This window comes from uncultured Rhodospira sp., from assembly GCF_937138205.1.
Taxonomy (GTDB): Bacteria; Pseudomonadota; Alphaproteobacteria; order Rhodospirillales; family Rhodospirillaceae; genus Rhodospira.
Genome location: NZ_CAKZOT010000113.1, coordinates 111,950 through 167,734, shown reverse-complemented (window position 1 = coordinate 167,734; position 55,785 = coordinate 111,950). Strand labels below are relative to the sequence as shown.

Genomic DNA, 55,785 nt, shown 5'->3' with positions numbered 1-55,785 from the left:
TGCCGCCAACCTGGAGAAACTGGCACTGCCGCAGCCGGAGCAGGTGGTCGAGGCCGCCAAAGCCGTCTGCTACGTGTCGTAAAGGGAGGGCGAGGCCATGGACACCACCACCGTCACGTCCGCCGTCACGTCGGCACCGCCGGCCGGTCACACGCCCTCCGGAGAGCGCCTGTTCGCCAGCCCGCTGGCCCGCCGGCTGGCCGCCGAGGCCGGCCTCGACCTCTCGGCGCTCACCGGCTCCGGCCCGCACGGGCGCATCATCCGGGCCGATGTCGAAAAGGCGAAGGCCGAGGGCGGTCCCCAGGCCGAGACCGCCGGCACCGACGAACCGGCCGCCACCCCCGCCCCGGCGGCCGAGGCGCCGGCCCAGGCCGTCAAGGCACGGTTGCAGCCGTGGCAGACCTATGAGGAAATCCCGAACTCGCAGATGCGCAAGGCCATCGGCCGCCGCCTGGTCGAGTCCAAGCAGACCGTCCCGCACTTCTATCTGACCATCGACTGCGCGTTGGAACCGCTGCTCGACGTGCGCCGGCAGTTGAACGAGCGGGCCCAGGACGGCGCCTACAAGCTCTCGGTCAACGATCTCATCATCAAGGCCGCCGCTGTCGCCCTGCGCCGCGTGCCGGCGGCCAACGCGGTGTGGACCGACGAGGCCATCCTGCGGCTGGAGACGGTCGACATCTCGGTCGCCGTGGCCACCGACCGGGGCCTGATCACGCCCATCATCCGCAACGCCGACACCAAGGGCCTGGCCACGATCGCCAACGAAATGAAGGATCTGGCCCAGCGCGCCCGGGACGGCAAGCTGAAGCCCGAGGAGTATCAGGGCGGCGGCTTTTCCATCTCCAACCTGGGCATGTACGGCATCCGGGAGTTCTCGGCCATCATCAACCCGCCGCAAAGCTGCATCCTGGCCATCGGCCAGGGCGAGCAGCGGCCGGTGGTCAAGGACGGCGCCCTGACCGTGGCCACCATGATGTCTTGCACGCTGTCGGTGGATCACCGCTCCGTCGACGGTGCGGTTGGCGCCGAGTACCTCGCCGCGTTCAAGGCCATCGTCGAGGACCCGCTGTCGATGCTGGTGTAGGATGGGGGCGCCGATCCCCGTGCGTCACTTCTCGACATACCGCTTGCGAAAGACGAGATAGCGGTTGCCCAGGAAGTTGAAGACCATCCCGCACACGATTCCGGTCAGGGCGGCGATGTAGATCCCGTACGGGACATCGACGAGAACCTGAGTCCGCAGCGTCAGCGCCACGGCGTAGTTCACCGCCATGCCGACGGCGGACGCCCCCAGGAAGCCCAGGAACTGCGGAAGGATGGCGTTCTCCCGCGCATAGCTGAAGGTGAAGCGGCGGTTCAGCAGGAAGTTCGACACCAGGCTGACGAGGATTCCGCCCGCGAGAGACACCGTCTCCGGCAGCCCCAGCCACAACAGGATCGTCAACACACCCAAATTGACGACCACACCGGACGCGCCCACGACCATGAACTGCAGGAAGTGCATGGCGTTACCGAACTGGTGGATATAAAGGCGGCGAAGGTGCTGAATGTACTTCAGCTGTTCGCGCAGGGTCAGTTTACTTTCGCCATGCGCCCGGTTCGCGAAGTGAATCGGCACTTCGCCCACGTTTTCGAACCCACACTTGACGATCAGTTCCAGGGCGATCTTGTAGCCGACCGGATTGAGATCCTGTGCCCGGTCAAAGTCCGCCTTGCGGAGCGCGAAGAACCCGGACATGGGATCCCGCGCCGATGTCAGGGGCCGCGCCAGTAGCGTGGCGACGGCGCTGTTCAACCATCGGAACAGCCCCCAATCGTCGTCCGTGGAGCCTCCAGGCACATACCGCGATCCGATCACGAACTGCTGTCCCGAACCGAGAGCCAGTATCATCTGCGGAATCTTCTCCGGCGGATGGCTGAGGTCGCAGTCCATGCAGATCAGGATGGGATGGCGCGCGGCGCGGAACCCGTCGATGACGGCGGCGCTGAGCCCCCGGTTTTCGGTGCGGACGATGATCCGGACCCAATCGAAGCCCGCGCGGGCGACCGCCTCGACGCTACCGTCGCGACTGTCGTCGTCCATGAAAATCAGTTCCAGGTCGACCTTGAGCGTTTCGCGAAGACGCTGAATCCGGTCTATCATAAAAGGGATGTTTTGAACTTCCTTGTATGTCGGGACGATAATACTGGCATTGGTATTGATCACGATATGCGCGAGATCTTCACGATCCTTGTTTTCGGTGTGCACTACGGTCAAACTCCAGCCTCAGAATTCCGCCTCGCCGCCCTACTCCGCCGCCCGCGCCGCCCGGCGCCGTTCGCGCGCGGCGTCCCGCGCCACCGCCGCGCCGTGTTGGCTTTCCAGCGCCTGCAAACCCGCCGCCTGGGTCAGGGTCCGCCGGATGTCAAGCAGCTTGCCCGGATGGTTGATCTTCATGCCAAACAGGTCCTTGAGGTAAAACACGTCAACCACCCGTTCGCCATACGTATTCACTCGCGCACTCGCGATCTGCACGTTCAGCCGCGTCAGGGCCGACGTCACGGCATACAGGAACCCCGGCCGGTCGCGGCCGTTCACCTCGATGACCGTGTGGGTCTTGGAGGCCTCGTCGTGCACCAGCACGCGCGGCGGCACCGAGAAGGCCTTGGCCCGCGCCGGCAGGGTCTGGGCCTTGCGGGCGAGTTCGGCCCGCAGATCGACCTCGCCGCGAACAGCCCGGGCGACCATGTCGCGCAACCGCGCCAGGCGGTCCGGCCGGTCCAGGGCTTCGCCCTCGGCCGACTGCACGGTAAAGGTGTCCAGCGCCATCACGTTCGTCAGCGTGAAAATCTTGGCATCGACGATGGACGCGCCGCCCAAGGCGATGCCGCCGGCGATCTTGCTGAACAGGCCCGGCTGATCGGGCGCGTAGACCAGGACCTCGGTGACCCCCCGGTCCGTGTCGACCTGGGTATCGATGGTCATCACCTCGTCCTCGCTGGCGGCCGCGTCCTCGGCGGCGAAGATCAGGCGGGCATGGCGGACGTGCGTCGCCGTATCAAAGGTCAGCCAGTAGCCCGGATATCCGCGCCCCAGATGCGCTTCCACCCGATCCGCCGGCACATCGCCCAGGGCCTCGCGCAGGGCCTGCTTGCTGCGCTCCACCCGGCGATCCTGCGGCACGGTCGACAGATTGCCGATCAGGTATTCCTCGGTGCGGTAGTACAGCTCACGCAACAGGGCCGCTTTCCAGTTGTTCCAGATGCCCGGCCCGACGGCCATGATGTCCACACAGGTCAGCACGAGCAGAAGCTTCAGGCGCTCCGGCGATTGCACCAGCTTCGCGAAATCCTCGATGGTCTTGTGGTCGTCGACGTCGCGGCGAAACGCCACCCGACTCATGTCCAGATGGCGCAGCACCAGCCAGGCCACGGTGTCCGTCTCCTCGTCGGACAGACCCAGGCGCGGACACACCTCCTGGGCGACCTCTGCGCCCAGCACGGAGTGGTCGCCGTCCCGGCCCTTGGCGATGTCGTGCAGCAGCACCGCCACGTACAACGCTTCGCGCGAATGCACCTGATGCACCACCTTGCTGGCGACCGGCAGACGCTCGGCCATGGCGCCGCTTTCGATCCGGCTCAGAATGCCGATGGCCCGGATGGTGTGCTCGTCCGTCGTGTACACATGGTACATATCGTACTGCATTTGCGCCGTGACGCGTTCGAAGTCCGGCACGAACCGCCCGAACACGCCGGCGTCGCTCAACTGGCGCAGGGCGGTGTCCGGTTCCTTGCGGTGCGTCAGCAGGTCCATGAACAGCGCGTTGGCGTCGGGATCGTCGCGCAGGGGTTTCAGACGGGCGAGGTTCTCGGTGACCAGGCGCAGGGTGTCGGGGTGGATGTCCAGGCCCTGATTGTGCGCCACCAGGAACAGCCGCAGAAGCGCCTGCGGGTCCTCCTCGAACGTGGTCTCGCGCGGTACGGCGAGCCGGTCGCCGTCGAGCACAAACCCGTCCAGGTTCCGCTTGCGCATGACGAAACTGGGCACCGACAGCATCGGCCGCCGTTTCTGCTGCGCCTCCAAGACACTCAGGAAGATGCGGGTCAGATTGCCGACATCGCGCGCCACCAGGAAGTAGTGCCGCATGAAGCGCTCGACCCCGCGCGCGCCGGGCCGGTCCCGATACCGCATTCGTTCGGCGATGCGCGGTTGCACGTCAAGCGTCAACCGTTCCTCGGCGCGGCCGCTCAGGTAGTGCAGATGGGCGCGCACCGTCCACAGAAAGGCCCGCGCCCGCCGGAATTTCACCGCCACCCGCTCGGTCAGCACGCCCTTTTCCACCAGATCGTCCATATCCGCGACCCGGTAGAGATAGCGCGCGATCCAGAACAGCGTGTGCAGGTCGCGCAGCCCCCCCTTGCCCTCCTTGATGTTCGGTTCCAGCACATAGCGGGACTCGCCCAGCTTTTCGTGCCGCCGGTCGCGCTCGGTCAGCTTGGCGTCGAGGAACTCGGCACCGGACCCGGCCACCACCTTTGTATAGAGCTTATGGGTCAGGGCCTGGGCCAGCGCCCGCTCGCCCCAGATATAGCGCGCCTCCAGCATGGCGGTGCGGATCGTCAGGTCGGCGCGGGCCTGCCGCAGGCATTCGTCGATGGACCGCGTCGAGTGCCCCACCTTCAGGCCCAGGTCCCACAGCACGTACAGCATACTCTCGACCACCTGCTCGGTGTAAGGGGTGGTCCGGTAGGGCAGCAGGAACAACAGGTCGATGTCCGAGAACGGCAGCATCTCGCCGCGCCCATAACCGCCCACGGCCAAGATGCAGAGCTGCTCTCCGGTGGTGCGGGTCTGCTTGGGGAAGAAATGCTCGACCGTCATGTCGTGCAAAAGCCGCACGATCTGGTCCATGAGATAGGTGTTGCCGGCGCACACGTCGGCACCGTGGCCGCGTTCCTCCTCGAACCGGCGGCGGATCTCCTCGCGGCCGGCGGCCAAGGCCCCCTTCAACGTCTCGAGAAGGACCCCGCGGGCCTCTCGCACGCCCTCGCGCCCGCCGTCGCGTACCCTGTCGGACAAAGTCTCCAGTCGCGCCGTCAAGGCCCGACGATCAATGATCGCGCGGGGACGCCTGGGTCGAGGCAAAGACATGGCGGGAGTCCATCCACGGTCCAAAAAGAGCGGTGAGTCGCCGAACAGCTTGTGCCGCCCGGCCGCTGCCGTCAACCGACCGTGGCGTCGGTCCAGGGGAATGCCGTTGATCGCAGGCGACGAAGCCCACATCATGCGGCGCTCTTCTTTCGCCCCCGTGTCGCGCGGAGCCCATGACGGATCCCCAGACCGCCCTGCTGGACGCCCTCGCCCCGGCGCCGCCCTCCGGGCAGGGGCCGCGCCTTTACGTGGCCGACACCGACCTCGCCGAGGGCGCATCGGTCGCCCTGCCCGCGCCCCAGGCGCATTACCTGCGCTCGGTCATGCGGCGCGGCCCCGGCGACACGGTGGTCCTGTTCAACGGCCGCGACGGTGAGTGGCAAGCCGCGATCGAAACCCTTTCCAAGACTGGCGCCACGGTGCTGTGCCGCGCCTGCCTGCGGCCACAGCCCGAGGGCGAGGCCAACGGACCGTGGCTGCTGTTCGCGCCCCTGAAGCGCGGCCCCGTGGACCTGCTGGCGGAAAAGGCCACCGAACTGGGAGCGGCGCGTTTGCAACCGGTCGTCACCCGCTTCACCACGGCGGCGCGCGTGAACGCCACACGGCTGCGGTCCCTGACCATCGAGGCCGCCGAGCAGTGCCGCCGCCTGAGCGTTCCGGACATGGCGGACCCGATGCCCCTGGCCCGCCTTGGCGACGGCTGGCCGGCCGACCGCACCCTGTTCGTGCTGGCGGAACGGGGCGAGGCGCCGCCAGCCGCCGCCGCGTTCGCCGCGCACGCCGGCGCGCCCGCCGCCCTGCTGGTCGGCCCCGAGGGCGGCTTCGCGGACTCCGAGCTTGACGGCCTCCGGCATCTGCCCTTTGTTACGTTCGTGCGCCTGGGTCCCCGGGTGTTGCGCGCCGAGACCGCCGCCATCGCCGGCCTGACTCTTTGGCAGGCCCTGGCCGGCGACTGGCGCTGATCCAAACTCTGTGCAGGGCGGCCCGTCCCGTGCCGCCGGCCGCGGTCCCAGCGTCCGGCCCGTTCCCGGAGTCCCGTCATGTCCGCTCCTTCGAAACCCAACGCCCGCCCGGTGGAGAGCAAGGCCGATCTCGTGGCTTGGTTCGAGTCCGGCTGCAAGCCCCCCGACAGTTGGCGCATCGGCACGGAACACGAGAAGTTTGCCTTCACCTTGCGGGACCTGCGCCCCCTGCCCTACGAGGCACACACCGAGGGCCCCGGCATCTGCGACCTGCTGGAGGGGCTTAAGGCCTATGGCTGGAAGCCGGTCGAGGAGGCCGGCACGCTGATCGGCCTGACCTGCCCCACGGGCGGCAGTGTGACCCTGGAGCCGGGCGGACAACTGGAACTCTCGGGTGCGCCGCTGGAAACGATCCACCAGACCTGCGCGGAAACCACCAACCACCACCTGAACCTGAAGACGGTCTGCGGCGAGTTGGGGATCGGCCTCATCGGGCTGGGCTTCAACCCGAAGTGGCCACGCGCCGACATCCCGTGGATGCCCAAGGGCCGCTACGACATCATGCGCCGCCACATGCCCAGGCGCGGCGCGCTCGGCCTGGACATGATGCTGCGCACATGCACCGTGCAGGTGAACCTGGACTTCGAAAGCGAGGCCGACATGGTGCGCAAGGTCCGCGCCGGTCTCGCGCTGCAACCGCTGGCGACGGCCTTGTGGGCCAACAGCCCCTTCAGCGAGGGCAAGCCCAACGGGTTCCTCAGCTATCGCAGCCACATCTGGACCGACACCGACCCCGACCGCTGCGGCACGCTGCCGTTCGCGTTCGAGGACGGCATGGGGTTCGAGCGCTACGTGGACTACATGCTCGATGTGCCGATGTATTTCGTGCACCGTGACGGCCGCTACATCGACGCCGCCGGGCAGTCCTTCCGCGACTTTCTGGATGGGCGCCTGCCGGCCCTGCCGGGCGAGACGCCGACCCTGGGCGACTGGGCCGACCACGTCACCACGGCGTTCCCCGAGGTGCGCCTGAAGACCTTCCTGGAGATGCGCGGCACCGACGGCGGCCCCTGGAGCCGCATTTGCGCCCTGCCGGCTTTTTGGGTAGGGCTGCTGTACGACAAGGCGGCGCTCGACGAGGTCTCGCAGCTCATCAAGGGCTGGACGGCGGCGGAGATCACGGCCTTGCGCGAACGGGTGCCGGTGCAGGCGCTGGGCACGCCCTTCCGCTCCGGAACCCTCGGGGATGTGGCGCTGGAGGTGCTGGACATCGCCCGCCGGGGCCTGGCGCGGCGCGCACGGGTCAACAGCCAGGGGCGCGACGAGACCTGCTTCCTCGACGTCCTGCTGGAGATCGCCGAGTCGGGCCGCTGCCCGGCGGAAGAGCATCTCGACGCCTATCATGGCCGCTGGAACGGCAGCATAGACCCGATTTTCGTGGAATACGCCTATTGATGCACGCGGCTGAGGCCCACACCACCGGCCCAGCCCCGAAAATCAGCCGATGCCAGCCCGGGCCGGATCGGCATCGCCCTGGTCATGGGCGCCCGGGGCCGCCGCGCCGGACTGGCCGGGGGAGTCGTCGGCGTCAGGCGCGCAATAGATGTCGTACAGCGTGCCCAGGACGGCGGCCACGTCCTCGCCCTTGAGCGAATAGTAGATCGTCTGCGCCACCCGCCGTGTGCGCACAAGATCGTCGCGGCGCAGGCGCGCCAGATGCTGGGACAGCGCCGACTGACTCAGCCCGACCACCCGTTCCAGTTCGCCGACCGAACACTCGCGACCAAGCAACTGACACAGGATCAACAGGCGGCATTCATTGCTCATGGCCTTGAGCAATGTGCTGGCATTGCGCGCTTTCTCTTGCAGTTTTTGAAGGTCGTCCTGGTTCATGCCCTCTCCGCCGGAGCCTCCTGTCGTATCAGTTCGATCTTATAGAGTAGCACATTTCGCCCTCGTAATACCTGCCAAAATGCACCGGGGGGCACGGTGATTCCACGCGTCACCCTGCGCCGGGCACTGTGCGGAGAGATCACTCCCCGGCGGCCGGGGTCGACGTCGCCGGCGGCCGGGTCGTGTCGCTTCCGCGCGCCTGACGGACCTTGGCCCGCGCGAGTCGACGTTTCCGCCCACGATGACCGGACGGGGTGTCTCGCTCCTCGCGCGGGGCACGGTCGGCGCGGCGCCCCTCGATCAGGCCCATGACCAGGCTCATCAGGGCCGGAATGATGATCAACGTCAGCAGCGCCGACATGGCCAGCCCGCCCAGCACAACCGTGCCCAGACCCCGGTACAGCTCGGACCCGGCGCCGGGGAACAACACCAGCGGCGACATGCCCATGATGCTGGTCAGCGTGGACATGAAGATGGGCCGCACCCGGTTGGCGGTGGCCTGACGGATGGCATCGCCGGGCGTCAGGCCGTCCTGACGCAGCCCGTACAGGGTCTGGTCCACCAGCAGGATGGCGTTGTTGACGACGATGCCGATCAGGATGACGAAGCCCATCATGGTCAGCATGTCCAGCGGCTGATAGCTCACGGTGTTCAGAAGGCCAAGAGCCAGCACGGCGCCGGCCGAGGCCAGCGGCACGGTGACCATGATGACCAGCGGATAGAAGAAGTTCTCGAACAGCACCGCCATGACCAGATAAACGATGATCAGGGCCAGCAGGAGCTGCCAGACCATGGCGTTCCAGGCCTCGGTCAGTTTGTCGGCGGTGCCCGACAGCGACATCGACACGTTCGGCGGCATCCCTTCGGCCTGCAACGGCGCGATCACGTCGTTCTCGATGATCTCCATGGCCTGTTCCAGGGCGATGGCCTGGCTGGGCCGGATCTGCAGCGTCACCGTCCGCGCCCGCTCCAGGTGGCGGATCTCGGTCGGCCCGGCCGTGACCACCACGTCGCCCAGCGCGGCCACCGGCAGGATGGTGCCCGACTCCGTGACCACCGGCAGGGTGCCGATGCCCTGGGTGCGATCCACATGGGCCGTGCGCCCGGCCAGCGTCAGGTCGATGCGCTCGCCGCCGACGGTGATCTCGTCCACGCGCAGGCCGTCGTTGAAGGCATCCACCGTCTGACCGAAGGTCATGACCGACACGCCGTTGTCGGCCAGCTTGAGCAGATCCGGGAAGACCCGCACCTCGGGCGCGCCCAGTTCAAGGCCAGGGATGGGACGGAACTGGTTGCCCTCCTCCTGCGGCAGCACCTCGCCCACCTTGCCGGCGGCCCGCAGCGCCACGCCCAGGATGATCTCCAGGTCGGGGCCGGAGATGTCCAGGTTGACGGCGCGCGCCCCGCCCACCGAGCGGCCGAACGGCGAGGGCTGCGAGACGAAGCCGAAGGTGCCCGGCTCCGAAAACACCGGGCCGCGCAGGATAGGAATCAACTCTCGAGCACGCGCCGGATCCTCGGCGGCGGCGCCGACGAAGGCCCGCGTCTCCAGCGCCACGAAAAAGAAATTGCTGATCTTCGGCGGGGACTCGTCCGCCTGACCGCCGCCCACCAGCCCCCGCACCGCCGAGACCACGCCGGACAGCGGTCCGCCCCCGCCGCTTTCGTCGTCGGTCCCGGGCTCGTCCAGGCCGTGACGGGCGGCGCCTTCCTCGTCCGACCACAGGGGCCGCACCACATCCTCGATCGACTGGCCGATGGCCGTGGTGGTGTCGAGGTTGTACCCGGGAGGCGGCAGGATCATGCCAAAGACGAGATTACGGTTGCCCTCGGGCAGGTATTCCAGCTTGGGCAGGAAGACCCAGGTCGCGACGCCGGCAAGCGTGGTGATCGCCACCACGATCACCAGACTCAATGCCCGGCTGCGGACCACGGCATCGGTCAGACGCCGGATCAACCAACTGAAGCCACGCCCGAACTGGTCGATGCCGGGCAGTGGCACCCGGTGCGCCTCGCCCTTGCGCTTGACCTGGCCCAGCAGGCGCCGCGCCAAAGCCGGGATGACGGTGACGGCAACGATCAGCGACAGCATGACGGCCACCGAGATGGCGACGGCGATGTCGCGGAACAGCTGGCCGACCTCCTGCTCCATGGTCAGGATGGGGATGAACACCATCACCGTCGTCAGGGCCGACACCAGAATCGCGCCCCACACCTGTTTCGCCCCGTGATAGGCGGCGGCGGCGCGGCTGTAGCCCTGCTCGCGCAGGCGGTAGATGTTCTCCAGCACGACGATGGCGGCGTCGACCACCATCCCCACCGCGAAGGCGATGCCGGCCAGCGAGATCACGTTCAACGAGCGACCCAACGCCGCCATCCCCACGAACGCGCCAATGACCGAGACCGGAATGCCCAGCGACACGACCACGGTCGGCCCGAACGCCCGCAGGAACACCAACAGCACGATGGCCGCCAATACACCGCCGACGTAGATGTTGGAAATGACGAGATCGATGGCCGAGTTGATGTAGACCGTCTCGTCGTAGACCTGCGCCAGATAGAGATTGTTCTCCGCCAGCGCGCCCTGGTTCAGTTCAGCCACGGCGGCGCGCAGGCCGCCCATGGTCTCGATGACGTTGGCGCCGGTCTCGCGCACGGCGTTGAGCGCCAGCGCCGGTTCGCCGCGATACCGGATGCGCGCCCGCTGGTCCTTGTAGGCGAAGGCCACGTCGGCGACATCGCCCAGGGTGACGCGCGCCAACCCGCCGACCCCCTGGCCCTCGGCCGACCGCACCACCACCTTCTCGACGTCCTCCGGCTCCCGGAACTGCCCCTCGACCCGCACCACATAGCGGCGCTTGCCCTCCTCGACGTCGCCGGCCGACAGGGACACGTTCGCCGCACGCAATGCGTTGACCACCTGCGGCACCGTCAGGCGGTATTTCGACAGACTGACGGGATCGACGGTGACCCGCAGTTCGCGCTCGCTGCCGCCGTAGACGTTGATCCGCGACACACCCTCGACCCGCTCCATGCGGTCGCGCACGACATCGTCCACCAGGTCACCGTAGTGGTGCACCGGCGTCTCGTTTCCCGCCGCGCGGCGCAGCGTGAACCAGGCAATGGGCTGGTCGTCGGAGCCCGACGTTTCCAGCGTCGGTTCGTTGGCCTCCTCGGGGTAGTCCGAAACCTGGTCCAGACGGTTGGCGACCAGCAGCAGGGCGCGGTCCATGTTCTGGCCGGTCTTGAACTCCAGCGTCACCTCGGCGTCGCCGGTGCGCGCCCGGCCGGTCATCTCGCGCAGCCCCTCCAGCCCCTTGAGCACCTCTTCCTGCCGGTTGACGATCTCGCGTTCCACCTCGGCCGGGGCAGCGCCGGGCCAGGAGGTGTTCACGGTGATGACCGGCTGGCGCACGTCCGGCGTCATCTGGATGGGAATCTCGGTCAGGGCGACGAGGCCGAACAGCACGACCATCAGCACGGCGGCGATGACGGCCGTGGGACGGGCGATGGCAAGGCGGATGATGTCCATGGCGTGTGTCCGGTTTGCTATCCGTCGGCCGCCGACCCATCGCCGGCCTCTCCGGTCCCGCGCGCGCTGGGCGGCACCGTGGCCCGCACCGGCTGGCCGGGCCGCAGGCGCTCATTGCCGCGCGTCACCACGGTTTCCCCAAGGCTGAGCCCGTCGCGCACGGCGAAGGCGTCCCCCACCGCCGGACCCAGGTCGACCGGCCGTGGCTGCGCGACCCCGTCCACGACCACGAACACCATGTTGCCGGTGGGCTTGTTGATGACCGCGTCCTTGGGCACCGTGACCACCGTGCGGGCCGGCCCCTCGGGGATCATCAGCGTGACGCTCTGCCCCGCCGCCAAGTGGCGCTCGGGTCCCGACGCGGCCGGCAGGGTCAGGCGCGCCGGGCGCGTGCGGGTGCGGGTGTCCTCGGCCGGCACCAGGGCGCGCAGGGCGGCCACCGTTTGGGTCTCATCGTCGAGGAACACGTCCACGGCCTCGCCGATCGACAGGCCGTCGACCAGATCGAAGGGGATGTCCGCCTCGACTTCCAGGTCCAGGTGATTGAGAAGTGCCACCACGGGCGCGCCCTTGGTGACGTAGGCGCCGACCTCGGTATGCCGCTCTGTGATGGTACCCGGGTAGGGTGCCCGGATTTCGGCGTCGCGCAGCGCCACCTCGGCCAGCGAGAGGCGCGCGCGGGCGATGGTCAACGCCGCCTGCGCCACTGACACGGAGTGGTTCAGCCCGGTGGCCTCCTCGCTCTTGTCATCATAGCGCGCCTGGCTGAACGCCGCCGACCGGCGCAGGCTGGCGAGGCGTTCCAGTTCCTGCTGGGCCAGGGCCAGACGCGAGCGCGCCTCTTCCAGCGCGGCCTCGCGCTGTTGCACCTCTGCGCGGGCCAACTCCACCTCAAGACGCACGCTCTCGGTGTCCAGGCGCGCGAGTAGGTCGCCGGCCTCGACCACGTCGCCGACGTCGACCGCCATGTGCTCGACCGCGCCCGAGCCCTTCGCCGCCACCATCCCGGCGCGGCGCGGCACCAGCCGGCCGACTACCGGCACCGTCTGCGTCGTGGCCCGTTCGCTCACCGTGGCGACCCCGACCGGCGTGGCGCGGGGACCGTCGCCCTCGCCGCCCTGCTGGGCGACGGCGCCCGGGCCCGGCACGACGAGCAGCGCCCCGCCAAGACAGGCGACCGCCAGCCAAGACCACCGACGGCCCGCTATGCGCCGCCCGGCTGTGTTCCGCATTCTCTCGTTTCTCCCTCGCACCCATCCCCGGGCGGCCAGATCTTCTACGCTCGCCTAAGATTGGGTCAATCATCGCACAGAACCAGAGCGCCCGCCTCAGAGAAAGCGGAGCGCCGTCCGCGTTTGACCAAACGGCAAACAACACCCATGTCGTGACCCGGTGATGACGCCCCGACTCTGCCCTTGTGACAAAGTGTGACCAACCCCACCCCCGCCCGGTGGCGCGCGCCATGGTTCGTGCCGGTCCCGGACCGGTCCCGAACCGGTCGGCCGAATGAAGCGTCACGGGAAAAAGCCGTTGCGGCCTTGTCCGGGGCGATGCGACAAAAGTCGCCAAGACTGGAGGAAACGGAACCATGGCCACGCTGTACGTGACTCATCACGCCTGCATCGATCACGACACGGGCGACTTTCACCCGGAATGCGGCGATCGCCTGCGGGCCGTGCAGCGGATCCTGGAAGCCGAGGATTTCATGCTGTTGCACCGGCAGGAGGCCGTGGCGGCCACCGACGAGCACCTCCGGCGCGCCCACCCGCAATCCCATATCGACCGCGTGTTCCGCACCATTCCGCCCGAGGGCCTGCGACATATCGACGGCGACACGCTGGTCTCCGCCGCGTCGGGCGAGGCCGCGCGCCGTGCCGCTGGCGCCGTCGTGGTGGCGGTCGACGCCATCATGCGCGGCGAGGTGACCAACGCCTTCTGCGCCGTCCGCCCCCCCGGCCACCACGCCGAGGCCGAACGGGCCATGGGGTTCTGCCTGTTCAACAATATCGCGGTCGGCGCCCTCCATGCCCGGGCGGCGTACGGCCTGGAACGCATCGCGGTGTTCGACTGGGACGTCCACCACGGCAACGGAACGCAGGACATTTTTCAGACCGACCCGGGGCTGTTCTATGCCTCGACCCACGAGGCCGGCAACTACCCCGGCACCGGGTTCACGCAAGAGCGCGGTGTGGCCGGCAACATCCTCAACTGCCCGCTGCCGCCGGGATCCACCGGTGATGCCTTTCGCGCCGCCGTCGACCAGACGATCGAACCGGCGATGCGGGCCTTTCAGCCGCAGATGGTGATGATCTCGGCCGGGTTCGACGGCCACGCGCGCGATCCGCTGGCGCACCTGCGCCTTCAGGTCGCGGATTACGTCTGGGCCACGCGGCGCATGATGGCGGTGGCCGAGGACTGTTGTGACGGCCGGCTGGTGTCGGTGCTGGAAGGCGGGTACGACCTGCAGGCCCTCGCCGGCAGCGTCCATGCCCACGTGCGGACCCTGATGGGGGTATGACAGATGGGGGTCTAACAGGCCGACGGCGCGGCACCCTGGTCAGGCACCGCGCCGTCCGCCTCGCGGAAAACGCATTCCCCGGTCGGCGGCCACCGCCGCCGCGCCACCCCCGAGCGGCGGACCCCCTCTATTCCGCCGCCACCGGTTCCCGCTCGGCGAAGCTTGCCTCGAACTCGCGCAAGGCCGCACGATAGCGGGCCGCCGTCTCGGCATCCCCCCGGCGGTCGGCCTTCACCGCCGCGCGGTCCAGTACGTCCCGGATGGTGATGTAGCCCTTGTGCTGACGCAGAGTCATTTCGGTCCACGCCGCGGCCAGCATGGGCAGCAGATCCTCGCTCTCGGCGATGGCCGCCACATAGGACGACGTCGATGCCGTCATGGCCTTGATGCGCTCGGGATCCAGTCTCATCGTCTTACCTCCTGTCCGGCGGTCGAGACCCGTGTGCTCCGAAACCGCCACCGTCTCGCCCGCTCTCACACGCGCTTCTGCCGTTACACTGTCGCCCGGTCCGCTGAACCCTGCCTGTCGTCCCGTTCTGTCTTGGTGCGCCCTAGAGCCGCGCCCGTTCCCGTTCCAGGATTCGTTCCAACTCGTCCGCCGCCGCAAAGTCCCCACGAAGCCGGGCCTCGCCCGCGCGCTCCGACAGGATCTCAATCACATGCGTCCGCCCCTCGGCCGTTCCCAACTCTCGGGCCGTCCATTCGGCCGCGATCACGGTCGGCAGATGCTCCGACACGGCCAAGGCTTCCACTTCGTCGGCATCCATGCCGCAGAAGGCAATACAGTCTTCGAAAGTCAGCATGGCGTGGCTTTCCCGTACCCCCTGTCGGTCGCAGGTCGCCGCCATGGTGTCCCAGTCCGTTTGCGCCTTGACCTCCTGGCCCCGGTCGTCCCAAGCGCATGGCGCGACGCGCCGTTGCAAACAGTGCCTCTTGATGGGGGCACTCAATGTCGGCGTGGCGTCTCGTCGCGAGGGAAACCCGACGATTGGAGGGTGACTATAACATTCGTGTTGCAGTTTCGCAAAGGCACGCCCGAACGACATAGAGTCGTGAAATTTTAGGGGCATTCGTCGATACACTGCCACTTTGGTGGGATTTCGCGGAGCACAGCATTCGTTAGACTGAAATCCGGGCAAGCGTCCGGAGACATCGTCAGCACTTTTGGACGACTAAGAGCGCCACTCGGACGATCCCATTAGCGCGAAAGAAGGATTTCGTACCGCTCGAAAGAAGGAGGAGACGGCAGACGCCCCCCTTCGCGGCAGAGCCGCGCATTGGAACGAGCCCGCCGACCAAAACGCTCTACCGCCCGCGCGGCGCGCGCATGGCGGGACGGGGTCGCTCGGAAAGGGAGATCTTGACGGCGCGGAAGAGCCCCACGCGCGACGCCGCGCGGACTCGGCGCTCAGTTCGCCGTCGCCGTCGCCGGTTCCGGAGCCGGCGCGCGGCTGACCGCCGCCCGCCCGGCATCGAACGCACGGCCGTTCAGGTCGGCCAGCGCCGGCTTGCGGGCGCGGAATACCTCAACCACGCGCGACCGAAGATCCTCGGCCGACAGCGGCAGCAGGTCGGCGACGGCCCCCAGCATCACGGTGTTCATCAGTCGGTGATTGCCCAGGGAGTCGGCGATGTCGCGCGCCTCAACCGTGCGCAGGTCGATCCCACGCTGCCGAATCAGGGCGATCGGGTCCTCGGGGTAGTCGAACAGGCCCTGGTGCACCACGGGCGGCTTGACGCGCAGGCCGTTGACCACGGCGCGCCCACCCGGACGCAGTTGGCCGACCCAACGCAGCGCCTCGGCGGCCTCGAAGCCGATCAGCAGGTCGGCCTCGCCGTCGGGGATGGCGGGCGCCAGCACGCGCGGACCGAAGCGCAGGTTGGAGGTCACGACACCGCCCCGCTGGGCCATGCCGGCCACCTCGGTCTTCTTGGCGTCGTGGCCAGCGTCCACGGCGGCGTGGGCCAGCAGTTCGGCGGCGGTCAGCACACCCTGGCCGCCGATGCCGCAAAGCAGCACATTGGTGACGCCGGCCGACCCGGCCGCCGGATGCTCGGTCATGGTCTCACACTCTCTCCAGGCGGGGATGCGCGGCCGGATCCAGCGGCACGATGGCATTGGGCGCGCAGGTTTCGACGCAGGCGTTGCAGCCGGTGCAGAACGCGCTGTCGATGCGGGCGAAGGCCAGTTCCTTGGTCTTGCCGCTCTTGGTCGTGGTGGTCTCGCGGCGGGTGACCTGGATGGCCGGACACCCGGTGTCGATGCAGCCGCCGCAGCCGGTGCAGTCCTCTTCCACCACCTTCAGCGCCGGACGCGGCACATGCCGGTCGGTCAGCACGCACGGCTGGTTGGTGATGATGACCGAGACCTCGGGGATCTGCGTTTCCGTGCGGATCAGCCGGAACAGCTCTGGCAGTTCGTAGGGATCGACCGAGTGCACCCGCTCCGGCTTGACGCCCATCGCCTTGACCAGGGCGACGAAGTCCACCCGGGGCGCTTCCTCGCCGTGGATGTCGAACCCGGTGCCGGGGTGCTCCTGGCCGCCGGTCATGCCGACGGTGCGGTTGTCCAGGAGCATCACCGTGACGTTGGCGCGGTTGTAGACCAGGTCCAGCAGCCCCTGCATCCCCATGTGCAGGAAGGTGGAATCGCCGATCACGGCGACCACCGACTTTTTCGAATCCTCGCCGGAGCGGGCGATCGCCAGCCCCTGCGCCATGGTCACCGAGGCCCCCATGCAGGTGCAGGTGTCCATGGCCTGCCATGGGTGGCCGGCGCCCAGGGTATAGCACCCGATGTCACCGGCGATCAGCGCCGCCCGGCGCAGCTTCGACAGACAGTAGAACGGGCTGAGGTGCGGACAGCCGGCGCACATGGTGGGCGGACGCGGGAACACCGAGGGATCGGGACCGGCGGGCGGCGCATGGGCGGGTTCCTCGCCGCGCAGTCGGGCCACACCCCGGCGCAGCACCGAGACCGACAGCTCTCCATGGCGGGGCAGCACGTCCTTGCCGTGCACGTCAATCCCGGCCGCCTTCAGGGCCTGTTCGACCAACGGCTCGGTTTCCTCCGCCACCAGCAGCGTGTCGACGGTGCGAGCGAAGGCGCGGATGCGCTCAACCGGGACCGGGTGCGTGAAGCCGAGCTTCAACAGCGGCGTATCCGGCAGCGCCTCGCGCACCGACAGGGCCGCCGGGCCGCTGGAGACGATCCCCACGGACCGGTCGATCCCGTCCATCAGCGTGGTCAGGTCGGACTCGTCGGCCAGCGCGGTCAGCGTGGCATCGCGCTCGTCCTGGCGCGGCAACATGCTCTTGGCGTTGCTCGGCAGCATGACCCAGCGGCGAGAGTCACGGATGAACCCCCGCGCTGGCGGCGCCTGGCGCTCGCCGACGGAGACCAGCGTCTTGACGTGGCACACACGGGTGGTCAGGCGCAGGAGCACCGGGCAGCCGACCTGCTCCGACAGTTCGAACGCGGCCAGGGTGTGGGCGTGGGCCTCCTGGGCGTCGGCCGGCTCCAGCATCGGCAGATGGGCGAAGCGGCCCCAGTAGCGGCTGTCCTGCTCGTTCTGGCTGGACGACAGGCCGACGTCGTCGGCAATGGCGATCACCAGGCCGCCGTGACAGCCGGCCAGCGCCTGGCTCATCAGCGCGTCGGCGGCCACGTTCATGCCGACATGCTTCATGGCGCAGAAGGCGCGCGCACCGACCAGCGAGGCGCCAATGGCCACCTCCAGCGAGACCTTTTCGTTGACGCTCCATTGCGCCCGGATGTCCGGGTAGCGGGCCAGCGTCTCCAGGATCTCCGTCGATGGCGTGCCGGGATAGGCGGTGGCCACGGCGGCCCCGGATTCCCACACGGCGCGGGCCACGGCCTCGTTGCCGGAAAACAAGGTGCGGCTGCCGATGGCGATTTCGGTCAGGGCGTTCATGACCGGTTCCTCCCCCCTGCCTGTGTGGTTCTTTCGTTCAGCGACCCCGGCGGCCGCGCCGGACCGTGGGACCCCGAAACCGGCCGCCCATCGATCGACGCGGACGCGAAACAAGCCCCGGGGAACCGCAGCGTTTACCCTGGGGACCCGGCCAGCGTCAAGGTGCTGAATGGCCCCCGAAAACAGGCCATGCCGGCGGGCGCGGCCGGTGCGTCAAACCCCTCACCCGGCGGGCCACACGAAAAACAATATAAGATAGAGCAGCAGGAACAGCGCGACCATGACGGCCGAGGTGTTGATCGGCCAGGCGCGGCCCAGCGCCCCATGCGGACCATGCGTGCGCGCGGTGATGGCGATCAGGCCGCCGATGCCGCGCCGCGTCACGCTCAGCCCCCCGGTCCACACCGGCCCGACCGTGCGCAGCAGGAACGCGGCCACCGCCGGCCCGGCGACCCGCCACAGCCAGTCCCAGTCCAGCGTGATGGTCAGGGTGCGCTTCATCAGCGGCAGCAGGATGAAGAACGCCAGCCCGGAGAACAGCAGCAACTGAAGCTGTGTGACCACATGGGCGCCGGTGTAGGACTCGTACGCCACCGGGTACGGCAGCAGGGCATAGAGCGGGTCCGGCCACACGCCGATGAACAGGCACAGCCCGGCGAACAGCAGCATGGCCAGGATCATGGGGGCCGGCGCCTCGCCCGGCCGCAGGCCGCTGTCCTTCTGGAAGAACACGAACCAGGGGAACTTGATGCCGGCGTGCAGGAACACGCCGGCGCTGGCCGCCTGCAACAGCATCCAGGCCCACAGCATGTGTTCGTCGGCCGCCCCCTGGGTGATCATCGACTTGGTGACGAACCCTGAGGTCCACGGGAAGGCAGAGATGGCCAAGGCACCGATAATGCCGCAGAACGCGGTGACCGGCATGGTGCGGAACAGACCGCCCAGGTCGGAGCACTTGCGCAGCCCGGTCATGTACAGCACCGAGCCGGCGCTCATCAGCAGCAGCGCCTTGTAGATGATGTGGGCGAAGGCGTGCGAGGCGGCGCCGTTCAGCGCCATCTCGGTGCCAATGCCGATGCCGCAGACCATGAACCCGACCTGGTTGATAATGGAATAGGCCAGGATGCGCCGCATGTCGTTTTCCAGCAGCGCGTAGATGATGCCGTAGAAGATCATGTACAGCCCGACCCACACCAGGATCTCGGTGCCGGGAAAGCCGCGCAGCAGGACGTAGACGGCGGTCTTGGTGGTGAAGGCGGACAGAAAGACGGTGCCGCTCCACGAGCCCTCGGGGTAGGCATCAGGCAGCCAGGCGGTCAGCGGCGGCGCCCCGGCGTTGATCAGGAACCCGATCAGAATCATCCAGGTCGCCCACGAGTCCGCCGTCATGGCCGTGAAGTCGGCGGAGCCGGTGGCCGTGATCTGCCCCGTGATGCCGGCCATCAAAACCACGCCGCCGAGCAGGTGGATGAAGGCATAGCGCAGGCCGGCCCTGCGGCTTTCGGGGGTGCCCGGGGACCAGATGATCAGCGTCGAGGCGATGGCCATCAGTTCCCAGTAGATGAACACGCCCAGCAGGTCGCCGGCGAACACGACCCCCATGGCACCGCCGGCGTAGACCAGGGCCGAGGCGCTCTCCAGTGTGTTCTTCTGCGGCAGGGCGTAGAGGCCGCCGACAACGGCCATCAAGCCGAAGATGGTGCCGAACAGCCGCGACAGCGCATCCGTTTGCACCAGCTCCAGGGTGTAGCCCAAGTACTCGATCGACGAGACCACGCCCTCGGGCAGCGTCCAGATGTGGGCGAACCCAAGCAGCGGTGCCAACAGCGTCATGGTCATACGGCCACGGCGCGGCAGCAGGGGCAGGATCAGCCCGCCCAGGATCAGGAACAGCCCGGGGGAGACGTTACCCAGCATCGTAGTACGTGTCCTTGCGCTTCAGGGCCATGCCCAGGCCCTTGGCGAACAGCACCATGGCCACACAGCTCAGGAAGCCGAACCAGGCATGGAAGCCGAACCAGCCGTCGACGCCAAAGTGCGGGTGCAGGTGCACGACCAGTTCGGCCAGAACGGTCAGCGCCAGCACGATGCCGAACACCCACCACAGAATGCGAATGCCCTTCGCCGTGACGAACCAGGGTTGCTTCTCGTCGGGCGCGCGGGTGCGCGGCATGACGCCGCTGGGCGGCGTCTCGGTCACCTGAACGATGCGCGGCGCGTCGCTGCCCGGCTCAGTATGGGTCACGGCCGTCCTCCCACGAGTTGTTCGGCCAGGGCCAGGAAGGAATCGGGGACGAAGAACAGGAACAGGCTGCCCAGGGCGGTGAAGGCCAGGGCCACGACGATGGGTGTCGGCGCCTCGCCGTGGTCATGCTCCGGGTCCACCGGGGCCGGCTTGGTGGCGAACGCGCGATGGACGATGGGCAGGAAATAGGCCGCGTTCAGCACCGTCGAGGCGAAAATCACGGCGATCGCCGCCCAGGCCTGCGCCTCGTAGGCGCCGGACAGCATGAACCACTTGGAGACGAACCCGGCCGTCGGCGGCACGCCAATCATGGCCAGCGCGCCGATGGCGAACGCCCCCATGGTGACCGGCATCTTCCAGCCGATGCCGTCGAGCTGGCTGATCTCGGTCTTGTGCGCGGCGGTGTAGATGGAGCCGGCGGCGAAGAACAACGTGATCTTGCCGAAGGCGTGGGCCATGATGTGCAGGGCGGCCCCCATTACCGACAGCGGCGCCAGGATCAGCGCGGCCAGCACGACATAGCTCAACTGACTGATGGTCGAATAGGCCAGCCGGCGCTTCAGGTTGTCCTGCCTGAGGGCGACAAAACTGGCGGCCAGGATGGTGAACCCGGCGAAGGCGGCGATCCACTCGGTGCCCGCCGTGCCGTTCAGCAGGTCCAGCCCGAACACATAGACCACCACCTTGACCACGGTGAACACACCGGCCTTGACCACGGCCACCGCGTGCAGCAACGCGGAGACCGGCGTCGGCGCCACCATGGCCGCCGGCAGCCAGCGGTGGAACGGCATCACCGCCGCCTTGCCGATGCCGAACACGAACAGCGCCAGCAGCAGCAGGACCGGCCAGCCCTCGACCTTGCCGGCCAGCAGCCCGCCGGGAACGAAATCCAGGCTGCCGGCCAGAATCCAGCAGGCAATGATGCCCACCAGCTGCAGGCCGATGGACGTGCCCATCAGGATGCCCAGGTAGACACGACCCGACCGCTTGGCCTCGTCGGTGCCCTTGTGGGCGACCAGCGGCACCGTGCTGATGGTCATCAGCTCGTAGAACAGGAACAGCGTCAGCAGGTTGCCGGCATAGGCGATGCCCATGGCCGAAAAGATGGCGATGGCGAAACAGGCGTAGAACCGGGTCTGCGCGTGCTCGTCGTTGCCGCGCATGTAGCCCACGGAGTAGATCGTGGTGACGATCCACAGCAGGCTGGCGATCATGGCGAAGATCTGGCCCAGCGGCTCGACCGTGAAGGCCAGCGGCACGCCGGGGATCACCTCCCACAGGGTCAGGCTGGGCCGGGCACCGATCAGCACCGGGCCGAGCAGCGAGAACACCATGCTGCCCAGGGCGAAGGCGACCAGCAGGGTCGAGCCCTCCCGCACATTGGGCCAGCGGCCGAACAGCAGCGTCAGCAGCACCGCCAGGGCCGGCAGGATCAGGCAGGCGCCGATGGTCTGCATCATGTCCAGGCCGACGATCACGGGTCCACCCCCGGCGCGTGCGCGTCCTGTTCAGGGGCGTGCCCGGCGCCGTGGCCTGTTCCATGGCCATCACCGTGACCATGCGGATCCTCGAACAGCGGGTGTTCCCAGGTCGGCCCCTCGCCGGGAACGTAATTCAGGATATAGTCCGCCGCCGCCTCCGTCAGACCCACGGTATACGTCGTTTCCAGGCCGAAATACACGTTGGCCAGCGCCAGGACCCACATCGGCGCCAGCATGACCAGCGGCGCCTCGCGCACAGGCGCCGCGCCGGCCGGTCTGGAGCGGAAGTAGGCCACCTCCAGCACGCGCCAGACGTAGATCACGGCCAGCAGCGACGAGGCCAGCACGGCCGCCACCATGATCCAGTGCCCGCCCTCGATGGCACCCCGAACCAGGTACAGCTTGCTGATGAAGCCGACCGTGCCCGGTACGCCGATCAGGCTGAACGCGGCGAGCACAAAGGCGGCCATGGTCACGGGCATTCGGTAGCCGACACCGTCCAGGCGGCGAATGTCGGGACTCCCCACCCGCAGGATGACCGCCCCCAGCGCCATGAACACCGTGCCCTTCATCATGGCGTGGTTGACCATGTGCACCAGGCCCCCGGTCATGCCCGTGACCGAAACCATGCTGATGCCCAGCATCATGTAGCCCACCTGGGCGATGGACGAATAGGCGAACAGCCGTTTCAGGTTGTACTGGAAAACCGCCACCGCCGAGCCCGACATCATGGCGAGAATGGCCAGCACGCCCACGAGTTGCGTTTCCGACACGGTGGCCGGCAGGGTCTGGAACGCCTCGATCGGCCCCAGCACGGTGAAAAAGATGCGCACCAGCACGTAGATGGCCACCTTTGTCGCCGTCGCCGCCAGGAACGCCGTGACCACCGACGGCGCGTGGGTATAGGCGCCGGGCAGCCATTTGTGCAGCGGGAACAGGGCCAGCTTCAGCGCCAGCCCCACGGCCAGGAAGGCGATGGCCACCGAAATGGTGCGGGTCTCGGCGACCTCGGGAATGCGCCGCGCCAGGTCCTCCATGTTCAGCGTGCCGGTCATCATGTACAGCAGACCGATGCCGATGACGTAGAAGGTGGCACCCAGCGACCCCAGGATGAGATAGCGGTACGCCGACGTCTGTGCCCTGGGATCGCGACCCATGGCCACCAGGGCATAGGTGGAGAGGGAGGAGATCTCCAGGAACACGAACAGGTTGAACACGTCCCCCGTCGCGACCATGCCCAACAGCCCCGTCAGACACAGCAGGAACAGAACATAGAACACGGGAATCTGGCGACGCGGGATCTCGGCCTCGACGCTGGGGCCGGCGTACATCAGCACCAGGGTGGCGATGCCCGTCACCAGACACAGCATGACCGAGTCCAGCGGGTCGATGACGTATTCGATGCCCCAGGGCGCGGCCCAGCCGCCCATGTCGTAGCTGAAGGCCCCGTTCTGCTGCACCAACACGATCAGGGCGATGGACACGGCGAAGGCCGCGCCGCTGACCGCCAGGGCGAACAGCCACGCCAGCCGGGGCAGGCGCAGGAACAGGCACAGCGGCGCCGCGACCAGCGGCAGCACGACCTGAAGGGCGGGAAGGTTCTGGCTCAGCAGGGAGGGCATCAGCGGCTCAGGCCCCCCTGTCCATGCGATGTTCGAGCGCCAGCACCTCATCCTCCTCCAGCGTGCCGAAGGCCTCGCGGATGCGCACGACCAGCGCCAGCCCCACCGCCGTCGTGGCCACGCCGACAACGATGGCGGTAAGGATCAGCACGCTCGGCAAGGGGTTGCTGTACACCGTCGCCTCCTCTGAGACGATGGGCGCCGTGCCGCCCTCGACCGCGCCCATGGTGATGTACATCAGGAACACGGAGGTCTGGAAAATGTTCAGACCAATGACCTTCTTGGCCAGATTGCCCCGGGCGATGACGGTGTAGAAGCCGGCCATCATCAGGACGATGACGATCCAGTAGTTATACAGGCCGAGCACGGTCTCAAACATGGCCGTCCTCCGCCCCGTCGCCGGGATCCAGGGCCGCGTGATCGTGGCGCTCGACGAAATTCAGGAAGATCGTGACCATCACCGCCCACACGGTCAGGCCAACGCCCAGTTCCACCAGCAGGATCCCCATGTGCTGGCCATGGTGGGGGTCATGCGCCAGCACGTTGTAGTTCAGGTACTCGCCGCCCAGCAGCATGGTGGCCACCCCGACCCCGGCATACAGCAGCACCCCGATGGCGCACATCGGCGTCGTCACCCACTCCGGCGCCACCTGACGGGCGCGCGTCGGGCCGAAGATCAGCGTGAACAGGATGAAGGCGACGGCGAAGATCACGCCGGCCTGAAAGCCGCCACCGGGGCCATAGTCACCGTGGAACTGCACATACAGGCCGAACAGCATGATCGGCGGCATGAGCAGCTTGGTCATGGTGCGCAGGATGGAATGCAGCCTCATGACCGGCCCTCCCCAGCGTCCTTGCGCGCGGCCTGGGCGTTGCACCGCCGCCGGTCAACCCGGGCGCCCAGGAGCACCAGCACGCCAATGCCGGCGGTGAAGATCACCGTTGTCTCGCCCAGCGTGTCGTAGCCGCGGTAGCTGGCCAGGACGCTGGTGACCATGTTGGGCGGGCCGACCTCACGTGGGCTGTCCTCGATGTAGCGCGGGGCGACGTGCTGGTGGATCGGCGCCTGCGGATCCCCGAAGTGGGGCATGTCCAGCGTGCCGTAGATCAGGGCCGCGCCGGTCACCACCACCACCGCCAGCGGCAGCAGCGAATTCCGCCTGGGCGTCCGTTCGGCGCGCGCGGTCAGGGCCAACGTCCCCAGCATCAAGACGGTGGAGATGCCGGCGCCGACGGCGGCCTCGGTGAACGCAACGTCGACCGCGTCCATCAGCACGAACATGGACGCCGACAGCAGGCTGAAGATGCCTGACAGCATGACCACGGCGAACAGGTTGCGCAAAGCGATCATGGCCAGGGCCGTGACCACCATGAAGGCCAGCAAGACAATGTCGATGACCTGTTCCATGGCCTAGCGTTCCGCCTCCTGGTCGGGAAAGGCGGATCGGCCGGGCGCGCGGTCATCCAGAAGGAAGTCATCGTCCGCGGCGTCGCGCAGGTCCAGCTTCCCTTCGGTCGGGCGCCCGTCGCGCGTCCACGGCCGCTGACCGTCCAACAGCGCCGCCTGCGCCAGGGCGTGCGTGGCCACCGGGCTGGTGAACAGCAGAAAGACCAGGATCATCACCAGTTTGATGCCCACCAGGTCGGCACCCAGGCCAGCCTGGAGCAGCAGACCGACAATGATCAGGCCGGCGCCCAGGGTGTCGCCCAGGCTGGCCGCGTGCATTCTGGTGAAGACATCGGGAAATCGCACCAGGCCGATGCCCGACAGCAGGCAGAACAGCCCGCCAATCACGATGCACGCCCAACTCACAACGTCGAGGACAAGGCTCATCGGGTGCCCTCCTGACCTTGGCGCGAGGCGCGCGGTCCGGCCAGGTTGCTGTACTTGACGAACTTCAGCACGGCAATGGTGCCGGCGAAGTTGATCAGGCAGTACAGCAAGGCGATGTCCTCGAACTCCGGCCGGTCGGTCAGGAACCCGAGCAGAACCAGCAACAGCACTGTCATGGTCCCGAAGGCATTGACGGCGACGATGCGATCATAGACCGACGGACCGCGCACCGCCCGCGCCAGCGCCAGCGCCATGGTGGCCAGAATGAACAGGCTGGCGACGGTGAACATCAGGCTTTCCCCGAACCGTGGACAGCGTCGGACAGGCGCTCCAGCGACCCTTCCACCCAGTCGGTGCGCCGATCCATCTCGCCGCCATGCAGATCATGGATGCTGCCCGGCTCCAAAGCATGGACAAGGATCCGGCCGCCGTCGACCTGCACCGAGATCGTACCAGGGGTCAGCGTGATGGAGTTGGCGAACATCACCTTGCCCAAGTCGGTCCTCTGGCTGGCCGGCACCCAGGCCATGCGCGGCGCGATGCGGTCCGGATCGATCACGCAGCGCGCCACCGCCAGATTGGACAGGACGATCTGCCACAGCAGCCACGGCCAGTACGCCAGCGCCCGAAGGGCCACGGCGACGGGCACGCCCTCGTGGTCCAGGCCCTCCATGCGCCAGGCGACGAACACCGTCAGCGCCGCCGACACCACCCCCAGGCCCAGCAGCAACGGGTCGCTCCAGTGGCCGGACAGCAGCAGCCACAGGACGAACAGGCCGACAAACAGACTGAGGGCGTGCTTCACAGGGACGCTCCTGGGGCGGGTCAGGGCCGACTCACGTCGCGCTTCGGCTTACCCGAGCGCGGCGGGCGGCGCAACCGTCAAGTCCGGCCCGGAAACCGGCGAGGGCTCAGTCGCCCTGACGGCTGATGGCGGCGGTGCTGGCCTCCTTGGCGCCCATGGCGTTCAGCGCGCGCACCACCTTGGCACACCGCACCCACGTCGTCTTGCCGCCGTCCAGCACCTTGGTGACGGCCTTTTCCGACAACCCGGTGAAGCGGGCGAGGCCCTTGGCGTCGGCGTTGGCGGCGGAGGCGAGGTCCTTGCCGCCGGCAAGCACGAACTGTCCGCGTTCCTTGATGTTGGCCATGATCGCTGTTTCCCCTGACTGCAGCGTCGCGGCGCGCCCGTGCGCCGCCGCGCGAAGCGCCGGACCATAGACCGCTTCGCGCCGGGACGGAAGCCCTCTCTGGTCAAACAAAACCCCCGCCGGGCACGGAAGCCGGCGGGGGTCTTGAGAATCGGGGCGAGCCGCCGCTTACGCCGACTTCGGCAACTCCCACACCTCTGGCGCCTGCTCCAGCGCCTTCAACGTGGCCTCGCGCATCTCGGCGATCTCCTTCGGCACCCGGTCGCCGAACTTGTCGAAGAAGTCGGACTGGGTCTGCACCTCGCGCAGGGCCTTGTCCTTCTCGACCGTCATGATGCGGTTGTACAGCGCCTCCTCGAACGGCAGGCCGTTCCAGTTGATGTCGCTGTAGGCCGGCACGTTACCCAGCGGGCTTTCCACCGCGTGCGCCTCACCGCGCACACGATTGAAGACCCACTCCAGCGCGCGCATGTTCTCGCCAAAGCCCGGCCAGATGAACTTGCCGTTGTCGTCCTTGCGGAACCAGTTGACGCGGTAGAACCCGGGCACCTTGGGATGGCCCAGCGTCTCGCCCAACTCGAACCAGTGCTTCCAGTAGTCCGCCATGTTGTAGCCGATGAACGGCAGCATGGCGAACGGATCGCGGCGCAGGTCGCCCGGCTTGCCCTCGGCGGCGGCGGTCAGCTCGGAGCCCATGGTCGCCGCGAGATAGACGCCGTGGTTCCAGTCCTTGGCCTCGAACACCAGCGGGAAGTTGGACGCCACGCGCCCGCCGAACAGGAAGGCATCGACCTTCACGCCGGCCGGGTCTTCCCACTTGTCGTCCAGCGACGGACACTGGTTCAAGGGCGCGGTGAAGCGGGCGTTCGGATGCGACGCGGTGCGGCCGCAGTCCGGCGTCCAGTCCTGCCCCTTCCAGTCGATCAGGTGAGCCGGCGGCTCATCCGTCAGGCCTTCCCACCACACGTCGCCGTCGTCGGTCATGGCGACGTTGGTGAAAATGCTGTTGGCGTGCAGCGACAGGATGGCGTTCGGGTTGGACTTCATCGAGGTCCCGGGCGCCACGCCGAAGAAGCCGTACTCGGGGTTGATGGCCCGCAGGTTGCCCTCCGAGTCCGGCTTGATCCAGGCGATATCGTCGCCGACGGTGGTGACCTGCCAGCCCTCATAGCCTTCCGGCGGAATCAGCATGGCGAAGTTGGTCTTACCGCAGGCACTGGGGAAGGCGCCGCAGACGTACCGCTTCTCCCCGGCCGGGTTCTTCACGCCCAGGATCAGCATGTGTTCGGCCAGCCAGCCCTCATCGCGCGCCTTCACCGAGGCGATGCGTAGCGCGAAGCACTTCTTGCCCAGCAGCGCGTTGCCGCCGTAGCCGGAGCCGAACGACCAGATCTCCCGCGTCTCGGGATAGTGGACGATGTACTTGTTGTCGGCGTTGCAGGGCCAGGCCACGTCCTTCTGGCCCGGCTCCAGCGGCATCCCGACGGAGTGGACGCAGGGAATGAACTCGCCGTCGTCGCCGAGTACGTCCAGCGCCGCCTGGCCCATGCGCGTCATGATGCGCATGTTGGTCACCACGTACGCGGAATCCGAGATCTCGACGCCGATCTCGGAAATCGGCGAGCCCAGCGGCCCCATGGAGAACGGAATCACGTACATCGTTCGGCCGCGCATACAGCCGTCGAACAGGCCGTTCAGGGTCTGGCGCATTTCGGCCGGAGCGACCCAGTTGTTGGTCGGGCCGGCATCGTCCTTGTTCTCGGAACAAATGAACGTGCGGTTTTCCACGCGCGCCACGTCGGCCGGGTCGGACCGGCACAGGAAACTGTTCGGGCGCTTTTCCGGGTTCAGGCGGATGTAGGAGCCGCCGTCCACCAGCAACTGGCATAGGCGGTCGTATTCCTCCTGGCTGCCGTTGCACCACTCGACGCGGTCCGGCTTGGTCAGCGCGGCGATCTCATCCACCCACGCCAGGAGTTTCGCATGTTTGGTCGGTGCTTCACTCATCGACTTTACCCTCCCGTTGGCACGACAATTCTTCAACTCTGAGTCAGCCCGAAACCGGTTTCCCGGCGTGCGGCATGAAAAATGGGGTTGGGCCGGCCCGTTCCTTTGCGTACGAGGCTCCCCCGTCCCCGGATGCACATCCATGCGCACACGCCTGCCGCGGGCCGGCGGCCGACCGGTCCGGGGGCAATGGATGACGATACGGGGGCGGAACCATCATGATGCCGCAGTCTGCCCGCTTTCGGCCGCTTGGTCCAGAACGATCGGAGCGACGTCACAGGACTGCCGCATTGTCGTGTCTTGTCGCTCCGGCGAACCTTGCGCCACACTACCCCGAGCCCCATTTGTTCGGCCCATTCACTCTTAGGGAGTACCCCCCATGATCCCGCGCATCCGTCTCGGCGCCGCCGTCTTCGCCTTGGGCCTTGCCGCCGCCGCGCCCGCCATGGCCGCCGAGGTCACGGCCGGCAGCCTGACCATCGCCGACCCCTGGGCGCGGGCCTCCGCCGGCATGGCGCGAGCCGGCGCGGCGTTCATGACCATCACCAACACCGGCGACAGCGACCGCCTGGTCAGCGCCACGGCAAACGTCTCGGATGTGGTTGAACTGCACACCCACATCAAGGACGGGGATGTCATGCGGATGCGGAAAGTGGAGGCCATCGACGTTCCGGCCGGTGAAACCACGATGCTGCAACCGGGCGGCCTGCATGTCATGTTCATCGGGCTGCATGATCCCTTGCAAGAGGGCGAGACCTTCCCCGTCACCCTGACCTTCGAACAGGCCGGCGACGTCGACGTGGATGTCATCGTGAAAAGCGTCGGCGCCATGGGCGGCGGAATGGGGCACGCCCACGGGAGCGAAGGACAATAATGTCCGCCAACGCCTTGCGGACCGGACACGTGTGTCCTACCCTTGAACATCATGGGCCGGTCCCGTGAACGCAGACCAGTTCGAGAGGTGGCTGCGCCGGCAGGGCATCGAAGTGGAGCCCAAGGGCAGTTCCGGCCATGTTATTCTCCGGAACCCGTCCACGGGCGCCACCTCCGAATTGCCACGCCATGGCGGGCGCAAACAGCTTGGAAAAGGCCTCGTTCGCAAGATCATGAAGGACCTTGGCCTCGATTAGCGCGTTCGCCAAAACGCGAACTCCGTTCACCCATTCAGGCGCAGGCCGATCGCCATGCCGACTCTCCTCACCGTCCCCACCGGGTATGCCATCGCCCTGGAGCCGGACGACAACGACACCCTGCTCGTGACCTGCCGTGATCTGCCGCCGGTCACCACGTTCGGCGACGATCCGGATGACGCCGCGCACCATGCCGTCGACGCGCTGGTGGCCGTGCTGGACGACATGATTCACCGCACGGGCTTCATCCCGGAAGCGAGCCCACCCCAGGAGGGCGAGGTCTGGTGTCGCCTGCCAGGACTTGTGACCGCGAAGCTGGCGCTGCACGTCGCCATGCGCCGGCAAGGGGTGACTCAACGGTTGCTCGCCGAACGCCTCGGGATGGACGACCGGGCCGTCCGCCGCGTTCTTGACCTCTGCCATGCCAGCCAATGGGCACAGGTGGAACGTGCCGCCGAGGCCCTTGGGGTCGTGCTGACGGTCACGGCCGAAGCCGCCTGATCCGCTCTCGCTCTCACTCCCACCCGCCACGGTTTCGTGCCCATTCCCTCCCCGGGGTTGCCATAATTGGGCGGTTCCCTGATAGGAACAGACGTGTGCCGATCAGGCCCCTTTCCCGCCGGAGGACGACACCGTGGCCCAACGCATCGCGCTTGTGGACGACGACCAGAACATCCTCGCCTCGGTCTCCATCACCCTGGAGACCGAGGGCTTCGAGATCGTGACCTACACCGACGGCGCCGAGGCGCTGCGCGGATTGCTGGCCGACCCGGTCGACCTGGCCGTGCTGGACATCAAGATGCCGCGCATGGACGGCATGGAGTTGCTGCAGCGCCTGCGCGTCAAATCCAGCCTGCCGGTCATCTTCCTCACCTCCAAGGACGACGAGGTGGACGAGTTGATGGGCCTGCGCATGGGCGCCGACGACTACATCAAGAAGCCGTTCTCGCAGCGCCTGCTGATCGAGCGCATCCGCGCCATCCTGCGCCGGGGCGAGGCCGGCCGCGACGGCGCCCCCGACCTGTCGGACAAGGCCCTGATCCGTGGCGAACTGGTGATGGACCCGGAACGCCACCTCTGCACCTGGAAGGGCGAGCCGGTCAACCTGACGGTGACCGAGTTCCTGCTGCTGCAGTCGCTGGCGCAGCGCCCCGGGCACGTCAAGAGCCGCGACCAGTTGATCGACGCCGCCTACGGCGAGCACATCTACGTCGACGACCGCACCATCGACAGCCACATCAAGCGCCTGCGCAAGAAGTTCCGCGAGGTGGACACCGAGTTCTCGGATATCGAGACCCTGTACGGCGTCGGCTACCGCTACAAGGACGCAGGCTGACGTGGCACGCACCCGGGAGGCGGAGTCGGACGCGGCGGCGTCGCGAAGGCGGCCCTGGTCGGGCTCGGTCCTGCGCTCGCGCCTGACGCGGCGCATTCTGGCGGTCAACCTGCTGGCCCCCATCCTACTGGTGGCCGGCATGTTCTATCTCGACAACTACCGGGAAACCCTGACCGAAGCGCGCCTGAACGCCTTGCGCACCGAGGCCGACCTGATCGCCGCCGCCGTCGCCGAGGGCTCGCTGACGTTCGAGGTCCACCCGGAAACCCGCAGTCTGGTCCCCGGGCAGATCATCACGCCCGAGCTGGCGGCCCAGATCGTGCGCCGCCTGTCGGCCCTGGCCGGGGTGCGCGGCCGTCTGTACGGCCTGGACGGCGATCTGGTGGCCGACAGCCGGCGCGGCCTCGGCGGCCAGTTCCAGATCTCGCCGCTGCCGCCGTTGCCGGAGCCGGATCCGATGGGCGACTGGGTGGATCGCCTGTTGGCGCGGATTGGCACGCTGTTGGACCAAGCCTACACCATGGTCATGCCCCGAACCGAACTGCCGCTGTACAAGGAACCACCGCACCAGAGCGCCGCCGACTACGCCGAGGTCCGCGACGCCCTCGCCGGCCAGTCGGCCAGCGGCGCCATCCGGCGTCATCCCGACGGCAAACGCCTGGTGCTCAACGTGGCCGTCCCCGTGCAGTACTACAAGCAGGTGGTCGGCGCCCTGCTCGTCTCCGCCGACGACCGCGAAATCGAACGCGATGTCATTGAGGTGCGTCTGGCCATCCTGGAGATCTTCGGCGCCACCCTGGCCGTCACCATCCTGCTGTCGCTGTACCTGTCCGGAACCCTGGTGCGGCCGCTGACCCGCCTGGCCACCGCCGCCGAGCGGGTGCGCCACGCGCACGGAGACCACCGCGACATTCCGGACCTGTCCAACCGCCGCGACGAGTTGGGCGAACTCTCGGCGGCGCTGATCGAGATGACGGCGGCCCTGTCGGCGCGCATGGGGGCCATCGAACGCTTCGCCGCCGATGTCGCGCACGAGATCAAGAACCCGCTGACCTCGCTGCGCAGCGCCGTCGAAACCGTGGCCCGCGTCACCGATCCCGATCAGCAACGCCGCCTGATGAGTGTGATCCTGGACGATATCGAACGGCTCAACCGCCTGATCTCGGACATCTCCGATGCCTCGCGACTGGATGCGGAGATGTCGCGCGCCCCGACGCAAGCCATGGACCTCGTTCCCCTGTTGTCGGCACTGGCCGACGTGCACGCCAACACCGCCGCCGAGGCCGGCGTGTCGGTCCGCTTCGAGGGACCGGCCGACGGCGCACCGCTGCCGGTTTTCGGCATCGACAGCCGCCTGGGGCAGGTGTTCCAGAACCTGCTGGCCAATGCGGTCTCGTTCAGTCCCGAGGGCGGGACGGTGGTGCTGCGCGCGGGGCGCGAGGGGCCGCGCATCGTCGCCACGGTCGAGGACGACGGCCCCGGCCTGCCGCCCGGCAAGGAGGCGACCGTATTCGAGCGGTTCTACTCGCAACGCCCGAAAGGCGAGAAGTTCGGCACCCACTCGGGCCTGGGCCTGTCGATCTCCAAGCAGATCGTCGAGAACCACCGGGGCACGATCCGCGCCGAGACCCGGACCGACCGCACCGGCCGCGCGCTGGGTGCCCGCTTCATCGTCGAGCTGCCGGCGGCGTAGAAGACGGGTCCGCCCGAGCCGTCAATCACTGCGCGCCCAAATCACGGTCCAGGGCGGCAGGTTGGCCCCCTGGCGCAGCGCCGCCAGCGCCGTCGCCGGGGTGACGGCAAGGGCCGGCCCGGTGGGCCGGTGGGCCGAGGGCATGTCGACCGGCTCCGGCCCCAGGTTCATGACCACCACTAGGTCAGTGCCGCCGCGATGATGCCAGCAGACCCGCAGCCCGTGCGCGCCGAACCGGTCGGCGGTCACCGGCCGCAACGCCGGAATCAGGGGCGCGACCGCCGACTGGCGAGTCGCCAGCAGGCCCTTGACCCAGCGCAACCGGGTGGCATGGGGCTCCGCGTCCAGGCTGTCCCAGTCCAACCGGCTGTCGGCGAACGTCTCGGCCGCGAAGGGGTCGGGAATGCGCGCCCGCGCCGCCGGGTCGGAGAACCCCGGGAAGCGGGCGAACTCGGCGCGCCGGCCCTCCCGCACCGGGGTGCGCAGATCCTCGCCGAAGTCCACATGGAACAGGAACGGCCGTTCGCTGCCCCACTCCTCGCCCATGAACAGCAGCACCGGGCGCGGCGCCAGCAACAACAGCATGAGCGCCGCCTCGACCGCCGGCTTCGGCGCCAGGGCGGTGAGCCGTTCGCCGAAGGCCCGGTTGCCCACCTGATCGTGGTTCTGGATGAAGTCGACGAACGCGGTCTGGGGCAGGTCCCCGCTCGGCTCGCCGCGCACCTGTCCGTCCCGATGCACCGAGGCCGTACCCTGATAATCGAAGCCTTCGGTCAGCACGCGGGACAGGCGGTCCATCGGGTCGGCGACGTAATCCTCGTAGTAACCGTGCCCCTCACCGGTCAGCAGGTGATGGATGATGTGGTGGTAGTCGTCGTTCCATTGGGCATCGAACCGCCCGCCCGGCGCCCCCAGGAACCGCGCCGCGTTGTCGTCGTTCTCCAGCACCAGGTGCACATGCCGGCCGCTGCCTTCAAAGTGCACGCGCACACGCCGCGCGATCTCATCGAGAATGTGCTCCGGCTGGGAGTCGCTGATGGCGTGCACGGCGTCGAACCGCAGCCCGTCGAACAGGTATTCCTGCAACCAGAACAACACGTTCTGAACGTAGAAGTCGCGCACCGGCGACCGGGAGAAATCGATGGCCGCGCCCCAGGGCGTGTGCTGCGCCTCGTCGAAGAAGGAGTTGGCGTAGCAGTGCAGATAATTCCCCTCGGGGCCAAAGTGATTGTAGACCACGTCCAGGAACACCATCAGGCCGCGCGCGTGCGCGGCATCGATCAGGCGCTTCAGGTCGTCCGGCGTGCCATAGCGGCTGTCCGGCGCGAACATCATCACGCCGTCATAGCCCCAGTTCCAGCACCCCGGAAAATCGGCCACCGGCATCAGTTCGATGGCCGTGATCCCCAGGTCGGCCAGATGGTCCAACCGGCTCTCGATGCCGGCGAACGTGCCCTCGGGCGAGAACGTGCCGGGGTGCAGCTCATACAGCACCGCCTCGTGCCACGGTCGGCCGCGCCAGTCCGTGGCCCGCCAGCGGTAGGCGGTCGGGTCCACCACCTGGCTCGGGCCGTGCACGTCGAACGGCTGGAACCGCGAGGCCGGGTCCGGCACCGCCAATCCGTCCGCCAGCCGGTAGCGGTAGAGGGTGCCCGGACCGGCCTCCGCCACCTCGGCCGCCCACCAGCCGTCCCCGACGGCGCCCATGGCGTGGTGCGCCGTGACGTGCAGCCCGTGAGCGGTGTCGCCGGCCACGACTTCAAGAGTCAGCGCGTCCACGTCCGGCGCCCACAGGGCAAAACGAACCCCGCCCTCCTCCATCAAGGTGGCGCCAAAGGGCATATCGTGCCGGGCCACGGGAGCGGACATCCATACCTCCGCAATCGGGTTATTCATGTCTGACCATAAGGAGGACGAGACCCCGTCACAACGACGGACGCGCCAGGGGGCTGCCGTGCGCGACCTGTCCCGGGCCGGCCTCGCGGCCGCCGATCTCCTGGCGCACCAGGATCAGCGCCGAGCGGGCGGCCACGAACACCCGCCCCTTTTTCGACGCCGCCGCCGTCTTGGTTCCCACGGTGCGCGCGCCGGCCGCGTTGTGGCGCGGGCCACCGGCCAGGGTATCGGCCTCGACGTGCCAGCGGTTGCCCGCCGGCAGCGAGGGATTGCGGCAGGTCATGTCCAGATGCGAGGCATTCAGCCACACCAGGAACGTCTGGTCCGGCTCCGGTTCGCCGGTCTCGGTCAAGTGGGTCAGGCCCGCCTCGCCGGACAGCAGCATCCCCAGTGTCTTGGCCGCCGGATCGTGCCAGTCCTCGTCAGTCATCTCGCGGCCGTCGGGACGCAGCCACGTGACGTCCTTGACCTTGGTGCCCGGGATCAGCCCCCCCTGGAAGAAGCGGGAGCGGTGAAAGACGATATGCTGGCGCCGCAACCGGATCAGCGCCTTGGTGAAGCCCAACAGGTCGCGGCCGGCCTCATCAATGCCGGCCCAGTCGATCCAGCTCAGCGGGTTGTCCTGACAATAGGCGTTGTTGTTGCCGTTCTGGCCGCGGCCGAACTCGTCCCCGGCGACGATCATCGGCACGCCCTGCGAGATCAACAGGGTGAGCAGGAAGTTGCGCCGCTGGCGCCGTCGCAGGGCCAGGATCGCCGGATCCGTGGTCGGCCCTTCGACACCATGGTTCCAGGAGAAATTGTGGGAGTGGCCGTCTCGATTGTCCTCGCCGTTGGCCTCGTTGTGCTTGTCGTTGTAGCTGACGAGGTCGTTCAGCGTGAAACCGTCGTGGGCGGTGACGAAGTTGATGCTGGCCCAGGGCTTGCGGCCCTGATGCGAAAAGATGTCGGACGAGCCGGACACGCGCGACGTCAGCTCCGGCAACTGGCCGTCGTCGCCCTTCCAGAAACGGCGCACGGTGTCGCGATACTTGTCGTTCCACTCGGCCCAGCCGGGCGGGAAGCCGCCCACCTGATAGCCGCCCATGCCGGTATCCCACGGCTCGGCGATCAGCTTCTTGCGCGACAGCACCGGGTCCTGGGCCACGGCATCGAGGAACCCGGCGTGTTGGTCGTAGACCCCATTCACCCGCGCCAGCGTGGTGGCCAGATCGAAGCGGAATCCGTCCACCCGCATTTCCTCGGCCCAATAGCGCAGCGAATCGGTCACCATGCGCAGCACGTTGCGGTGACGCAACTCAAGCGCGTTTCCGGTGCCGGTGAAATCGTTGTAATAGCGGGGATCATCCCCCATCAGGTGGTAGTAGCTGGCGTTGTCGATACCCCGGAACGACAGGGTCGGCCCCAGGTGGTTGCCCTCGGCGGTGTGGTTGTAGACGACGTCCAGGATCACCTCGATGCCGGCGTCGTGCATGACCTGGACAAAGATCTTGAACTCGTTCAGCCCACCCTTGCCGAGATACTCGGGATGGGGCGCGAAGAAGCCGATGGTGTTGTAGCCCCAGTAATTGCGCACGCCCCGCTCGACCAGATGCCGGTCGTGGACGAAGGCGTGCACCGGCAGCAGTTCGACGGCGGTAATCCCCAGTTCGCGCAGATACTCAACCACCGGCGCCTCGGCCAGCGCGGCGAAGGTCCCGCGCAATGGCACCGGCACTTCCGGGTGGCGCATGGTGAAGCCGCGCACGTGCATCTCGTACAGGATGGTGTCGTGCCACGGGTTCTGGCTGAACGGGTCCGGCCCCCAGGTGAAGGCGGTGTCCACCACCTGGCACTTGGGCATGTAGGGCGCGCTGTCCACGGTCGAGAACGACAGGTCGCCGTCCTCGTGCCCGACCTGGTAGCCGAACAGGGCGTCATGCCACTTCACGTCCCCCACCAGAGACTTGGCGTAGGGATCAAGAAGCAGCTTGTGATGGTTGAACCGGTGTCCCGCCTGGGGATCATACGGACCCTTCACCCGGAAAGCGTACAACTGGCCGATCCGCACGTCCGGCAGGTACCCATGCCAGACCTCGTGCGTGTGTTCGGGCAGGGCAATGCGGGCGATCTCCTTTTGGCCCGAATCGTCGAACAGGCACAGCTCGACGGCTTCGGCATGGGCGGAGAACAGCGCGAAGTTGGTGCCCGAGCCGTCCCAGGTGGCACCCAGGTGATAGGGAGAGCCCGGCCAGACCCGGAACCGTGTTCCGGTCGGCCCGGCCCGGTGGACGAACGGGGGGGCAAGTGTGGTCAAAAGGGTCCTCCGAAGGGCCGGCCACGGGGCGGCCCCGGTTTTGGACCGCTCCAGCGCGGGACGGGTCCGGGTTGCAAGGCCCCAGCCTAATCCCTTTGGCGGAGGAAACGAACCCCTTCCTTCGAAAGCGGGAGCACTCCACCGGTCGCGGCGCGCCCTGACCCCTGCAAAACCTGAGTCAGCCGATCACGCCGGCCGCGCGCAACGCCGCCTGCTCGTCCGGCGAGAGGCCCAGCTCATCGAGGACCGCCGTCGAGTCTCTTCCGACCGTGGGCGGCGCGGTGCGAACCGTGGCCGGAGTCGCGGACAGGCGCAGCGGATTGGCGATCAGGGTCAGCGGATCCGGGCTGTCCGGGTGCTCCATCGTCACCGTCATGGCCCGCGCCCGCACGTGCGGGTCGGCGAAGACATCGGGGATCGTGTTGACGGGGCCGGCCGGGACACCCGCCGCCTCCAGGTCCGCCAACCAGGCGTCGCGCGGGCGCGTGGCGATGACCTGCCGCAGGATCGCCGTCAGGGCCTCGCGGTGGGCGATGCGATCGGCATTGGTGACGAAACGCGGATCGTCCGCCAGGTCGGGCCGGCCCGCCACCGCGCAGAAGCGCCGGAACTGGGCGTCGTTGCCCACCGCCAGAATCAGGTGCCCGTCGGCGGCGGGGAACGTGTCATAGGGCACGATATTGGGATGGGCGTTGCCGTGGCGCTTGGGGGCCTCGCCGGAGACCAGCCAGTTCTGCGCCTGATAGGTCAGCCAGGCGATCTGGCTGTCGAGCAGGTTGGCGTCGATGTGCTGGCCCTGCCCGGTCGCCGCGCGGTGATGCACGGCAGCCAGGATGGCGACGGCGGCGTACATGCCCGTCAACTGGTCGGCGTTGGCGTTGCCGACCTTGACCGGGTCTCCATCGGGCGGGCCGGTCAGGCTCATCATGCCGCCCATGCCCTGGGCCAGGTAATCATACCCGGCCCGGGCCGCGTAGGGGCCGGTCTGGCCGAAGCCGGTGATGGAGCAATAGATCAGGCGTGGGAATTCGTCCTTCAGGTCGTCGTAGGCGAGCCCGTACTTGGCCAGCCCGCCGACCTTGAAATTCTCCACCAGGATATCCGCCTGCCCCGCCAGCCGCCGGATCAGGGCTTGGCCCTCCGGTCGGGTGATGTCCACCGCCAGCGAGCGCTTGTTACGGTTGATAGAGAGGTAGTAGGCGCTTTCGCGCGTCGGCCGGCCGTCGCGCCCGGTCAGGAACGGCGGCCCCCAGGCGCGCGTGTCGTCGCCCATGCCCGGCCGCTCGATCTTGACCACGTCGGCGCCCAGGTCGCCCAGAAGCTGGGTGCAGAACGGACCGGCCAGCACCCGGCTCAGGTCAAGAACCCGGAGGCCGGCCAAGGGACCGGGGGTGGTCGTGGGCTCCGTCATCGGTCCAGGGGCTCCCACGGGCGGGAGCGGCCACACTCACGCATCATCACCATCCGAATGCCGAGCGCTTGGCCCTGCCCCCCACGCGTGGCGGGGTCCAGGGCCAAGCGTCCATCGGCTCTTCCTACACGATGGCGCCGCCCATTTCGAGCGGTTGGATCTACGCCGCCATCGCCGCCGGTGCCGTCCAGGCGGCGACGGCCCCCGCCATGGCCTCCAGAACGACCTCCCGCACCTGATGATGGGGCACATGACCGCACTGCGGCAGCAGCAGCGGAACCGCCGGGCCGCCGGTTTCCTGACAGATGACCTCCACCTGCCGGGGCGATCCGTAGTCATCGTCCTCGCCCTGAATGGCCAGCACGGGGCAGCGGATCGCCCGCAGGCGCTCGGTGATGTTCCAGCCGGCGTAGTCCGGATCCAGCCAGGTCGTGTTCCAGGCCCAGAACAGGCTGTCGGTGTTGTCGCCGTGCCAGCGCCGCAGCTTGTCCCGCAGCGGACCGGCCTGGAACGCGTCGCGGACCGCGAGGAGACCTTGCCGGGTGATATCGTCGATGAACACATGGGCGGCCTCGACCATCACGCCGAGAAGGCCGGCGGGCCGCTGGGCGGCATGAAGCAGGGCGATACTGCCACCGTTCGAGTGCCCGATGTGGATGAACCGGTCGATACCGGCGGCGGCCAGCACCTCGGGCAGGATCTGGTCGGCCTCGCGCTCCATATGGCCGATCCCGCGCGGCCAGTGGGTCAGGGGATCGGCCGCGCCGTGTCCCTGCCGGTCATAGAGGAAGCCGGAAAGGCCGGTGGCCTGGCACAGGGCCTCGGGGAAATCCTTCCACAGGCCGATGCTGCCCAGACCCTCGTGCAGGAACACCAGCACGGGGCCATCGGGCCGCGCGCCCACCGGGTGAAGCCACCGCGCCGGCAGCCGCATCCCGTCAACACGCAAGGTCAGGTCTTCGGTTTCGAGCATGGGAGTCATGGCGCCTTCCCCTCAACAGGAGCGTATAAAGAACTGCCCATTCCCCCGGGGATTGCTGTGCCCGAGCCTCCGATCGGCCGGCAATATGACCAAAGACATGTGCCTAAGGATATACAAACGGCAGAGCGTTCGAGTATATAACAAATAACGGCGGGAGTTACCGATCAATAACCTAACATGTTGAAAGACAATGAGCCCGCTACGCCTGAAACCGCATCGTACTATCCCACCAGGAAAACGAAACACCTGAACTCATTTCGAAAACACACTTAATTTCATTTAAAATTCAGACGATTTTCATTATGTCGCAAAATCATTACGCGACTCGGACGTGTTGCGGGGCGATATGACAACGGTCACACATGACGAGGACTCATACCGGGCGACGGAAATCGCGACACGTTTTCCGGACCGTCGACACACGGCCTTGGGAGATCCCTCGCGTCCTAACGGACGCTTCGGGATGACGTATGTGTTTGTTTTTTAAAGAAAATCGTCATCCCGAGCGAGCGAAGCGAGCCGAGGGATCTCCCGCGTCGGCACCGCGCCCGGCGAACGGCGACGAGTCATGACTTCGGTCGGCTGGCATCAAGCCCAAAACGCGTCGAAGAAGCGAGTTTTGCTTGAGGGAGTCTCGCGGGTGGTCGCTTGGTGAGGCCGACCCTACGGCGTCGTCCACGTCTCGATGGCCGAGGCGGCCACCGCCAGAACGGCGTCGCGGACCTGATGGTGCGGCACGTGGCCACACTCCGGCAGGATCATGGGCGTCGTCAGGCCGCCGGACTCCCGGCAGATGGCTTCCACCTGGCGCGGCGTGCCGTACTCGTCGTCCTCGCCCTGGATCGCCAGCAGCGGGCACCGGATCGCCCGCAGGCGGTCGGAGATGTCCCGCGCCGCGAAGGCCGGATGCAGCCAGGTCGTGTTCCAGCCCCAGAACACGCCGTCGGTATTGCGGCCATGCCAGCGTTGCAGCTTCGTCCGCAGGTCGCCATGGCGGAACGCGTCGCGCGCCGCGCGGATGCTGTCCAGCGTGACGTCCTCGACCACAACATGGGCGCCCTCGGTGACGACGCCCAGAAGCCCTTGCGGTCGCAACGCCGCGTGCAGAAGGGCGATCGAGCCGCCGTCGGAGTGGCCGACATGGACGAACCGTTCGATCCCGGCGGCATCCAGCACCCGGGGCAGGACGTGTTCGGCCTCGGTTTCCAGATACCCGATCGGACGCGGCCAGTGGTTCAGCGGATCGGCGTTGCCGTGCCCCTGACGCTCATAGACGAAGCCGGGCAGCCCGGTGGCCCGGCACAGGGCCTCGGGGAAGTCTTTCCACTGTGCGATGCTGCCCAGTCCCTCGTGCAGGAACACCAGCACCGGCGTCTCACTGTCCGTGTCGGCCGACGGGCGCACCCAGCGCGCCGGCAGCCGAACGCCGTCCACGGACACCGTCAGGTCCTCGGTCTCGAACGCTTCGCTCATGGCGCCCCTACGGTCGCGTATGGCTCGACTGCCAAAGTCCCCATATCACGCCAGTCCCATGAAGATCCACAATGCCGCCATGCCGACAACCAAGGTCAGCACCACGCGCTTGGTCAGGGCCACCGCCGCCGCCGCCAGGCCGGCCGCCAGCCGCGTCCAGTCCCAGGCCGGCGTGAACAGCACGTCGGCCTGAACGATGGCCGGGACGACCAGCGCCGCCAGAACGGCCGGCGGCACGTAGCGCAAGCCTCGCGACAACCAGCGCGGCAACGCCCAAATCCCCGCCAGTTGGATGAACGACAGGCGCAGCATCCAGGTGCCGAACCCGCAGGCCACGATCAGGCCCCACAGCACGGGCGCCGAGAAGGGTTGTTCGAACAGGTCTCCCATCACGCCGCCTCCCGCTGCGTGCGCTGGCGTCGGTCACGTCGGTCACGCCGGTCACGCCGCTCCTCGGCCAGGACGCCCCAGCCGATCCCTGCCACGGCGCCGGCGATCAGTCCCAAGTTGTAGGGCATGGCCGCCAGGGCGGTCGCCACCCCGCCGCCGACCAGCGCCGCCTCGGCGCTCGGGCGGTCGCGGATGGCCGGCACCAGCAGCACCAGGAACACCAACGGCACGGTGAACTCCAGGCCCCACTGGGGCGGCACGCGCGCGCCCAACAGCAGGCCGGCGAGCGTGAAGACCTGCCAGACGATCCACAGCGGCGCGGCGCTGCCCAGGTAGAACCACCCCTTGTGCGGCTGGGTCTGGGCCTCTGTGAAGCGGGTGATACTGACGGCGAACGCCTGGTCGGTCAGCAGATAGCCCATCAGCAGCCGGCGCCACGCCGGCTCGCGGTGCAGGTGCGGCGCCAGTGACGCCGAATACATGACCATGCGCAGGTTGATGACCAGCACCGTCAACAGGATCACCGGGGCAATCGCGCCGCTCGCCAGCAGCGAGACGAACGCCATCTGTGCCGCGCCGGCGAAGACGATGGTGGACAGGCCCAGCGCCTCGGCCACCGTCAGGCCGGCCTCGCGCGCGGCGTAGGCGGACACCAGGGCGAACGGAATGACACCCGGGATCAGCGGCAGGATGGCCCGCACGCCGGCCAGCAGTTGGACGCGCGGGGTCAACGCAGAGGCGGGCGGTGGATCGTCGGAAACAGGGGCGGACGCGGACGGTGAGGCAGACATGGCGGGACTCGATGTAGGGCGGGCCGCCCGCGTCGTGCGTCGCGGGCGCCGGCTCGGAACAGTCCAGGGGGAACCGTGTGAAAGACGACCACACTGCCGAAGCCGCCCGGTCCCGACAAGGTTGCTTTTCTCATGCCCCACACAACGCATGTGCAGGGGCGACGAGGTCAGCGCCCGGGTGCATACCCGCGCGCCTCCATGCAGGCGGCGTAATAGGACCGGTAGGCCTCGCGCGCCTCGACGCGATCCACCTGGGCCATCGGGTCGAGACCACCGCCGCCAGCCCCGTATCCACCGCCGGAGGTCACACGGTCGGGCTGATGGGCGCGCCGCATGGCGTGATCGTCCGCCTGGCGCTTGCAGGCACGACTGTCGGCGCTCGCCTGGGATGGCGTGACGCCCGGCTTCGTCCACTGCGCGCCATCGTCACCGGCGCAAGCGGTCAGAAGCACCGTCGCCAGGAACGACAGGCCAAAAGCTCTTGTCATGCCACTCGGCATCCCTTTGGGCATCCGCGCCTCCAATCCGGTGTGTTCTGGTCACAAACGGAAAGGCGCCCGGCCAGGGGGAGGGGCCGGGCGCCAAGGCTCCGTTGCCGGAGCGCGAGGTCCGGCCGGGGGGGGATGCCGGTCACCTCGCTTCGGAGGCGGTGTCTCACGATCCCGCCTCCGTATGCATCTCACATAAGAGGGCTTGGACATTTTTAAACCCTGGCGCACGCATGTCCCTCATGCGAAGTTCGCATAACGCTAGCCCGAGCAGACTCAATCGGCCCGCCGGATCCCCGGCCGTTGGGCGTAGTGAAACAGGTCCGGGTCCAGATCGACCCCGAACCGGGGCGTGAACAGGGTCACGATCACCTCGACATTCTGCGCATCGCGCACTTTCCATTGCCGCAGTTCCATCGGCTGCAGCGCAAACCGCAGCGTCAAGGTTCCCTGTCCGGGGTCATCGGTCTGGACCATCGAAATGTCCAGCAGGCCGGCGCTTTGACGCATGTCGGTGACGGTGATTTCCGGATCCGTGAACTCGACGGACTCGCGCAGCAGAAGCCCCAGCGGCGTGTCGTCGATCCCGATATAGCTCACCTGGTCCAGCTCGCCGTCCTCATAGATCAGGCTCGACCCATTGGCCACCACCAGGACCTCGGCGGGCGGGTCGTATTCGATCCGCAACCGCCCGGGCCGCTGCAGATACACGGTGCCCTCGGCATAGTTGCCGGTCGACGACGTCTGCGCGAAGCGGGCGCGCATGGTGCGGATGCTGTTGAGGTAGGCGGCGGCTTCCTTGAGAAGGACCGCCTCCTGCGTGGTCATCAGATAGGGCTGGGGCGCCTGCCCCCAAGCCGGACCGGAGCCCACGACGCCACCTAGCATCGCGGTCATGACCATCAACCACACGGCCACGCCTGGCCCACGGACACGGCGACACGCTCGGAACATCGAACCTCCTCGGGATCGGATGCAAATGGAACGGACGCGGCAGGGCCGCGCCGGATGATGGGACCATAGGCGCGGAATGTGGCGCGATCATGGGCCGGCGCCGTCCGCCCACCCGGCAAGGGTTGCCGGGTACGCCCCTCAACGCAGCCCATTCCTGCCGGTGGCAGCCCATCGCGGGACGCCGTGGTACCGGTAACGGATCGAGATCCCGTGCGGCTCAATCCAGCCCCAGAATGGCACACGGCTTGCTGTGCGATCCCCCAAGGAGGACACCCCCATGTCCGTTGATGCCGTCGCCAGCGATACCGCCGGACCCACGTACCGCGTGGCCCCTCGTCCCGTATACGAGGGCCAGCCGTACTACACGTTCGATGAGGTCGTCGAGCAGTTCAGCTTCTGGGACCTGCTCGACATCATCAACCCGCTGCAGCACATCCCCATCATCGGCAGCATCTATCGCGAAATCACGGGTGACGAGATCAAGTCCTACGCCCAGGTGGCCGGCAGCGCGCTCTACGGCGGTGGCATCGGGGCGTTGGCCGGCATCGCCACCATGGTCGTGACGGAAAGCACCGGCAAGGAGCCCGCCCAACTCGTCCTCGCCGCCTTCACCGGGGATCATTCCACCCCAGACACCGACGCTGGCGTGGTGGGTGACGCGGAGAATCTGGCCTCCACCGCCGGTCCGCTCGGGCACGACCTGCTGGGCGGCACCGGGGGTGCGGCACAGGCGCTGGCCGCCGGGCCGGGTACAGCCGCCGCCACGGCCCTGGCCGGCCAGACGGCGCCGGGCACGCCTGCCTTGGGGGGCGCGACCGCCGCCGGATCGGTGCCACCGGGGTTGGCCATGTCGTCAACGCCCCTCGGCGCCTTTCTGTTCGCCTCAGAGGCGGGGCAGATGGCCGCCGAGCAGGCCGCCGCGCGCGGCCTGCGGGAAACGGCCCCGGTCCTGGACGGCGCCCGCTCGGCCGCGCTCTCGGCCATGATCGCCCAGACCAACACCGGCGGACTTCGCCCAGAAACCACCGCGCGCCCCGGGTCCGCCGCCACCCTGACCGCCATGCTCGACGGCACTCCACGCGACGCCATTGCCGCCACGACGCCCGCCAGCACCGACCAGCAGAGCCAGGACATGCCCCAGAATTCCTCCCAGGATCCCGGACGCGAACAGACCGCCCACGCCGGTGTCGCCGCCCCTCGGCCGCAGAGCTCCGGCCAGACAGGCGGCCGGGCCGAGGCGGCCATGCCCACGGACATCGAGCGCGGCCGCGCGGCGTTGCGCGAGCGGCTGTCAGCCGTCCAAGGGGCGGCGGAGCCCGCCACGGATCGCCCGACCGGGCTCACCCTGGCCGACTACCGGGCCAACCCCAATCGGCGCGCCGAGGGTGGGGGCCAGGACACCTCGCGGCGTCCCCGGGCCGCCGTCAACAGCCTCAGCGCCGCCGACCTTGGACGCCTGCTGCCTGACCAGGCCACCATGGCCGGCCTGCTGGAACGCGGCGAGCGCGCCGCCATGGCCGCCGACAGCCGCGCGCGCCGCCTGGCCGACGACGCGGCGCGCACGGCCACCGCCCCCGAACCCATGACCACGGCCGCGCCGAGTTTCCGCGCCCTGCCGATCGCCGAGGCGAACGGTTCCGAGCGCGGGGCCGACGCGCCGGCTTCGGCGTCCGGCCCGGTTGTTAGCCAGCCGTGGTTCTCGCAGAGAGTCATGGACGCCATGCAGCGCTACGACGCCCAGCGCCAGACCGACACCGGCGCGGCGTCTTGACCGCCTGATCCGGATATTTCCCGATGGGTCCCGCCACGCCGGAGACAGAGGCCGCCCTGACCGTCTCCGCCGACGGATGGTTCCGGCAGGGGCAGCGGGCCCTGCCCTGCGCCCTGGGACGCGGCGGCCTCACCACCGACAAGCGCGAGGGCGACGGCGCCACGCCGGTCGGGCAGTGGCCGTTGCGCCGGCTGTTCTGGCGCCCGGATCGCCTGGACACCCCGCCCGCCGTCGGCCAGTCCGGGCTGCTGGTCACGCCCATCGACCCCGCCATGGGCTGGTGCGACGACCCCGACCACGCCGACTACAACCGGCTCGTCGCCCTCCCCCACCCCGCCCGTCATGAAACGCTGTGGCGGGACGATGGCCTGTACGACGTGGTGGTCGTGCTCGGGTACAACGACGCCCCGCCCCAGCCCCGCCGGGGCAGCGCCATCTTCCTGCATTGCGCTCGGCCCGATCCGGCGGCACCGCACGGCCTGAGCCCGACCGCCGGCTGCATCGCCCTGCCCCGGCCCGATCTGCTGGCGGTGCTGGCCGCCCTGCCGCTGGCGCCGACGCTGGCGGTGCTGGCCCCGACCTGACGGCCCGCGTTCAGGATCAGCGCGCGTCGGACGTCAGCAGATGCTCGACACGATAGCTCATGCCCAGGGATTCGGCCGTGTTCGAGACCGTGGCGAGACACGAGTGCGCCCGCCCCGACGGGATGGCGACGGCGAAGCGAATGATGTAGTGGCCACTCTCGTTGGGCATCGCTTGTGCGTTCATGGTGGCGATGTTGGCGTCGAAATCGCCGAACACCTCGGCCAGGCGGGCCACCAGGCCCGGCCGGTCGACGCCGGTCACATAGACGTGATGCGTGATGGCCGGTCCGCCCTCGGGGTTGACCCAGGCGTCGTACGGCGTCACTGAGACCTCCGCCTCCCGCGCCTCGGGAACATCGGTGAGCGCCGCGCGGACCTGCGCGGGGTCGGTGTCATCGGGCACGGAAACCACCGCCGAGAACTCCGCCCGCTGCCCCAGGACCGCGAACCGCGTATCGCCGAGATTGGCGCCAAGGTCGTACAGCGCCGCCGTCAGACCCGAAACCAGGCCGGTGCGGTCCGGACAGTACACCTGGACGTGCAGCGATTGGGGCATGGCAAGGGGCTCCTGACAGTCACGACGAACACAACGAAACCGGCGCGCGGGGCGCCATCCTACAGGCTCAGACCCAACCCGCAAGAGCCGAAACCGGGGCTTTCGCGCCGCCACCAGCCCACGGCGCGCCCTTTTCCCTTCTCTTTGTATGACTTAAGTCTTTCTTAACGATCGATCATTGACGGGGAGGCCATTCCCCCCCATAGTTGAAGGGATTATCGTGAAGGTCCGCGCCCCCACCATGGGGACCTGCGGCACCCTTGATCGGTCACCTGTAGAACGCCGGGACGCCAGGATGGCTACTTCGACGTCAAACGTCGGCCCTGTTGCTTCCACGCCCTCGATCTCATCGCGGGCGACGGCGGTACGCGCCAGCCAAGGCGGCAGGGGTGAGGGTGACGGCTCAATCGGGTTCGTCGAGGCCATCACCGGGGCCACCCCCACCAGGGCGCGGACGGCCGACGACCATGCGGCGATGGAGGACCTGTGGTCCGGCGCCGAGCGTCAACGGGATGCTCTCGCGGGCAAATCGGATGACGACAGAGGCGCCGCCGAGGACGCCCCCCGTTTCGTGCTGACACCGTACCGGATCACCGACTCCGCGACGCGATCCGGCGCCGTGGGTCTGCGCGACCTGTCACCGCCGATCCGCAGCGAGATCGTCCGCGCCGTTGACGTCTATGACCGGGCCATTCAGGCCGTCACCAACACACAACCGCGCGACCTGTTGGGACAACGCCTGGACCGGCGATTCTAGAGCAGATCGTGAACAATCTGAATCACCTCGTGTTTCAGAGTGTTCACGTGAATCTGCTCTAAAAACAATAGTTAACGCGGACGCGAAACCGTACCCTCGCCCCGGCACTCACGCCAGAAGGCTTATGGTCAGGAGACCCTGTTGCCATGATCAACGCACTGTCCATCGGAGTGTCCGCCCTCAGGCTGTCCGAAACGCGTGTGGCGGTGACCGCAGACAACCTCGTCAATGCCACCAACCGAACCTCGCTGGACCCGGCGGGCGAATACACCGGCTACACGCCGCACCGCGTCGCGCCTGTGTCAGAGGGAATGGGAGGCGTGCGCGCCACGGTACAACCGGTGGACCCGGCGTACATCCCTGTCCCCGACGGCGCCGGCGGAACGGAGGCGATGCCGAACGTCTCCCTCGCGGGCGAGATCGTCGAGTTGAACGACGCCAGCCGCGCCTACGAAAGCGCGGCCACCGTGATCCGCACGGCCGACGAGAAGCAGGACACCCTGTTGAACATCGTTGGCTGACGACCGCCGACTGACCCTCGCGGTCAGCGTCAGTCCCGACCGTAGCGGACGTAGTCGGTCCAGGTGCGTTCGATCTGTTCGAGGGCTTTCGAGCCGCCGCGCAACATCTCCACCGTCACACCGTTGCGCCCCAGGCGCTCCACCAGCACGCTCTGCAACTCGGCCACCACGCGCCGGATCTCGAACCCGCGATCGGTCAACTGCAACCGTGTGGCGCGGCGGTCGTGGGGACTGCGCTCCTGCGACAGATACCCCATCTCGGTGAGCTTCTTGATGTTATAGGACACGTTCGAGCCGTGATAGTACCCGCGATCGCGAAGGTCGCGGATCACGACGTCGTCCTCGCCGATATTGAACAGCAACAAAGCCTGCACCGCATTAATTTCTTCGTTCCCGACACGCCGCAATTCCGTGCGCAGGACATCCAAAAAGTGACGGTGCAGTCGTTCGACCAGTTGGACGATATTCGAATATTCCTCTAGCACGCGCGCCCCGCTTCGTATTGGCCCAGTTCCCGCCCCCAGGATGTGGGCAATAGTGTTGATCCAAAATTACCGACAATTCAAGCAAAAACGCACACAGCCCCCGGTCTCACAGCAGTCCCTGCGCCTTGAACGAGACGTGGCCGTCACGACCGACAATAACGTGGTCGTGCAATGAGACGCCCACCGCATGGGCGGCATTGCGGATCTGCAACGTCATCTGTACGTCGGCCTTGCTGGGCGTCGGGTCCCCGGACGGGTGATTGTGCACGAGAATCAAGGCACTGGCATGGAGGTCCAGGGCCCGGCGCACGACCTCGCGCGGGTAGACGGGCGTGTGGTTGAGGGTGCCCTTCTGTTGCGGTTCATCGGCGATCAAGCGATTCTTGGTGTCCAGGAACAGGATCCGGAACTGCTCCACGTCGCGGTAGGCCATGGCGGCGCGGCAGTAGTCGAGCAGGCGATCCCAAGACGACAACACCGGCTGGTTGCGGACCCGGTCGCGCAAAAGACGCACCGCGGCCGCCTCGGCCGTTTTCAGCGCGGCGACGCCCGTGTCGCCGATCCCCTTGACGGTCCGCAGACGCTCCGGCTCGGCCGCCACCACCTCCGCGAAGCTGCCGAAACGGGTCAGCAGGGCCTTGGCCAGCGGTTTCACGTCACCGCGCGGCTGGGCCAGGCACAGCAGCAGTTCCAGGAGTTCGTAGTCGGGCATGGCCTCGGGATTGGCCAGGAAGCGCTCCCGCAGCCGGGCGCGATGTCCGGCGTAGTGCGGCTTGCCGACGCCCGGCGTGCCCTGCGCCGACGCGTCCTCCAGCCCGGCCGGCGCGGACGCGTCGTCCAGCGGCAGCGTGGGATCATCGGACGAGGAACGACGGCGCGTCGAAGTCATGGCCGATCATGCCGTTGGTTGTGTCCGGGACGGGAACAGGCGCGGCCACAGGCACCCCGCCCAAGCAGTCGATCAAAGATGCGTCGCGGGACATTGGACCGTCAGGCCCTCGCGATTTGTTGAGGGCCGACCCGTCTTTTGCCCCTCGGGCCAGACGACCGGAAGTCTTTGGCCTGATCTTCGCACATCGCCTGGCAGGCGTATAGCCACGGCGCGCGGTCAGGCCGTTTCTGCGCCGGCCTCCTTGGCCTCGTCCACACGATGGCGCATCAAGAGAGGCACCTGTGCCACACTGAACAGCAGGGTCAGCGGCAGGATACCGAAAACCTTGAACGCCACCCAGGTATCGCTGGAGAACGTGCGCCAGACCACCTCGTTGAGCACGGCCAGGACGACGAAAAACAGGCTCCAGCGCACCGTCAGCAGGCGCCAGCCCCGCTCGGTCAGGTGAAACGCCCCGTCGAACACCAGCTTGAGGAAATGCCGGCCACTCAGCAGACCGGCGACCAGGATGGCCGAGAACAACAGATTGACGATGGTCGGCTTGATCTTGATGAACAGGTCGTCGTCCAACAGCACCGTCAGGCCGCCGAACACCATCACGAACACACCGCCCACCAGCGGCATGACCGGCACCCGGCCCATCAGCACCCGCGACGCCACCAGCGAGACCGCCGTCGCCACCACGAACGCGGCCGTGCCGGTGATCAGGCCGAACCACGCGTTGGTCAGGAAGAACACCAGCAGCGGCCCGGCCTCCAGAACCAGCTTGAGCCACTGGCCCTGCCCGCCGCCGGCGGCCTCGGGGGTCGGTCCGGACGACGGGTCCGGGGTTTGCACAGGGGACATGATGGCCTCACCTTTGAGGGGACGACACCGGGGCGGACCGCCGACGCGCGGTTCGGTCACCTGTAGCGCATCAGGCGGGACGCGGAAATCCCTTTGCCCCGACGATGCGGAGGATGTATGGGCGACAGACCGCAACGTCCAGCCCCGAAGACGCGACACCGGACGGAGGCATCATGTCTGATCCCAGCAAGACAACCACCGTATGCGTGCGCATCAAGGGCCGCGTCCAGGGCGTGGCCTTCCGCGACTGGACCCAAAGATCGGCCCGGGACCTGGGCCTGGACGGCTGGGTCCGCAACCGGTCCGACGGCTCGGTCGAGGCGGTGTTCCAGGGCCCCCAAGAGGCCGTCGAGCGCATGATTGAGGCCTGCCATGACGGCCCGCCGGCCGCCCGCGTCTCCAGCATCACCCCCGAGCAGACCCCGCCCGTCGCCGAGCCCGGCTTTCATCAGAAGGCGACCCTATGACCCTGGACCCGATCCCCGTCTCCATCGACTGGACCGCCTGGGCCATGGTGGCGGGGATCAACATCCTGGCCATTCTCAGTCCCGGTCCCGATTTCGCCATCACCTTGCGCAATACCCTTGCGCGAGGCATTCGCGCCGGCGTGCTGACGGCGCTGGGCATCGCCTGCGGCCTGTCGGTGCACGTGCTCTACACCCTGGCCGGCCTGTCGGTGGTGATCGCCCAGTCCGCCGTGGTGTTCACGCTATTCAAGGTGCTGGGCGCCGCCTACCTGATCTGGATCGGCGCCCAGGCGCTCCGCGCCCAACCGCGCGGCGAGTCCGATCCCTCGGCGGACACCGCGCCCGCGATGCGGGGCCGCGCGGCGTTCCTGTCGGGCTTCCTGACCAACGTCCTGAACCCGAAGGTGGCACTGTACTTCCTGGCCCTGTTCACGCAGGTCATCGACCCGGAAACCTCTCTAACCGAGAAGAGCCTGTACGGGGCCACCATGATGCTGGAAACGGCGCTCGTCTTCTCGACCATCGCCTTGCTGGTGGGCCAACCGCCCATGCGCCGGGCCTATCAGCGCGCCGCCCACTGGATCGACCGGGTTGTCGGGGTCGTGTTCGTTGGGCTGGGGCTACGGTTGGCCTTCGCCCGGGCGATCGAGTAGGCGGTCTCCCGCCGCCCTGCGATCACGTCGGCAACCCGAGCCGGATCCCCATGGCCAGCCGCGAGACGTTGAAGCGCGCCGCGAGTTGGTCGACCGTCGTGAAGCCCTCGCTCATCGCGAGAGAGACGGCTTCCCTTGGCATGAGCAGATCTGCGGCGAACCTGTTGGCCTCCGTTTCCTGCAAACTGGTCATGCCGGCGGCACGAAGCATGTAGTTGTCCTCGACGCGTTCGCCGATCGAGTCCCGGTGAAGAATGTAGTGACCGAGTTCATGGGCAGCGGAGAAACGCTGCCGCACGACGGGCTCGTTTTCGTCCACCAGGATCACGAACCCCGAGGCCGTGCCGTAACTCGGGTCACGCGCCAGCACGCCGGAAATCCCGGCAGGCAAAGGCGTGGAGTAGACCGCGAGACCAAGAGCACGGGCCGCGCCCAGCACGTCGGTTGGGGGCGGCTCCATGAACGGCGCCAACATACCCTGATATTCAATGGGAATCATCGCTCCGCGCTCCCCTGGGGGCAGGGAACTCGGCATGTCCGCCCGCCTGCTGATCGTGCGTATCCAGCCGTGTCACGACAACGGTGTTTTGCCACTTCCTGTCCACCGCGTTCGCGACCATAGATTCCATAAGATCGCGAAAGACCTGCGATTCAAGATAAGAATCGAGCCGCTCGTTCGCAACCTTGGTCGCATTGCGCCTCGCCACGCGCACCAGCCAGACCACCCCGATGATCGACAGAACAGCGATCAGAAGGCCGATCGCAGAGAGGACGAACATGGAAAGAGCGAGGAGCGTGTCCATGGACGTTAGCGCCAAGGCAGCAATGTCGGCCAACTCCTGCCGCTCTTGAAGGAGCGCGCTCTTGATCTCTGCAACGCTGGCCATTCCCGCCTCCCGTTTCAAGGGAGGCTACCCGCAGGCGCCCGCGTCGGTCAACGGCATCGGACACCCCCCCGGGCACCGTTCCTGCTGCGCGTGGCGTGGAGGCCCGGTTGAATCCGCCCCGACCGCGACCCATACTCTCGGCCAGCTTTCCCTTTCCCCAAACCGGACCCCGACAGACCCATGCAGGTGACCATCAACGGCGAGCCCCGCACGCTCGACCAGCCCATGCCCTTGAACGCCCTGTTGTCCTCGCTCGGCCTCGACGCCCGCAAGGTCGCGGTGGAGCGCAACCGCGAGATCGTGCCGCGCGGCCAGTACGACGACACCCGCGTCGGCGACGGCGACGCGCTGGAGATCGTCCACTTCATCGGCGGCGGCGCGCCCGACACCGCCGCGCCCCAGGCGGGCGAGGACGAGGGCTTCGTGGTGGCCGAGCGGCGCTTCCACTCGCGCCTGCTGGTCGGCACCGGCAAGTACAAGGACTTCGAGGAGACGGCGCGCGCCCTGGAAGCCTCCGGCGCCGAGATCGTCACCGTGGCCGTGCGGCGGGTGAACATCGCCGATCCGACGCAGCCCATGCTGATGGATTACGTCGACCCCAAGGTCTACACCTACCTACCCAACACCGCCGGCTGCTTCACCGCCGACGACGCCGTGCGCACGCTGCGGCTGGCGCGCGAGGCCGGCGGCTGGGACCTGGTCAAGCTGGAGGTGCTGGGGGACCAGAAGACGCTCTATCCGGACATGCCCGAGACCTTCAAGGCGGCCGAGGCCCTGATCAAGGACGGCTTCAAGGTCATGGTCTACTGCAACGACGACCCCATCGCCGCCAAGCGGTTGGAGGACCTGGGCTGTGTCGCCATCATGCCGCTGGGCTCCATGATCGGCTCCGGCCTGGGAATCATCAATCCGGTCAACATCCGCCTGATCAAGGAAACGGTCTCGGTCCCGGTGCTGGTGGACGCCGGCGTGGGCTGCGCCTCCGACGTGGCGGTGGCCATGGAACTGGGCGTGGACGGCGTGCTGCTCAACACCGCCATCGCCGGGGCGAAGGACCCGATCCTCATGGCCCGTGCCATGAAGCTGGCGGTCGAGGCCGGACGCTTGTCCTACCTGGCTGGACGGATGCCCAAGAAGCGCTACGCCGATCCCAGTTCGCCCCTGGCCGGCCTCATCTGAGCGCCCGGCAGGCCGGCAAGCCATGCCAGCGACCCGGCAAGGTCTGCCCAGTCGTCAGTGACGAAAGACCCTGGGAACCGGCCGCCGGCGCCGGTTCCGGTGCCTCCGGCCTGGCACGTTTCGTGCTTCAACAGCGGTGGATGAGTCCGTTCCACACGCGCTGACGCACGGAGCCCGACCATGAGCGTGTTTGCCGCCCTGCACACCTCGGCCCAAGGCATGACGACGCAGTCTCATGTCATGGAGCGGATCAGCGGCAACGTGTCGAACGTCAACACCGTCGGCTACAAGTCGTTCGACGCGCACCTGCAGGATACCGTCAACCATGTGACGACGACCGGGACATTTGTCGGCGTCAACAGCGTCGACATCCGCCGCATGGACCAGCAGGGCATCATCACCTCCACAGGTGACGCCCTGGACATGGCCATCAACGGCAACGGCTTCTTCGTCACCAACCCGAAATTCGACCTGTCGGACACGACGCACTACACACGCAACGGGGCAACGGGCACGCGTCTGGGCGACGACGGCAACAGCTATCTGACCACCAGCGCGGGCGACTTCATCCTGGGCTGGGCCGCCGATGAAGAAGGCGCCGTCGACACCACCGGGCCGCTCGTGCCGATCCAGGTCGACAGCGTCGACCCCCTGGCGGGATCGGTCACCGACGACGTCACGTTTGCCGCCAACGTAGAAGCGAATTCCACCCAGGCCCACAACTTCGAGGTCCGTGTCTGGTCCACCCCCGACGCCGAGGGGAACAACGACCCCTATGCTCTGGTGATGACCTGGAGCCCGGGCGAGATCGGCAGCAACGCATGGACGGTCAGTTACAGCGTGCGTGGCCCGGATGGCAACACAACCGCTCTACCCGAAACGACGGACGTGACCTTCGACGGATTCGCCAAATACCAGTCGCCAGAGGAGAACCCGGTGGTCACCGTGCCGTTCGCCGACGGCACCTCCAGCGATATCACCATCGACCTGACGGGCATGACCCAGTACGGCGATTCCGGGTTTTCCGAAATCTACCAGGAGGCCAACGGCTTCAGCGACGGGTTCGTCTCCAGCGTCGGGTTCGACAACTTCGGACGCCTGATGACGAACTACAGCAACGGCCAGAACCGCGTTCAGTATCAGGTCGCCCTGGCCGACTTCACCGCGCCGCAGAACCTGGAGGACGCCGGCAACACCGCCTTCACCTACCGGGCCGAGGCCGGCGAACTGACCCTGTTCGGGGTCGGGGACGTGTTCGACAGTACGGCCATCCTGCCGTCGGCGGTGGAAGGCTCGACCGTCGACCTGGCCAAGGAGTTCTCGCTGCTGATCACCACGCAGCGGGCGTATTCGACCTCGGCCACGGTGTACCGCACCAGCGACGAGATGTTGCGCACGGCCACCCAGTTGAAGTGATCACCGCCGGTTACGGCCCCCACGCCCGTAGACGCCGCGCCGCCTCCGCCATGTCCTCGGTCGCGCCGGCGAACGAAAACCGCACGAACCGGTGGCCCTGGGCGGCGTCGAAATCCAGGCCCGGCGTCGCGGCAACCCCCGTTTCCATCAGCATCCGCCGGCAGAAATCCTGGCTGTCGTTGGTCAGGCGCGACACGTCGGCGTACAGGTAGAATGCGCCGTCCGCCGGCGCCAGCCGGTCGAACCCGGCCGCCGGCAGTTCGTCCAGCAGCAGCGCCCGGTTGGCGGCATAGCGCGCCACGTTGGCCTGAAGCTCCTCCACACAGTCCATGGCGAACAGGCCGGCGTACTGCGACAGGGTCGGCGCCGAGATGAACATGTTCTGCGCCAGGCATTCCAGCGGCCGGATCATGTCCGGCGGCGCCACCAACCAGCCCAGGCGCCACCCGGTCATCGCATAGTATTTCGAGAAGCTGTTGATGACGATGGCGTTCGGTGTCAGCCCGGCGGCGGACACGGCCGGCTCGCCATAGACGATGCCGTGGTAGATCTCGTCGGAGATCAGACGGATCCCCTCCCGGTCGCAATAGGCCGCCAGCGCCCGCATGTCGTCCGGCGGCACCACGGTCCCGGTCGGATTGGACGGGCTGGCGACGATCAGCCCATCGAGCCGTTCGCCCGCCGCCTCCAGCACCGGCACGGTCGGCTGATAGCGGCTGTCCGCCCCCACGGGCAGGGTCACCGGCTTGATCCCCAGCGCCTTCAGGATGTGCCGGTAGGCGGGATAGCCCGGCGCCGCCAGCCCCACCCGATCACCGGCCGCGAACGCCCCCAGGAAAGCCAACTGGAACGCCGCCGACGACCCCGTCGTCACCAGGATGCGCTCTGGCGGCACATCGGCGCCGTGGTCCTCGCGATAGTGGCGCGCGATGCGCTCGCGCAACTCCGGAATGCCCAGCGCCACCGTGTAGCCCAAACGTTCGCGCGCGATCAGCGCCGCCAGCCGGTCGGCCGCGCCGCGCGGCAGGCCGGTGCCGGGCTGGCCGACCTCCAGGTGCAGCACACGTTCGCCGGCGGCCTCGCGCGCGGCGGCGGCGCTCATCACGTCCATGACGATAAAGGGGGGAACCTTGGCGCGATCGGCGACTTTCAGGACCATGCTCACTCACTCTATCGAAGGGACTCAATCGGCGCCGGGCCTCATGACCCGCCGACCACCAGCCCCAGGCCGGCGCCACGCGGATCGACGGCCACGGCGCAGGACTTCGGCTGACGCGGAATGCCGCCGGGACAGGACACCAGGTTGACCAGCGCACGCCCCAGACCGCCGGCGCGCGCATCCGCCACGGCCTCGCGCGGCGATCGGTCGTCCTTCAGCACCGGCACCCCGGCCTGCACCGCCAGATCGACGGCCCCGCCGCCCGCCGCCGCCACCCCGCCCAACGTCACGCCCGTATTGCGGTTGAACCGCAGCATGACGGCGATGTCCGGGCTTTGCGGCGTCGGTGTCGGCGCCAGGGCAAAGCCGAAGCCGGGCAGCGGCCGGCCGGTCCCGAACGGCTGGTTGAGCGTCAGGGCGCACGCCACGGCGCCGCCGTAGCTGTCGGCCACCACGAA

Annotated in this window: 56 protein-coding genes (2 of these 56 only partly in view); 18 read left to right on the top strand and 38 right to left on the bottom strand. The window is 67.8% G+C overall.

Annotated elements, in window-relative coordinates; genetic code table 11:
• Positions 1-82 carry the final stretch of a pyruvate dehydrogenase complex E1 component subunit beta gene (locus Q0309_RS17435; protein ID WP_299444317.1) on the top strand. The gene continues 1,331 nt to the left of window position 1, outside the view, so 82 of the gene's 1,413 nt are visible here — the last part of the coding sequence; the start codon falls outside the window, past its left edge; it ends in the stop codon at positions 80-82.
• A 15-nt stretch (positions 83-97) separates the two neighbouring features.
• Positions 98-1,087 (top strand): 2-oxo acid dehydrogenase subunit E2, encoded by a 990-nt coding sequence (locus tag Q0309_RS17430; protein ID WP_299444314.1) that lies wholly within the window; start codon positions 98-100, stop codon positions 1,085-1,087.
• 24 nt (positions 1,088-1,111) lie between these two features.
• On the opposite strand, the gene Q0309_RS17425 is transcribed toward Q0309_RS17430, so the two are convergent.
• Both Q0309_RS17425 and Q0309_RS17420 read right to left on the bottom strand, forming a co-directional pair.
• Positions 1,112-2,251: a glycosyltransferase family 2 protein gene (locus Q0309_RS17425; protein WP_299444311.1), complete on the bottom strand. Its 1,140-nt coding sequence runs from the start codon at positions 2,249-2,251 to the stop codon at positions 1,112-1,114.
• A gap of 39 nt (positions 2,252-2,290) precedes the next feature.
• A complete protein-coding gene (locus Q0309_RS17420; RefSeq protein ID WP_299444308.1) occupies positions 2,291-5,134 on the bottom strand; it encodes a [protein-PII] uridylyltransferase in 2,844 nt (947 codons plus the stop codon).
• 173 nt (positions 5,135-5,307) lie between these two features.
• Here Q0309_RS17420 and Q0309_RS17415 point away from each other — a divergent pair, with 173 nt between their 5' ends.
• Positions 5,308-6,096 (top strand): 16S rRNA (uracil(1498)-N(3))-methyltransferase, encoded by a 789-nt coding sequence (locus tag Q0309_RS17415; RefSeq protein WP_299444304.1) that lies wholly within the window; start codon positions 5,308-5,310, stop codon positions 6,094-6,096.
• Between the two features lie 78 nt (positions 6,097-6,174).
• On the top strand, positions 6,175-7,551 hold the full coding sequence (locus tag Q0309_RS17410) for a glutamate--cysteine ligase (RefSeq protein ID WP_299444301.1): 1,377 nt from the start codon (positions 6,175-6,177) through the stop codon (positions 7,549-7,551).
• Between the two features lie 42 nt (positions 7,552-7,593).
• Here Q0309_RS17410 and Q0309_RS17405 read toward each other — a convergent pair whose 3' ends face one another.
• The 3 genes from Q0309_RS17405 to Q0309_RS17395 all read right to left on the bottom strand — a co-directional run bounded on the left by Q0309_RS17405 (position 7,594) and on the right by Q0309_RS17395 (position 12,753).
• A complete protein-coding gene (locus Q0309_RS17405; protein ID WP_299444298.1) occupies positions 7,594-7,989 on the bottom strand; it encodes a metalloregulator ArsR/SmtB family transcription factor in 396 nt (131 codons plus the stop codon).
• A gap of 139 nt (positions 7,990-8,128) precedes the next feature.
• Positions 8,129-11,521 (bottom strand): efflux RND transporter permease subunit, encoded by a 3,393-nt coding sequence (locus Q0309_RS17400; RefSeq protein WP_299444295.1) that lies wholly within the window; start codon positions 11,519-11,521, stop codon positions 8,129-8,131.
• 17 nt (positions 11,522-11,538) lie between these two features.
• The gene (locus tag Q0309_RS17395) at positions 11,539-12,753 is read right to left on the bottom strand and encodes an efflux RND transporter periplasmic adaptor subunit (RefSeq protein ID WP_299444291.1); all 1,215 of its coding nucleotides are present in this window, start codon (positions 12,751-12,753) and stop codon (positions 11,539-11,541) included.
• A gap of 356 nt (positions 12,754-13,109) precedes the next feature.
• Here Q0309_RS17395 and Q0309_RS17390 point away from each other — a divergent pair, with 356 nt between their 5' ends.
• Positions 13,110-14,039: a histone deacetylase family protein gene (locus tag Q0309_RS17390; protein WP_299444288.1), complete on the top strand. Its 930-nt coding sequence runs from the start codon at positions 13,110-13,112 to the stop codon at positions 14,037-14,039.
• A 127-nt stretch (positions 14,040-14,166) separates the two neighbouring features.
• On the opposite strand, the gene Q0309_RS17385 is transcribed toward Q0309_RS17390, so the two are convergent.
• The 16 genes from Q0309_RS17385 to Q0309_RS17310 form a co-directional block, all read right to left on the bottom strand.
• Positions 14,167-14,448 carry a hypothetical protein gene (locus Q0309_RS17385; protein WP_299444285.1) on the bottom strand — a complete coding sequence of 94 codons (282 nt, stop codon included), beginning with the start codon at positions 14,446-14,448 and terminating at the stop codon, positions 14,167-14,169.
• 142 nt (positions 14,449-14,590) lie between these two features.
• Positions 14,591-14,887 carry a hypothetical protein gene (locus Q0309_RS17380; protein ID WP_299444282.1) on the bottom strand — a complete coding sequence of 99 codons (297 nt, stop codon included), beginning with the start codon at positions 14,885-14,887 and terminating at the stop codon, positions 14,591-14,593.
• 560 nt (positions 14,888-15,447) lie between these two features.
• Positions 15,448-16,101: an indolepyruvate oxidoreductase subunit beta gene (locus tag Q0309_RS17375; RefSeq protein WP_299444278.1), complete on the bottom strand. Its 654-nt coding sequence runs from the start codon at positions 16,099-16,101 to the stop codon at positions 15,448-15,450.
• Positions 16,102-16,105: 4 nt separating this feature from the next.
• Complete coding sequence (locus Q0309_RS17370; protein WP_299444275.1) at positions 16,106-17,974, bottom strand: thiamine pyrophosphate-dependent enzyme; 1,869 nt, start codon at positions 17,972-17,974, stop codon at positions 16,106-16,108.
• Between the two features lie 222 nt (positions 17,975-18,196).
• Positions 18,197-19,891: a Na(+)/H(+) antiporter subunit D gene (locus Q0309_RS17365; protein ID WP_299444272.1), complete on the bottom strand. Its 1,695-nt coding sequence runs from the start codon at positions 19,889-19,891 to the stop codon at positions 18,197-18,199.
• Positions 19,881-20,219 (bottom strand): hypothetical protein, encoded by a 339-nt coding sequence (locus Q0309_RS17360; RefSeq protein WP_299444270.1) that lies wholly within the window; start codon positions 20,217-20,219, stop codon positions 19,881-19,883. The genes Q0309_RS17365 and Q0309_RS17360 overlap by 11 nt, the downstream gene beginning before the upstream one ends.
• Positions 20,216-21,697 carry a proton-conducting transporter membrane subunit gene (locus Q0309_RS17355; protein ID WP_299444267.1) on the bottom strand — a complete coding sequence of 494 codons (1,482 nt, stop codon included), beginning with the start codon at positions 21,695-21,697 and terminating at the stop codon, positions 20,216-20,218. The genes Q0309_RS17360 and Q0309_RS17355 overlap by 4 nt, the downstream gene beginning before the upstream one ends.
• On the bottom strand, positions 21,694-23,322 hold the full coding sequence (locus Q0309_RS17350) for a monovalent cation/H+ antiporter subunit D family protein (protein ID WP_299444264.1): 1,629 nt from the start codon (positions 23,320-23,322) through the stop codon (positions 21,694-21,696). Before Q0309_RS17350 ends, Q0309_RS17355 begins: the two co-directional genes overlap by 4 nt.
• Before the next feature lie 7 nt (positions 23,323-23,329).
• Positions 23,330-23,701 carry a cation:proton antiporter subunit C gene (locus Q0309_RS17345; protein ID WP_299444262.1) on the bottom strand — a complete coding sequence of 124 codons (372 nt, stop codon included), beginning with the start codon at positions 23,699-23,701 and terminating at the stop codon, positions 23,330-23,332.
• Entirely contained in the window at positions 23,694-24,155 is a 462-nt protein-coding gene (locus tag Q0309_RS17340; protein WP_299444259.1) for a Na(+)/H(+) antiporter subunit B, read from the bottom strand. The genes Q0309_RS17345 and Q0309_RS17340 overlap by 8 nt, the downstream gene beginning before the upstream one ends.
• Entirely contained in the window at positions 24,152-24,730 is a 579-nt protein-coding gene (locus tag Q0309_RS17335) for a DUF4040 domain-containing protein (RefSeq protein ID WP_299444256.1), read from the bottom strand. Before Q0309_RS17335 ends, Q0309_RS17340 begins: the two co-directional genes overlap by 4 nt.
• Before the next feature lie 3 nt (positions 24,731-24,733).
• A complete protein-coding gene (mnhG, locus tag Q0309_RS17330) occupies positions 24,734-25,156 on the bottom strand; it encodes a monovalent cation/H(+) antiporter subunit G (protein WP_299444253.1) in 423 nt (140 codons plus the stop codon).
• Positions 25,153-25,446 carry a monovalent cation/H+ antiporter complex subunit F gene (locus Q0309_RS17325; protein ID WP_299444250.1) on the bottom strand — a complete coding sequence of 98 codons (294 nt, stop codon included), beginning with the start codon at positions 25,444-25,446 and terminating at the stop codon, positions 25,153-25,155. The genes mnhG and Q0309_RS17325 overlap by 4 nt, the downstream gene beginning before the upstream one ends.
• Positions 25,446-25,961, bottom strand: a complete 516-nt coding sequence (locus Q0309_RS17320) for a Na+/H+ antiporter subunit E (RefSeq protein ID WP_299444247.1) — start codon at positions 25,959-25,961, stop codon at positions 25,446-25,448. The genes Q0309_RS17325 and Q0309_RS17320 overlap by 1 nt, the downstream gene beginning before the upstream one ends.
• 106 nt (positions 25,962-26,067) lie before the next feature.
• Positions 26,068-26,307 carry a hypothetical protein gene (locus Q0309_RS17315; protein ID WP_299444244.1) on the bottom strand — a complete coding sequence of 80 codons (240 nt, stop codon included), beginning with the start codon at positions 26,305-26,307 and terminating at the stop codon, positions 26,068-26,070.
• A 168-nt stretch (positions 26,308-26,475) separates the two neighbouring features.
• Positions 26,476-28,314, bottom strand: coding sequence for a phosphoenolpyruvate carboxykinase (GTP) (locus Q0309_RS17310; protein ID WP_299444241.1), 1,839 nt, complete (start codon positions 28,312-28,314; stop codon positions 26,476-26,478).
• A 379-nt stretch (positions 28,315-28,693) separates the two neighbouring features.
• On the opposite strand from Q0309_RS17310, the gene Q0309_RS17305 reads away from it, so the two are divergent.
• The 5 genes from Q0309_RS17305 to Q0309_RS17290 all read left to right on the top strand — a co-directional run bounded on the left by Q0309_RS17305 (position 28,694) and on the right by Q0309_RS17290 (position 32,473).
• Positions 28,694-29,188: a copper chaperone PCu(A)C gene (locus Q0309_RS17305; protein WP_299444238.1), complete on the top strand. Its 495-nt coding sequence runs from the start codon at positions 28,694-28,696 to the stop codon at positions 29,186-29,188.
• Positions 29,189-29,252: 64 nt separating this feature from the next.
• Positions 29,253-29,444: a type II toxin-antitoxin system HicA family toxin gene (locus Q0309_RS18670; RefSeq protein WP_366940656.1), complete on the top strand. Its 192-nt coding sequence runs from the start codon at positions 29,253-29,255 to the stop codon at positions 29,442-29,444.
• Between the two features lie 54 nt (positions 29,445-29,498).
• A complete protein-coding gene (locus Q0309_RS17300) occupies positions 29,499-29,945 on the top strand; it encodes a type II toxin-antitoxin system HicB family antitoxin (RefSeq protein WP_299444235.1) in 447 nt (148 codons plus the stop codon).
• 133 nt (positions 29,946-30,078) lie between these two features.
• Complete coding sequence (locus Q0309_RS17295; RefSeq protein WP_299444232.1) at positions 30,079-30,780, top strand: response regulator transcription factor; 702 nt, start codon at positions 30,079-30,081, stop codon at positions 30,778-30,780.
• A 1-nt stretch (position 30,781) separates the two neighbouring features.
• Complete coding sequence (locus Q0309_RS17290) at positions 30,782-32,473, top strand: stimulus-sensing domain-containing protein (protein ID WP_299444229.1); 1,692 nt, start codon at positions 30,782-30,784, stop codon at positions 32,471-32,473.
• Positions 32,474-32,494: 21 nt separating this feature from the next.
• Here Q0309_RS17290 and treZ read toward each other — a convergent pair whose 3' ends face one another.
• The 9 genes from treZ to Q0309_RS17245 all read right to left on the bottom strand — a co-directional run bounded on the left by treZ (position 32,495) and on the right by Q0309_RS17245 (position 43,097).
• Entirely contained in the window at positions 32,495-34,342 is a 1,848-nt protein-coding gene (gene treZ, locus Q0309_RS17285; RefSeq protein WP_299444226.1) for a malto-oligosyltrehalose trehalohydrolase, read from the bottom strand.
• A 55-nt stretch (positions 34,343-34,397) separates the two neighbouring features.
• Positions 34,398-36,665 carry a glycogen debranching protein GlgX gene (gene glgX / locus Q0309_RS17280; protein ID WP_299444223.1) on the bottom strand — a complete coding sequence of 756 codons (2,268 nt, stop codon included), beginning with the start codon at positions 36,663-36,665 and terminating at the stop codon, positions 34,398-34,400.
• 178 nt (positions 36,666-36,843) lie between these two features.
• Complete coding sequence (locus Q0309_RS17275; protein WP_299444220.1) at positions 36,844-38,076, bottom strand: CaiB/BaiF CoA-transferase family protein; 1,233 nt, start codon at positions 38,074-38,076, stop codon at positions 36,844-36,846.
• Positions 38,077-38,236: 160 nt separating this feature from the next.
• Entirely contained in the window at positions 38,237-39,049 is an 813-nt protein-coding gene (locus Q0309_RS17270; protein ID WP_299444217.1) for an alpha/beta hydrolase, read from the bottom strand.
• A gap of 672 nt (positions 39,050-39,721) precedes the next feature.
• A complete protein-coding gene (locus Q0309_RS17265; protein WP_299444214.1) occupies positions 39,722-40,531 on the bottom strand; it encodes an alpha/beta hydrolase in 810 nt (269 codons plus the stop codon).
• 45 nt (positions 40,532-40,576) lie between these two features.
• Entirely contained in the window at positions 40,577-40,921 is a 345-nt protein-coding gene (locus tag Q0309_RS17260) for an AzlD domain-containing protein (RefSeq protein ID WP_299444211.1), read from the bottom strand.
• Positions 40,921-41,712, bottom strand: a complete 792-nt coding sequence (locus Q0309_RS17255) for an AzlC family ABC transporter permease (protein ID WP_299444208.1) — start codon at positions 41,710-41,712, stop codon at positions 40,921-40,923. Before Q0309_RS17255 ends, Q0309_RS17260 begins: the two co-directional genes overlap by 1 nt.
• 167 nt (positions 41,713-41,879) lie before the next feature.
• A complete protein-coding gene (locus tag Q0309_RS17250) occupies positions 41,880-42,200 on the bottom strand; it encodes a hypothetical protein (RefSeq protein ID WP_299444205.1) in 321 nt (106 codons plus the stop codon).
• A gap of 276 nt (positions 42,201-42,476) precedes the next feature.
• The gene (locus tag Q0309_RS17245) at positions 42,477-43,097 is read right to left on the bottom strand and encodes an outer membrane lipoprotein carrier protein LolA (RefSeq protein ID WP_299444202.1); all 621 of its coding nucleotides are present in this window, start codon (positions 43,095-43,097) and stop codon (positions 42,477-42,479) included.
• 334 nt (positions 43,098-43,431) lie between these two features.
• Between Q0309_RS17245 and Q0309_RS17240 the strand changes: the two genes are divergently transcribed.
• Both Q0309_RS17240 and Q0309_RS17235 read left to right on the top strand, forming a co-directional pair.
• On the top strand, positions 43,432-44,925 hold the full coding sequence (locus tag Q0309_RS17240) for a hypothetical protein (protein ID WP_299444199.1): 1,494 nt from the start codon (positions 43,432-43,434) through the stop codon (positions 44,923-44,925).
• Positions 44,926-44,948: 23 nt separating this feature from the next.
• A complete protein-coding gene (locus tag Q0309_RS17235) occupies positions 44,949-45,509 on the top strand; it encodes a L,D-transpeptidase family protein (RefSeq protein ID WP_299444196.1) in 561 nt (186 codons plus the stop codon).
• 16 nt (positions 45,510-45,525) lie between these two features.
• Here the strand turns inward: Q0309_RS17235 and Q0309_RS17230 are convergent, their stop codons facing one another.
• Entirely contained in the window at positions 45,526-46,065 is a 540-nt protein-coding gene (locus Q0309_RS17230) for an ACT domain-containing protein (RefSeq protein WP_299444193.1), read from the bottom strand.
• A 295-nt stretch (positions 46,066-46,360) separates the two neighbouring features.
• Between Q0309_RS17230 and Q0309_RS17225 the strand changes: the two genes are divergently transcribed.
• Both Q0309_RS17225 and Q0309_RS17220 read left to right on the top strand, forming a co-directional pair.
• Positions 46,361-46,822 carry a hypothetical protein gene (locus Q0309_RS17225; RefSeq protein WP_299444190.1) on the top strand — a complete coding sequence of 154 codons (462 nt, stop codon included), beginning with the start codon at positions 46,361-46,363 and terminating at the stop codon, positions 46,820-46,822.
• A gap of 146 nt (positions 46,823-46,968) precedes the next feature.
• Positions 46,969-47,343, top strand: a complete 375-nt coding sequence (locus Q0309_RS17220) for a flagellar basal body rod C-terminal domain-containing protein (RefSeq protein WP_299444187.1) — start codon at positions 46,969-46,971, stop codon at positions 47,341-47,343.
• 29 nt (positions 47,344-47,372) lie between these two features.
• Here the strand turns inward: Q0309_RS17220 and Q0309_RS17215 are convergent, their stop codons facing one another.
• The 3 genes from Q0309_RS17215 to Q0309_RS17205 all read right to left on the bottom strand — a co-directional run bounded on the left by Q0309_RS17215 (position 47,373) and on the right by Q0309_RS17205 (position 49,566).
• Entirely contained in the window at positions 47,373-47,828 is a 456-nt protein-coding gene (locus tag Q0309_RS17215) for a MarR family transcriptional regulator (RefSeq protein ID WP_299444184.1), read from the bottom strand.
• 106 nt (positions 47,829-47,934) lie between these two features.
• Complete coding sequence (radC, locus tag Q0309_RS17210) at positions 47,935-48,717, bottom strand: DNA repair protein RadC (protein ID WP_299444181.1); 783 nt, start codon at positions 48,715-48,717, stop codon at positions 47,935-47,937.
• Positions 48,718-48,936: 219 nt separating this feature from the next.
• Positions 48,937-49,566 carry a septation protein A gene (locus tag Q0309_RS17205; RefSeq protein ID WP_299444178.1) on the bottom strand — a complete coding sequence of 210 codons (630 nt, stop codon included), beginning with the start codon at positions 49,564-49,566 and terminating at the stop codon, positions 48,937-48,939.
• 173 nt (positions 49,567-49,739) lie between these two features.
• Between Q0309_RS17205 and Q0309_RS17200 the strand changes: the two genes are divergently transcribed.
• Positions 49,740-50,033 carry an acylphosphatase gene (locus tag Q0309_RS17200; RefSeq protein WP_299444175.1) on the top strand — a complete coding sequence of 98 codons (294 nt, stop codon included), beginning with the start codon at positions 49,740-49,742 and terminating at the stop codon, positions 50,031-50,033.
• Positions 50,030-50,686 (top strand): LysE family transporter, encoded by a 657-nt coding sequence (locus Q0309_RS17195; RefSeq protein ID WP_299444172.1) that lies wholly within the window; start codon positions 50,030-50,032, stop codon positions 50,684-50,686. Before Q0309_RS17200 ends, Q0309_RS17195 begins: the two co-directional genes overlap by 4 nt.
• Before the next feature lie 22 nt (positions 50,687-50,708).
• On the opposite strand, the gene Q0309_RS17190 is transcribed toward Q0309_RS17195, so the two are convergent.
• Positions 50,709-51,185 (bottom strand): ImmA/IrrE family metallo-endopeptidase, encoded by a 477-nt coding sequence (locus Q0309_RS17190; RefSeq protein ID WP_299444169.1) that lies wholly within the window; start codon positions 51,183-51,185, stop codon positions 50,709-50,711.
• Positions 51,172-51,573 carry a hypothetical protein gene (locus tag Q0309_RS17185; RefSeq protein WP_299444166.1) on the bottom strand — a complete coding sequence of 134 codons (402 nt, stop codon included), beginning with the start codon at positions 51,571-51,573 and terminating at the stop codon, positions 51,172-51,174. Before Q0309_RS17185 ends, Q0309_RS17190 begins: the two co-directional genes overlap by 14 nt.
• Before the next feature lie 180 nt (positions 51,574-51,753).
• Here Q0309_RS17185 and thiS point away from each other — a divergent pair, with 180 nt between their 5' ends.
• A complete protein-coding gene (thiS, locus tag Q0309_RS17180; protein ID WP_299444163.1) occupies positions 51,754-52,752 on the top strand; it encodes a sulfur carrier protein ThiS in 999 nt (332 codons plus the stop codon).
• Between the two features lie 180 nt (positions 52,753-52,932).
• Positions 52,933-54,168, top strand: a complete 1,236-nt coding sequence (locus tag Q0309_RS17175) for a flagellar hook protein FlgE (RefSeq protein WP_299444160.1) — start codon at positions 52,933-52,935, stop codon at positions 54,166-54,168.
• A gap of 10 nt (positions 54,169-54,178) precedes the next feature.
• Here the strand turns inward: Q0309_RS17175 and Q0309_RS17170 are convergent, their stop codons facing one another.
• Together Q0309_RS17170 and Q0309_RS17165 are read right to left on the bottom strand one after the other, a co-directional pair.
• Positions 54,179-55,327 carry an aminotransferase class I/II-fold pyridoxal phosphate-dependent enzyme gene (locus tag Q0309_RS17170; protein WP_299444157.1) on the bottom strand — a complete coding sequence of 383 codons (1,149 nt, stop codon included), beginning with the start codon at positions 55,325-55,327 and terminating at the stop codon, positions 54,179-54,181.
• Between the two features lie 41 nt (positions 55,328-55,368).
• A protein-coding gene (locus tag Q0309_RS17165) for a gamma-glutamyltransferase (RefSeq protein WP_299444154.1) crosses the window boundary here: on the bottom strand, positions 55,369-55,785 show its 3' end. It continues 867 nt past the right edge of the window; only the last 417 of its 1,284 coding nucleotides appear in the window; its start codon lies beyond the right edge, outside the window; the stop codon is at positions 55,369-55,371.

What these genes read in the sequence shown, in the direction of transcription:
- Q0309_RS17430 (WP_299444314.1), top strand. Translation starts at nt 98, where the DNA reads ATGGACACCACCACCGTCACGTCCGCCGTCACGTCGGCACCGCCGGCC.
- Q0309_RS17420 (WP_299444308.1), bottom strand. Translation starts at nt 5,134, where the DNA reads ATGTCTTTGCCTCGACCCAGGCGTCCCCGCGCGATCATTGATCGTCGG.
- Q0309_RS17415 (WP_299444304.1), top strand. Translation starts at nt 5,308, where the DNA reads ATGACGGATCCCCAGACCGCCCTGCTGGACGCCCTCGCCCCGGCGCCG.
- Q0309_RS17410 (WP_299444301.1), top strand. Translation starts at nt 6,175, where the DNA reads ATGTCCGCTCCTTCGAAACCCAACGCCCGCCCGGTGGAGAGCAAGGCC.
- Q0309_RS17405 (WP_299444298.1), bottom strand. Translation starts at nt 7,989, where the DNA reads ATGAACCAGGACGACCTTCAAAAACTGCAAGAGAAAGCGCGCAATGCC.
- Q0309_RS17400 (WP_299444295.1), bottom strand. Translation starts at nt 11,521, where the DNA reads ATGGACATCATCCGCCTTGCCATCGCCCGTCCCACGGCCGTCATCGCC.
- Q0309_RS17395 (WP_299444291.1), bottom strand. Translation starts at nt 12,753, where the DNA reads ATGCGGAACACAGCCGGGCGGCGCATAGCGGGCCGTCGGTGGTCTTGG.
- Q0309_RS17390 (WP_299444288.1), top strand. Translation starts at nt 13,110, where the DNA reads ATGGCCACGCTGTACGTGACTCATCACGCCTGCATCGATCACGACACG.
- Q0309_RS17385 (WP_299444285.1), bottom strand. Translation starts at nt 14,448, where the DNA reads ATGAGACTGGATCCCGAGCGCATCAAGGCCATGACGGCATCGACGTCG.
- Q0309_RS17380 (WP_299444282.1), bottom strand. Translation starts at nt 14,887, where the DNA reads ATGGCGGCGACCTGCGACCGACAGGGGGTACGGGAAAGCCACGCCATG.
- Q0309_RS17375 (WP_299444278.1), bottom strand. Translation starts at nt 16,101, where the DNA reads ATGACCGAGCATCCGGCGGCCGGGTCGGCCGGCGTCACCAATGTGCTG.
- Q0309_RS17370 (WP_299444275.1), bottom strand. Translation starts at nt 17,974, where the DNA reads ATGAACGCCCTGACCGAAATCGCCATCGGCAGCCGCACCTTGTTTTCC.
- Q0309_RS17365 (WP_299444272.1), bottom strand. Translation starts at nt 19,891, where the DNA reads ATGCTGGGTAACGTCTCCCCCGGGCTGTTCCTGATCCTGGGCGGGCTG.
- Q0309_RS17350 (WP_299444264.1), bottom strand. Translation starts at nt 23,322, where the DNA reads ATGCCCTCCCTGCTGAGCCAGAACCTTCCCGCCCTTCAGGTCGTGCTG.
- Q0309_RS17345 (WP_299444262.1), bottom strand. Translation starts at nt 23,701, where the DNA reads ATGTTTGAGACCGTGCTCGGCCTGTATAACTACTGGATCGTCATCGTC.
- Q0309_RS17340 (WP_299444259.1), bottom strand. Translation starts at nt 24,155, where the DNA reads ATGAGGCTGCATTCCATCCTGCGCACCATGACCAAGCTGCTCATGCCG.
- Q0309_RS17335 (WP_299444256.1), bottom strand. Translation starts at nt 24,730, where the DNA reads ATGGAACAGGTCATCGACATTGTCTTGCTGGCCTTCATGGTGGTCACG.
- mnhG (WP_299444253.1), bottom strand. Translation starts at nt 25,156, where the DNA reads ATGAGCCTTGTCCTCGACGTTGTGAGTTGGGCGTGCATCGTGATTGGC.
- Q0309_RS17325 (WP_299444250.1), bottom strand. Translation starts at nt 25,446, where the DNA reads ATGTTCACCGTCGCCAGCCTGTTCATTCTGGCCACCATGGCGCTGGCG.
- Q0309_RS17315 (WP_299444244.1), bottom strand. Translation starts at nt 26,307, where the DNA reads ATGGCCAACATCAAGGAACGCGGACAGTTCGTGCTTGCCGGCGGCAAG.
- Q0309_RS17310 (WP_299444241.1), bottom strand. Translation starts at nt 28,314, where the DNA reads ATGAGTGAAGCACCGACCAAACATGCGAAACTCCTGGCGTGGGTGGAT.
- Q0309_RS17305 (WP_299444238.1), top strand. Translation starts at nt 28,694, where the DNA reads ATGATCCCGCGCATCCGTCTCGGCGCCGCCGTCTTCGCCTTGGGCCTT.
- Q0309_RS17300 (WP_299444235.1), top strand. Translation starts at nt 29,499, where the DNA reads ATGCCGACTCTCCTCACCGTCCCCACCGGGTATGCCATCGCCCTGGAG.
- treZ (WP_299444226.1), bottom strand. Translation starts at nt 34,342, where the DNA reads ATGTCCGCTCCCGTGGCCCGGCACGATATGCCCTTTGGCGCCACCTTG.
- Q0309_RS17275 (WP_299444220.1), bottom strand. Translation starts at nt 38,076, where the DNA reads ATGACGGAGCCCACGACCACCCCCGGTCCCTTGGCCGGCCTCCGGGTT.
- Q0309_RS17270 (WP_299444217.1), bottom strand. Translation starts at nt 39,049, where the DNA reads ATGCTCGAAACCGAAGACCTGACCTTGCGTGTTGACGGGATGCGGCTG.
- Q0309_RS17265 (WP_299444214.1), bottom strand. Translation starts at nt 40,531, where the DNA reads ATGAGCGAAGCGTTCGAGACCGAGGACCTGACGGTGTCCGTGGACGGC.
- Q0309_RS17260 (WP_299444211.1), bottom strand. Translation starts at nt 40,921, where the DNA reads ATGGGAGACCTGTTCGAACAACCCTTCTCGGCGCCCGTGCTGTGGGGC.
- Q0309_RS17255 (WP_299444208.1), bottom strand. Translation starts at nt 41,712, where the DNA reads ATGTCTGCCTCACCGTCCGCGTCCGCCCCTGTTTCCGACGATCCACCG.
- Q0309_RS17250 (WP_299444205.1), bottom strand. Translation starts at nt 42,200, where the DNA reads ATGACAAGAGCTTTTGGCCTGTCGTTCCTGGCGACGGTGCTTCTGACC.
- Q0309_RS17245 (WP_299444202.1), bottom strand. Translation starts at nt 43,097, where the DNA reads ATGACCGCGATGCTAGGTGGCGTCGTGGGCTCCGGTCCGGCTTGGGGG.
- Q0309_RS17240 (WP_299444199.1), top strand. Translation starts at nt 43,432, where the DNA reads ATGTCCGTTGATGCCGTCGCCAGCGATACCGCCGGACCCACGTACCGC.
- Q0309_RS17235 (WP_299444196.1), top strand. Translation starts at nt 44,949, where the DNA reads ATGGGTCCCGCCACGCCGGAGACAGAGGCCGCCCTGACCGTCTCCGCC.
- Q0309_RS17230 (WP_299444193.1), bottom strand. Translation starts at nt 46,065, where the DNA reads ATGCCCCAATCGCTGCACGTCCAGGTGTACTGTCCGGACCGCACCGGC.
- Q0309_RS17225 (WP_299444190.1), top strand. Translation starts at nt 46,361, where the DNA reads ATGGCTACTTCGACGTCAAACGTCGGCCCTGTTGCTTCCACGCCCTCG.
- Q0309_RS17220 (WP_299444187.1), top strand. Translation starts at nt 46,969, where the DNA reads ATGATCAACGCACTGTCCATCGGAGTGTCCGCCCTCAGGCTGTCCGAA.
- radC (WP_299444181.1), bottom strand. Translation starts at nt 48,717, where the DNA reads ATGACTTCGACGCGCCGTCGTTCCTCGTCCGATGATCCCACGCTGCCG.
- Q0309_RS17205 (WP_299444178.1), bottom strand. Translation starts at nt 49,566, where the DNA reads ATGTCCCCTGTGCAAACCCCGGACCCGTCGTCCGGACCGACCCCCGAG.
- Q0309_RS17200 (WP_299444175.1), top strand. Translation starts at nt 49,740, where the DNA reads ATGTCTGATCCCAGCAAGACAACCACCGTATGCGTGCGCATCAAGGGC.
- Q0309_RS17195 (WP_299444172.1), top strand. Translation starts at nt 50,030, where the DNA reads ATGACCCTGGACCCGATCCCCGTCTCCATCGACTGGACCGCCTGGGCC.
- Q0309_RS17190 (WP_299444169.1), bottom strand. Translation starts at nt 51,185, where the DNA reads ATGATTCCCATTGAATATCAGGGTATGTTGGCGCCGTTCATGGAGCCG.
- Q0309_RS17185 (WP_299444166.1), bottom strand. Translation starts at nt 51,573, where the DNA reads ATGGCCAGCGTTGCAGAGATCAAGAGCGCGCTCCTTCAAGAGCGGCAG.
- thiS (WP_299444163.1), top strand. Translation starts at nt 51,754, where the DNA reads ATGCAGGTGACCATCAACGGCGAGCCCCGCACGCTCGACCAGCCCATG.
- Q0309_RS17175 (WP_299444160.1), top strand. Translation starts at nt 52,933, where the DNA reads ATGAGCGTGTTTGCCGCCCTGCACACCTCGGCCCAAGGCATGACGACG.
- Q0309_RS17170 (WP_299444157.1), bottom strand. Translation starts at nt 55,327, where the DNA reads ATGGTCCTGAAAGTCGCCGATCGCGCCAAGGTTCCCCCCTTTATCGTC.